Origin of the sequence: Stenotrophomonas koreensis, assembly GCF_001431525.1 — a bacterium.
Taxonomy (GTDB): domain Bacteria; phylum Pseudomonadota; class Gammaproteobacteria; order Xanthomonadales; family Xanthomonadaceae; genus Stenotrophomonas; species Stenotrophomonas koreensis.
In genome coordinates, this window is the sequence record NZ_LDJH01000007.1 from 1 (window position 1) to 55,851 (window position 55,851).

50 protein-coding genes and 1 riboswitch (1 of these 51 only partly in view) are annotated in these 55,851 nt (G+C 67.1%); of the genes, 14 read left to right on the forward strand and 36 right to left on the reverse strand.

Annotation, left to right across the window (positions count from 1 at the left end; genetic code table 11):
• The coding region (locus ABB25_RS04800; protein ID WP_160319405.1) for a FecR family protein at window positions 1–914 on the reverse strand (914 nt) is incomplete at its 3' end.
• A gap of 10 nt (window positions 915–924) precedes the next feature.
• Window positions 925–2,325, reverse strand: coding sequence for a surface lipoprotein assembly modifier (locus ABB25_RS04805; protein ID WP_057664506.1), 1,401 nt, complete (start codon window positions 2,323–2,325; stop codon window positions 925–927).
• A gap of 152 nt (window positions 2,326–2,477) precedes the next feature.
• Here ABB25_RS04805 and pncA point away from each other — a divergent pair, with 152 nt between their 5' ends.
• Entirely contained in the window at window positions 2,478–3,119 is a 642-nt protein-coding gene (gene pncA / locus ABB25_RS04810; protein WP_057664509.1) for a bifunctional nicotinamidase/pyrazinamidase, read from the forward strand.
• Window positions 3,120–3,213: 94 nt separating this feature from the next.
• Here pncA and purU read toward each other — a convergent pair whose 3' ends face one another.
• The 6 genes from purU to ABB25_RS04840 form a co-directional block, all read right to left on the reverse strand.
• Window positions 3,214–4,065, reverse strand: coding sequence for a formyltetrahydrofolate deformylase (gene purU / locus ABB25_RS04815; RefSeq protein ID WP_057664511.1), 852 nt, complete (start codon window positions 4,063–4,065; stop codon window positions 3,214–3,216).
• A 69-nt stretch (window positions 4,066–4,134) separates the two neighbouring features.
• A complete protein-coding gene (locus tag ABB25_RS04820) occupies window positions 4,135–4,383 on the reverse strand; it encodes a DUF2798 domain-containing protein (RefSeq protein WP_057664513.1) in 249 nt (82 codons plus the stop codon).
• The gene (locus ABB25_RS04825) at window positions 4,380–5,474 is read right to left on the reverse strand and encodes an NADH:flavin oxidoreductase/NADH oxidase (RefSeq protein WP_057664515.1); all 1,095 of its coding nucleotides are present in this window, start codon (window positions 5,472–5,474) and stop codon (window positions 4,380–4,382) included. The genes ABB25_RS04820 and ABB25_RS04825 overlap by 4 nt, the downstream gene beginning before the upstream one ends.
• An 83-nt stretch (window positions 5,475–5,557) precedes the next feature.
• Window positions 5,558–6,364: an NAD-dependent protein deacetylase gene (locus ABB25_RS04830; protein WP_057664628.1), complete on the reverse strand. Its 807-nt coding sequence runs from the start codon at window positions 6,362–6,364 to the stop codon at window positions 5,558–5,560.
• Window positions 6,365–6,403: 39 nt separating this feature from the next.
• Window positions 6,404–6,823, reverse strand: a complete 420-nt coding sequence (locus ABB25_RS04835) for an acyl-CoA thioesterase (protein WP_057664516.1) — start codon at window positions 6,821–6,823, stop codon at window positions 6,404–6,406.
• Window positions 6,824–6,980: 157 nt separating this feature from the next.
• Entirely contained in the window at window positions 6,981–7,940 is a 960-nt protein-coding gene (locus tag ABB25_RS04840) for a ribonucleotide-diphosphate reductase subunit beta (protein ID WP_244477754.1), read from the reverse strand.
• A gap of 170 nt (window positions 7,941–8,110) precedes the next feature.
• On the opposite strand from ABB25_RS04840, the gene ABB25_RS04845 reads away from it, so the two are divergent.
• Complete coding sequence (locus ABB25_RS04845; protein WP_057664520.1) at window positions 8,111–8,464, forward strand: four helix bundle protein; 354 nt, start codon at window positions 8,111–8,113, stop codon at window positions 8,462–8,464.
• A 120-nt stretch (window positions 8,465–8,584) separates the two neighbouring features.
• Here ABB25_RS04845 and ABB25_RS04850 read toward each other — a convergent pair whose 3' ends face one another.
• A complete protein-coding gene (locus tag ABB25_RS04850) occupies window positions 8,585–10,969 on the reverse strand; it encodes a ribonucleoside-diphosphate reductase subunit alpha (protein WP_057664522.1) in 2,385 nt (794 codons plus the stop codon).
• 194 nt (window positions 10,970–11,163) lie between these two features.
• Window positions 11,164–11,467: riboswitch (cobalamin riboswitch) on the reverse strand.
• Window positions 11,468–11,642: 175 nt separating this feature from the next.
• Here ABB25_RS04850 and ABB25_RS04855 point away from each other — a divergent pair.
• Window positions 11,643–13,469 carry a Na/Pi cotransporter family protein gene (locus tag ABB25_RS04855; RefSeq protein WP_057664631.1) on the forward strand — a complete coding sequence of 609 codons (1,827 nt, stop codon included), beginning with the start codon at window positions 11,643–11,645 and terminating at the stop codon, window positions 13,467–13,469.
• A gap of 13 nt (window positions 13,470–13,482) precedes the next feature.
• Here ABB25_RS04855 and ABB25_RS04860 read toward each other — a convergent pair whose 3' ends face one another.
• Window positions 13,483–14,976, reverse strand: coding sequence for a VWA domain-containing protein (locus tag ABB25_RS04860; RefSeq protein WP_160319406.1), 1,494 nt, complete (start codon window positions 14,974–14,976; stop codon window positions 13,483–13,485).
• 118 nt (window positions 14,977–15,094) lie between these two features.
• On the opposite strand from ABB25_RS04860, the gene ABB25_RS14745 reads away from it, so the two are divergent.
• Window positions 15,095–15,481, forward strand: a complete 387-nt coding sequence (locus ABB25_RS14745; protein WP_057664525.1) for an XVIPCD domain-containing protein — start codon at window positions 15,095–15,097, stop codon at window positions 15,479–15,481.
• A 222-nt stretch (window positions 15,482–15,703) separates the two neighbouring features.
• Window positions 15,704–16,603 (forward strand): 4-hydroxy-tetrahydrodipicolinate synthase, encoded by a 900-nt coding sequence (gene dapA / locus ABB25_RS04870; RefSeq protein WP_057664527.1) that lies wholly within the window; start codon window positions 15,704–15,706, stop codon window positions 16,601–16,603.
• 228 nt (window positions 16,604–16,831) lie between these two features.
• Here the strand turns inward: dapA and ABB25_RS04875 are convergent, their stop codons facing one another.
• The 3 genes from ABB25_RS04875 to ABB25_RS04885 all read right to left on the reverse strand — a co-directional run bounded on the left by ABB25_RS04875 (window position 16,832) and on the right by ABB25_RS04885 (window position 18,928).
• Window positions 16,832–17,089, reverse strand: a complete 258-nt coding sequence (locus tag ABB25_RS04875) for a DUF2789 family protein (RefSeq protein ID WP_057664529.1) — start codon at window positions 17,087–17,089, stop codon at window positions 16,832–16,834.
• 67 nt (window positions 17,090–17,156) lie between these two features.
• Window positions 17,157–18,254 carry a cell division protein ZapE gene (zapE, locus tag ABB25_RS04880; RefSeq protein WP_057664532.1) on the reverse strand — a complete coding sequence of 366 codons (1,098 nt, stop codon included), beginning with the start codon at window positions 18,252–18,254 and terminating at the stop codon, window positions 17,157–17,159.
• A gap of 2 nt (window positions 18,255–18,256) precedes the next feature.
• Window positions 18,257–18,928 carry an alpha/beta hydrolase gene (locus ABB25_RS04885; protein ID WP_057664534.1) on the reverse strand — a complete coding sequence of 224 codons (672 nt, stop codon included), beginning with the start codon at window positions 18,926–18,928 and terminating at the stop codon, window positions 18,257–18,259.
• Between the two features lie 68 nt (window positions 18,929–18,996).
• Here ABB25_RS04885 and ABB25_RS04890 point away from each other — a divergent pair, with 68 nt between their 5' ends.
• Window positions 18,997–19,872 (forward strand): EamA family transporter, encoded by an 876-nt coding sequence (locus tag ABB25_RS04890; protein ID WP_057664633.1) that lies wholly within the window; start codon window positions 18,997–18,999, stop codon window positions 19,870–19,872.
• A 57-nt stretch (window positions 19,873–19,929) separates the two neighbouring features.
• Here the strand turns inward: ABB25_RS04890 and ABB25_RS04895 are convergent, their stop codons facing one another.
• From ABB25_RS04895 to ABB25_RS04905, 3 genes are all read right to left on the reverse strand, one after another.
• Window positions 19,930–21,654 carry an ExeM/NucH family extracellular endonuclease gene (locus tag ABB25_RS04895; protein WP_152981018.1) on the reverse strand — a complete coding sequence of 575 codons (1,725 nt, stop codon included), beginning with the start codon at window positions 21,652–21,654 and terminating at the stop codon, window positions 19,930–19,932.
• Between the two features lie 98 nt (window positions 21,655–21,752).
• Window positions 21,753–22,265 (reverse strand): c-type cytochrome, encoded by a 513-nt coding sequence (locus ABB25_RS04900; protein ID WP_057664536.1) that lies wholly within the window; start codon window positions 22,263–22,265, stop codon window positions 21,753–21,755.
• Between the two features lie 125 nt (window positions 22,266–22,390).
• Window positions 22,391–22,900 (reverse strand): thermonuclease family protein, encoded by a 510-nt coding sequence (locus ABB25_RS04905; protein WP_244477752.1) that lies wholly within the window; start codon window positions 22,898–22,900, stop codon window positions 22,391–22,393.
• Between the two features lie 248 nt (window positions 22,901–23,148).
• On the opposite strand from ABB25_RS04905, the gene ABB25_RS04910 reads away from it, so the two are divergent.
• From ABB25_RS04910 to ABB25_RS04920, 3 genes are read left to right on the forward strand one after another with little or no spacing between them, the layout of a single operon-like run.
• Window positions 23,149–24,318 carry an isovaleryl-CoA dehydrogenase gene (locus ABB25_RS04910; protein ID WP_057664537.1) on the forward strand — a complete coding sequence of 390 codons (1,170 nt, stop codon included), beginning with the start codon at window positions 23,149–23,151 and terminating at the stop codon, window positions 24,316–24,318.
• Between the two features lie 3 nt (window positions 24,319–24,321).
• Window positions 24,322–25,932 carry a carboxyl transferase domain-containing protein gene (locus tag ABB25_RS04915; protein WP_057664539.1) on the forward strand — a complete coding sequence of 537 codons (1,611 nt, stop codon included), beginning with the start codon at window positions 24,322–24,324 and terminating at the stop codon, window positions 25,930–25,932.
• A 4-nt stretch (window positions 25,933–25,936) separates the two neighbouring features.
• Window positions 25,937–27,949 carry an acetyl/propionyl/methylcrotonyl-CoA carboxylase subunit alpha gene (locus ABB25_RS04920; protein ID WP_211259286.1) on the forward strand — a complete coding sequence of 671 codons (2,013 nt, stop codon included), beginning with the start codon at window positions 25,937–25,939 and terminating at the stop codon, window positions 27,947–27,949.
• Between the two features lie 13 nt (window positions 27,950–27,962).
• Here the strand turns inward: ABB25_RS04920 and ABB25_RS04925 are convergent, their stop codons facing one another.
• Entirely contained in the window at window positions 27,963–29,180 is a 1,218-nt protein-coding gene (locus ABB25_RS04925; RefSeq protein ID WP_160319407.1) for a putative peptide maturation dehydrogenase, read from the reverse strand.
• A gap of 54 nt (window positions 29,181–29,234) precedes the next feature.
• On the opposite strand from ABB25_RS04925, the gene ABB25_RS04930 reads away from it, so the two are divergent.
• Window positions 29,235–29,555: an NHLP-related RiPP peptide gene (locus tag ABB25_RS04930; protein WP_057664543.1), complete on the forward strand. Its 321-nt coding sequence runs from the start codon at window positions 29,235–29,237 to the stop codon at window positions 29,553–29,555.
• 21 nt (window positions 29,556–29,576) lie between these two features.
• Here ABB25_RS04930 and ABB25_RS04935 read toward each other — a convergent pair whose 3' ends face one another.
• The 4 genes from ABB25_RS04935 to aceB all read right to left on the reverse strand — a co-directional run bounded on the left by ABB25_RS04935 (window position 29,577) and on the right by aceB (window position 36,360).
• Window positions 29,577–32,057, reverse strand: a complete 2,481-nt coding sequence (locus ABB25_RS04935) for a putative peptide modification system cyclase (protein WP_160319408.1) — start codon at window positions 32,055–32,057, stop codon at window positions 29,577–29,579.
• Window positions 32,058–32,088: 31 nt separating this feature from the next.
• Entirely contained in the window at window positions 32,089–33,078 is a 990-nt protein-coding gene (locus ABB25_RS04940) for a GGDEF domain-containing protein (protein WP_152981020.1), read from the reverse strand.
• A 264-nt stretch (window positions 33,079–33,342) separates the two neighbouring features.
• Entirely contained in the window at window positions 33,343–34,674 is a 1,332-nt protein-coding gene (aceA, locus tag ABB25_RS04945; protein ID WP_057664548.1) for an isocitrate lyase, read from the reverse strand.
• Between the two features lie 45 nt (window positions 34,675–34,719).
• Window positions 34,720–36,360: a malate synthase A gene (gene aceB / locus ABB25_RS04950; protein WP_057664550.1), complete on the reverse strand. Its 1,641-nt coding sequence runs from the start codon at window positions 36,358–36,360 to the stop codon at window positions 34,720–34,722.
• 109 nt (window positions 36,361–36,469) lie between these two features.
• Between aceB and ABB25_RS04955 the strand changes: the two genes are divergently transcribed.
• Window positions 36,470–37,435, forward strand: a complete 966-nt coding sequence (locus tag ABB25_RS04955) for a LysR family transcriptional regulator (RefSeq protein WP_057664642.1) — start codon at window positions 36,470–36,472, stop codon at window positions 37,433–37,435.
• Here the strand turns inward: ABB25_RS04955 and ABB25_RS04960 are convergent.
• The 8 genes from ABB25_RS04960 to ABB25_RS04995 all read right to left on the reverse strand — a co-directional run bounded on the left by ABB25_RS04960 (window position 37,392) and on the right by ABB25_RS04995 (window position 46,586).
• Window positions 37,392–38,111 carry a hypothetical protein gene (locus ABB25_RS04960; RefSeq protein WP_152981022.1) on the reverse strand — a complete coding sequence of 240 codons (720 nt, stop codon included), beginning with the start codon at window positions 38,109–38,111 and terminating at the stop codon, window positions 37,392–37,394. The genes ABB25_RS04955 and ABB25_RS04960 overlap by 44 nt on opposite strands.
• A 209-nt stretch (window positions 38,112–38,320) precedes the next feature.
• A complete protein-coding gene (locus ABB25_RS04965; RefSeq protein ID WP_057664552.1) occupies window positions 38,321–38,923 on the reverse strand; it encodes a 1-acyl-sn-glycerol-3-phosphate acyltransferase in 603 nt (200 codons plus the stop codon).
• A gap of 4 nt (window positions 38,924–38,927) precedes the next feature.
• On the reverse strand, window positions 38,928–39,359 hold the full coding sequence (arfB, locus tag ABB25_RS04970; protein WP_057664554.1) for an alternative ribosome rescue aminoacyl-tRNA hydrolase ArfB: 432 nt from the start codon (window positions 39,357–39,359) through the stop codon (window positions 38,928–38,930).
• Window positions 39,360–39,376: 17 nt separating this feature from the next.
• Entirely contained in the window at window positions 39,377–40,324 is a 948-nt protein-coding gene (locus tag ABB25_RS04975) for a hypothetical protein (RefSeq protein WP_057664556.1), read from the reverse strand.
• Window positions 40,321–42,735 carry an LTA synthase family protein gene (locus tag ABB25_RS04980; RefSeq protein ID WP_057664558.1) on the reverse strand — a complete coding sequence of 805 codons (2,415 nt, stop codon included), beginning with the start codon at window positions 42,733–42,735 and terminating at the stop codon, window positions 40,321–40,323. Before ABB25_RS04980 ends, ABB25_RS04975 begins: the two co-directional genes overlap by 4 nt.
• A 4-nt stretch (window positions 42,736–42,739) precedes the next feature.
• Window positions 42,740–44,020 carry a YaiO family outer membrane beta-barrel protein gene (locus ABB25_RS04985; protein WP_057664561.1) on the reverse strand — a complete coding sequence of 427 codons (1,281 nt, stop codon included), beginning with the start codon at window positions 44,018–44,020 and terminating at the stop codon, window positions 42,740–42,742.
• Complete coding sequence (locus tag ABB25_RS04990; protein WP_083488114.1) at window positions 44,017–45,540, reverse strand: glycosyltransferase family 2 protein; 1,524 nt, start codon at window positions 45,538–45,540, stop codon at window positions 44,017–44,019. The genes ABB25_RS04985 and ABB25_RS04990 overlap by 4 nt, the downstream gene beginning before the upstream one ends.
• The gene (locus ABB25_RS04995) at window positions 45,537–46,586 is read right to left on the reverse strand and encodes a HEAT repeat domain-containing protein (protein WP_057664563.1); all 1,050 of its coding nucleotides are present in this window, start codon (window positions 46,584–46,586) and stop codon (window positions 45,537–45,539) included. Before ABB25_RS04995 ends, ABB25_RS04990 begins: the two co-directional genes overlap by 4 nt.
• Window positions 46,587–46,719: 133 nt before the next feature.
• Between ABB25_RS04995 and ABB25_RS05000 the strand changes: the two genes are divergently transcribed.
• The gene (locus ABB25_RS05000; RefSeq protein ID WP_083488116.1) at window positions 46,720–47,268 is read left to right on the forward strand and encodes a DUF2059 domain-containing protein; all 549 of its coding nucleotides are present in this window, start codon (window positions 46,720–46,722) and stop codon (window positions 47,266–47,268) included.
• A 22-nt stretch (window positions 47,269–47,290) separates the two neighbouring features.
• On the opposite strand, the gene ABB25_RS05005 is transcribed toward ABB25_RS05000, so the two are convergent.
• From ABB25_RS05005 to ABB25_RS05015, 3 genes are read right to left on the reverse strand one after another with little or no spacing between them, the layout of a single operon-like run.
• Window positions 47,291–48,040 carry a pseudouridine synthase gene (locus ABB25_RS05005; RefSeq protein ID WP_057664567.1) on the reverse strand — a complete coding sequence of 250 codons (750 nt, stop codon included), beginning with the start codon at window positions 48,038–48,040 and terminating at the stop codon, window positions 47,291–47,293.
• The gene (ubiB, locus tag ABB25_RS05010) at window positions 48,037–49,662 is read right to left on the reverse strand and encodes a ubiquinone biosynthesis regulatory protein kinase UbiB (protein ID WP_057664569.1); all 1,626 of its coding nucleotides are present in this window, start codon (window positions 49,660–49,662) and stop codon (window positions 48,037–48,039) included. The genes ABB25_RS05005 and ubiB overlap by 4 nt, the downstream gene beginning before the upstream one ends.
• Window positions 49,659–50,306 carry a ubiquinone biosynthesis accessory factor UbiJ gene (locus ABB25_RS05015; RefSeq protein WP_057664570.1) on the reverse strand — a complete coding sequence of 216 codons (648 nt, stop codon included), beginning with the start codon at window positions 50,304–50,306 and terminating at the stop codon, window positions 49,659–49,661. Before ABB25_RS05015 ends, ubiB begins: the two co-directional genes overlap by 4 nt.
• Window positions 50,307–50,455: 149 nt before the next feature.
• On the opposite strand from ABB25_RS05015, the gene ddlA reads away from it, so the two are divergent.
• Window positions 50,456–51,550, forward strand: a complete 1,095-nt coding sequence (gene ddlA / locus ABB25_RS05020; RefSeq protein ID WP_057664572.1) for a D-alanine--D-alanine ligase — start codon at window positions 50,456–50,458, stop codon at window positions 51,548–51,550.
• Between the two features lie 105 nt (window positions 51,551–51,655).
• On the opposite strand, the gene ABB25_RS14220 is transcribed toward ddlA, so the two are convergent.
• The 3 genes from ABB25_RS14220 to oleC all read right to left on the reverse strand — a co-directional run bounded on the left by ABB25_RS14220 (window position 51,656) and on the right by oleC (window position 54,534).
• Window positions 51,656–51,811, reverse strand: a complete 156-nt coding sequence (locus ABB25_RS14220) for a DUF1328 domain-containing protein (RefSeq protein WP_083488117.1) — start codon at window positions 51,809–51,811, stop codon at window positions 51,656–51,658.
• A 69-nt stretch (window positions 51,812–51,880) separates the two neighbouring features.
• Window positions 51,881–52,882 carry a 2-alkyl-3-oxoalkanoate reductase gene (oleD, locus tag ABB25_RS05025; protein ID WP_057664574.1) on the reverse strand — a complete coding sequence of 334 codons (1,002 nt, stop codon included), beginning with the start codon at window positions 52,880–52,882 and terminating at the stop codon, window positions 51,881–51,883.
• Window positions 52,879–54,534 carry an olefin beta-lactone synthetase gene (oleC, locus tag ABB25_RS05030; protein ID WP_057664576.1) on the reverse strand — a complete coding sequence of 552 codons (1,656 nt, stop codon included), beginning with the start codon at window positions 54,532–54,534 and terminating at the stop codon, window positions 52,879–52,881. The genes oleD and oleC overlap by 4 nt, the downstream gene beginning before the upstream one ends.
• A 94-nt stretch (window positions 54,535–54,628) precedes the next feature.
• Here oleC and ABB25_RS05035 point away from each other — a divergent pair, with 94 nt between their 5' ends.
• A complete protein-coding gene (locus ABB25_RS05035) occupies window positions 54,629–55,066 on the forward strand; it encodes a YkgJ family cysteine cluster protein (protein WP_057664578.1) in 438 nt (145 codons plus the stop codon).
• A 253-nt stretch (window positions 55,067–55,319) separates the two neighbouring features.
• Here the strand turns inward: ABB25_RS05035 and ABB25_RS05040 are convergent, their stop codons facing one another.
• Window positions 55,320–55,851 carry the 3' portion of an alpha/beta fold hydrolase gene (locus ABB25_RS05040; protein WP_244477755.1) on the reverse strand. It continues 299 nt past the right edge of the window, so 532 of the gene's 831 nt are visible here — the last part of the coding sequence; its start codon lies beyond the right edge, outside the window; it ends in the stop codon at window positions 55,320–55,322.

A 55,851-nucleotide genomic window follows, 5' to 3' on the forward strand; every position in this document is an offset into this window, starting at 1 on the left:
GCAGGTGCAGGTGCAGGTGTCGGTGCAGGTGTCGGTGCAGGTGTCGGTGCAGGTGTCGGTGCAGGTGCAGGTGCCGGAAGCGGCGGCAGCTGCTGGATCAAGGCCAGCAGCGTATTGAGCGATTGCTGCTCGGCAAACGGTTGCGGCGGGCTGTCGGCCAGTGGCGACTGGCTGCGGTCGCCGGTTTCCAGCGGCAGCGGCGCGCCGCTGAAGCCGGCCAGGCCACTGCGGGCATCGTCCAGGGCAATGGCCGAATCGGACAGTGGCGAACCGGCACCCGCTGCCCCGGCAGCCACCTGGCCCGGCTGGATCGCCTGCTGGATCGGCGCATAGTCAATGGCACCACAGCCGCCATCGGACGGCACCACCCGCATCGAATGGCCGGGGGCCGACAGCGATGCCGCCAGGCCATTGCTGCAGCTCAGCTCGACGGCGTCGCCGTAATGCAGGTCGATCTGCAACGGCGCATTGCCAGGCTCAGGCAGGATGAAATCCACGATGGCGCCACGGATGCCGGCCACACCGACCGGGGTCTTCAGGCTGGCCGAACCGCCCGGCTTGGAAGCCGCCCCGCCGATGAAGCGCAGCACGCCGCGACTTGCGCTGGCTGCGACCCGGGCGGTGCCACGGTCGGGGTCATAGACAAAATCATCGATGGTCAGCGACGAGCGCGGGCCGATGGTGAAGCTGCTGCCATCGGCCAGCAGTACCTGCACCACGCCATGGGCATCGGTCTGGTAATGCTGGTTGCGCAGCACATGGTCGCCCAGGCGTACCTGTCGGGCAGCAGTCTGCCCGCTGCGGCTGGTTGCCGCCGGCGAGACCCCGGCAGCCGTGCCGACCTGCTGCGCCCATGCCGGTACCGACAGCAGCAGGGCACCGGTGATTGCGATTGTCTGTGTGTGCCTGGCCATGGGGCTGTCCTCAGAACTGGTAAGCCAGCGAGACGCCGGCGTAACGGTTGATGTAATCGCGAAGATCGTAGTTGGAGTCCACGCGGCGCCAGCCCGCATACAGCTGCAACTGGGTCGCCGGGTTGAGCGGCACCGTGCTGACCCATTGCAGCAACTGTTCCTGGCTGTGCTGCGAACGCAGCGCGTTGATCGCCGGCATCGGTGCCTGGTGCCGGCGCCAGGCCTGCTGCAGGCTCAGCGCGCTGGTCCATGGCTGCTTGCCCGGGCCAAGCAGGCTGCGATGACGGTGGCTGATGCCCAGCTGCAGGCGCGGCTCGCGGTAGGTTTCCCAGCCGGTGCGTGCATTGCGCTGTTCCCAGTGCAACCCGCCAAGCCACTGCCAGTTATCGGCGGCCTGCTGTGAAAACAGCGCACTGCTGCGCCAGCGCTGGCCGGAATAGTCACGCGCCGAGGCAAACTCCGGCGCCGGGGTGTAGTCCTCCTGGCGCCAGTCCAGGCCGAGCTGCAGCGTCGATTGCCGTGCCACCGCCCAGCGCAGGCCACTGCTGACCCCGTGGCTGCGCTGGTAGCGGCTGCCATCGAGCCAGCTCTGCGCGGCCACCGCCGAAGCCCACAAACGGCCCTGGCGCAGGCCTGCTGCCTGGAGCGAAAAATCCGGGCCTATCCGCAGCTCGGCGACCTGATTGTCGATCCGGTCCAGCTCACGGTACTGGCTGCTGGCTGCCTGGAAGGCCACATCCAGCAGGTGGGCACTGCCGGCAAACGGCTGGCGATGGCGCAGGCTCAATCCCAGCTGGGCGCTCTGGTCACTGGCCGCCCGGGCCTCGGGGGCCAGCTCGAATGGCAGGCCGTTCAATTCAATGCTGCCGATATCCGGTGCCGCATTGGCATTGCTTTCAGTACGCAGGCCAACACTCAGCCGCCCGCTGAAACCGCCTTGCTGGCGGCGCTGGTCGGCAATGGCCGCCAGATAGCCATTGACCCGCAGACGGACATTGTCCGGGGTATCGGCGCGCTGCAGTACCTGCACGAACAACTGCCGGGCCTGCACCAGCGCGCCCAGACGGAAATACACCGCCGCCAGCTCCAGCTGGATGCGTGCGGTGTTGGGATGCTGGATCAGCAGACGCTCGTAGGTGGCGATGGCCGCCTCGTAATCCCCCAGCTGGGTGGAGAGCACCGCGTAGGCAAAGCTGGCATCGGTATCGCCGGGCTCGGTGAGCAGGCGCTCGAACAACTGCCGCCGCTGCTGCTCCAGTGGCTGAAGCTGCGCCGCAGGGACCTGGGGCGGCAGGTTGTAGGCCTGGTGCTGCGCCAGGGCCAACGGTGCTGCCAGCGCCAGTACCGCCGATAGCCACAGGCGCGGCTGCACCACCACCCGTGCCCTGCCGCCGATGTCCCTTCCACGCATTTCGCCGCCCTCGCCCGGATCAGGCTGAATTAAATGTTAATTCGATCACATTCGCGCTGACACTAGCAGATCAGCGTAAGAGCCGGTTACCGATCCATTGGCAAGCAGGGCCGCACAGGCTAACGTGCCGGCTCGCCAAGTGAGTGTTTCCGATGCTGACCTACCCTGCCGACACCGCGCTGATCGTCGTGGACCTGCAGCCGGACTTCATGCCCGGCGGCGCCCTGCCCTGCCATGAGGGCGATGCCATCGTCCCGGGCATTGCCGCGCTGCTGGCCAGTGGCCGCTATGCCACTGTGGTTGCCACCCAGGACTGGCATCCAGCCGACCACGCCTCGTTTGCCAGCCAGCACCCTGGCCGGGCGCCATTTGAACAGATCACCCTGCATGGCCAGCCACAGACGCTGTGGCCGGACCATTGCGTTGCCGGCAGCCCTGGCGCGGCGCTGGATGGGCGCATCGACTGGAACCGCGCCAACCTGATCCTGCGCAAGGGCAGCCGCGCCGATGTGGACTCCTACAGCGCCTTCTTCGAAAACCATGGCCCCGACGGCAGCCGCCCGGCCACCGGCCTGGCCAGCTGGCTACGCGAGCGCGGCATCACCGCCGTGCATGTCTGCGGCCTGGCGCGCGACTACTGCGTGCTGTGGACCGCCCAGGATGCGGCCGCCGCCGGTTTCCAGGTCAGCTTCCTGTGGGACCTGACCCGCCCGGTCAGCCCGGAAGGTGATGCCCCGACCCGCGCCGCCCTGGACGCGGCTGGCATCGGAATCGTTGAGGGAAGTAACGAGTAACGAGGAAAGAGAAACGAGTAAAGCCACAGCCGGCTCCCACTCGTTCCTCGTTACTCTCCACTCGTTCCTCGCTGCTATCCACTCGTTTCTCGTTTCAACGAAACACCACCGTGCGGTGGTCATTGAGCAGGATGCGGTGCTCCACATGCCGGCGTACCGCGCGGGCCAGTACCTGGGACTCGATATCGCTGCCCAGGCGCACCAGGTCACGCGGGGTCATGGCGTGGTCCACATGGGTCACGTCCTGTTCGATGATCGGGCCCTCGTCCAGGTCATCGGTGACGTAGTGCGCGGTGGCACCGATGATCTTGACCCCGCGCGCATGGGCCTGGTGATACGGCTGGGCGCCCTTGAAGCTGGGCAGGAAGCTGTGGTGGATGTTGATCGCACGCCCGGCCAGCGCCTGGCACAGGCGCGGCGAGAGGATCTGCATGTAGCGTGCCAGCACTACCAGGTCGATCTGTTCGCGCTGGACCAGGTCGATGATCTGCTGCTCCTGCGCATCGCGGTTGTCGGCCGACACCGGCAGGTGGTGGAACGGCACGCCATAGGACGTGGCCAATGGCGCAAAATCCGGATGATTGGAAGCGACACCGGCTATGTCGATATTCAATTGCCGGCTGTGTGCCCGGAACAGCAGGTCATTCAGGCAATGGCCCTGCTTGCTGACCAGTACCAGCAAGCGCGCGCGGCGGCGTGCATCATGCAGCTGCCACTGCATTGCAAAGCGCTGCGCCAACTGCGAAAACGCGGCACGCACCTCGTCGATGCTGGCCTGGCCAAGATCAAAGTGCACCCGCAGGAAAAAGCGCCCGCTTTGCTCATCGCCAAACTGCTGGGCATCGAGAATGTTGCAACCGGCCTGGAACAGCAGGCCGGAAACACCGTAGACAATCCCGGTGCAGTCCGGGCAGGACAGGGTAAGGATGTAATCGTTGTGGCTCATCGGTGATGAGTCTAGAACAGGTGTTTGTTGCTCCGCACAATCGTCACCACCGCAACCATCGCCCGGGCATCAGGGGCTGCCGCGTACGCACAGACGGACCAGCCGCGCCACCAGCGGGCGCACCACCAATACGCAGGCAAAAGCCACCGGCATCGCCAGTGCATAGGCCTGCAGCACCCGCGCGGGCAGCCGGGCATCGATACCGGTATTGGCAACGGTGATCACCGTGCACATCACCAAGGCCATGATCGCGGCCATCCAGAACGCGAATACCAGCGGCATCAAGCGCGCCGGCAGGCGCCAGTCGCGCCGGCTCATGCAAACAGCCCGCGCTGCGCCAGCGGTTCGCAACGTCGATACTGCGGTGACACCGGGACCTTGACCCCGAGTGCGGCGGCCGCATGCCAGGGCCAGCGCGGGTTGTAGAGGATGCCGCGGGCAATGCCCACCGCATCGGCCTGGCCGGTGGCCACCACCGCCTCGGCATGGGTCGGCTCGGTGATCAACCCGACCGCGATCACCGGCATCTCGACCTCGGCCTTGATCGCCTGTGCCAGCGGCAGCTGGTAGCCGGGGCCGACCGGAATCTGCTGGCGCCCATCCAGGCCGCCGCTGGAGACATGGATGAAGTGGCAGCCGCGCGCGTCCAGTACCCGGGCCAGGGCAATGCTCTGCGCCAGGTCCCAGCCGCCCTCCACCCAGTCGGTGGCCGATATGCGCACGCCCACCGCCATCGACGGTGCCACGGCAGCCTTGACCGCATCAAACACCGCCAGCAGCAGCGCCATCCGGTTGTCCAGACTGCCGCCCCAGCGGTCACTGCGGGTGTTGCTCAACGGCGAGAGGAACTGGTGCAGCAGGTAGCCATGGGCGGCGTGGATTTCGATCAGTTCAAAGCCCAGCGCCTGGGCGCGCTGCGCGGCGGCGGCGAAATCGGCAATCAGCTGGTCGATCGCCGCCTCGTCCATGGCCTGCGGCGGCAGGTCCTCACTGGCAAAGGGCAGCGCGCTGGGCGCCAGGGTTGTCCAGCCCCGTGCATCGCCGGCCGCCAGCTGCGCGCCACCGTCCCAGGGACGATGGCAGGACGCCTTGCGCCCGGCATGCGCCAGCTGGATGCCCAGCGGCATCGTCGACCATTGCCGGATGCCAGCCAGCACCGGCTGCCAGGCATCGGCGCAGGCTTCATCCCAGAGCCCGACATCGGCCCAGCTGATCCGCCCGGCCGGCTGCACCGCGGTGGCCTCGACAATCAACAGACCGGCACCGGACTGGGCCAGCTGGCCGTAATGCATCGCATGCCAGCTGCCGGCATGGCCGTCGCTGGCCGAGTACTGGCACATCGGTGCAATCACGATGCGGTTGGGCAGGGTCAACGGGCCCAGGGCCAACGCGGAGAACAGGCGGCTCATCGGTACATCCAGTCAAGGCAGCGCACCATTGCAGCGCCGGAGCCAGCGCAACGCAAGTGCTGGCCGCGCAACAACGCGTTGCGTCAGCCCAGCAGGAACGCCAGTGCCTGGCTGCAATCCTCGGCGCACTTGAGGGTGACCAGGCTGTCGGCCCGGGTCGTGCCCTGGTTGACGATGGCGATCGGCAGGCCGGCCTGTGCCGCGGCACGGACAAACCGGAAACCGGACCACACCATCAGCGAGGAACCCACCACCAGCACCGCATCGGCAGCGTCCAGGTGGGCCTGCACCGCCTCGACCCGCGCGCGTGGCACCGATTCGCCGAAAAACACCACATCCGGCTTGAGCATGCCGCCGCAATGCGCGCAATCGGGAACCTTGAACGCGGAAAAATCCACCGCGTCCAGGTCGGCATCGCCATCCGGGGCAATGCCTGCCGGCAACTGTGCCCAACCGGGATTTTCAGCCACCAGGTGCTGCTGGAACAACTCGCGCCGGCCCCGCCGGCCACAGCCCAGGCAGGTAATGGCATCCAGCCGACCGTGCAGGTCGATCACCCCGGTGCTGCCGGCAGCATCATGCAGGCCGTCGACATTCTGGGTCACCAGGCACTGCACCCGGCCCTGCCCCTGCAGCTCGGCCAGTGCCCGGTGTACCGCATTGGGGGCGGCGCTGCCAAAGCGCTGCCAGCCCACCAGGCTGCGCGCCCAGTAACGCTGGCGCGCGGCCGGATCGCCGGTAAAGGTCTGGTAGGTCATCGGCGGCGGCCGCTTCCATGCACCGGCCTGGTCGCGGTAATCGGGAATCCCCGAAGCGGTGCTGCAGCCGGCACCGGTAAGCACCAGCAGGCGCTGGTGGGCAGCGATGAAATCAACAAGCGGTTCGGCCATGGCCATAGCGTGACGGCGCCGGCAGGGCCTGACAAGGCCTCAGGCCGGGGTGTCCTGCGCGCTGGCCGGCATCCGCGGCACCTCGGTGGGATGGCCGTCCGCATCCAGGGCGATCATCACGAACTCACCGCGGGTGCACAGCTTGCGGGTACCGGTCTGCAGGTCTTCGGTAACCAGCTCCACTTCCACCTTCATCGAGGTGCGGCCGACCGACACGATGCGGCCGATGGTTTCCACCATCTGCCCGATCCGGATCGGCAGCTTGAAATCCAGCTGGTCCGAACGTGCGGTCACCACCGTGCGGCGCGAATAGCGCGCTGCGGCCAGAAAGGCGGCCTTGTCCATCCAGGCCATCGCCTGGCCACCGAACAGCGTGCCCATGTGGTTGGTATGGTTGGGGAACACGATCTCGGCCATGCGTACTTCCAGCGGCGGATCGGTTTGCAGAATCGGGGTCATATGCGGTCTTTGCCTGTGCGCCACAAGCCACGCTAACGGTGAGCGCGGCAAGGGGCTGTGTGGGGGCAGCAATTTTTGCCCCCACCAGCTGAATACAGGCCAGAACATGGCCGGCGCGATGTACAGGCTTGTTCAGCGGCCATGTCCATCGCGCGGGTCAGAACGCCATGTCGAAGGCGACCTCGCCCTGCACCCCGACCTGGTAGGCCGAGGCACGGCGCTCGAAGAAATTGGTCAGCTCCTGCACGTCCTGCAATTCCATGAAAGGCAGCGGGTTGCGCACGTTGTACTTGCGCGCCATGCCCAGCTTGGCGAAGTGATTGTCGGCGCAGTGCTGCAGGTACTGGCGCATGTCATTGGTGGAAATGCCGGCCACCCCACCGGAGAGCACGTCCTCGGCGAACTGCAGTTCGCAGGCGATCGCCTCTTCCAGCATCTGGTAGACCTGCTGCTCCATCGCCGCATCGAACAGGTCCGGCTCCTCGGCACGGATGGTGCGCACGCACTCGAAGGCAAACTCCATGTGGCAGCTTTCGTCGCGGAACACCCAGTTGGTGCCCGAGGCCAGGCCCGGCAACAAGCCGCGCGAGCGGAAGTAGTAGACGTAGGCAAAGGCGGCAAAGAAGAACAGGCCTTCGATGCAGGCGGCAAAACAGATCTGGTTGAGCAGGAACTGGCGGCGCTGCTCGCGGGTCTCGATCCGGGTCAGGCCCTGGATCGAATCGATCCACTTGAAGCAGAAATCGGCCTTGGCCTTGATCGAGGCAATGTTCTCCACCGCGGCAAAGGCCTTGTTGCGCTCGTCCGGGTCGGGCAGGTAGTTGTCCAGCAGGGTCAGGTAGAACTGCACATGCAGCGCTTCCTCATACAGCTGGCGCGACAGGTACATGCGCGCTTCCGGCGCATTGAGGTGCTGGTACAGGTTCAGCACCAGGTTGTTGGACACGATCGAATCACCGGTGGCAAAAAACGCCACCAGACGATGGATCAGATGGCGGTCGGCCGGGCTCATCCTGTCGTGCAGGTCGGAGATGTCGATCTGGAAATTGATCTCCTCCACCGTCCAGCTGTTCTTGATCGCGTTGCGGTACCTCTCGTAGAAATCCGGATAACGCATCGGGCGCAGGGTCAGCTCGAAACCGGGATCCAGGAGACGAGAAGTGAGTGGGGAGGAACGAGGAACGAGAGCAGAGGTGGAGTCGGCTGGATTGGACATGAGGAGTTTCCTGATTCGCTATGGGGCAACCATGCAGCATGGTTGCCGAGGGGATAGAGAGGGTCGTACCAATGCACTACCGCAAGGCCGTCATCTGGCAAAAAGCCATGGCATTGGCAAAAGCAGCCTGCCGCTGCTCAATGCATCTTCCGGGCGAAGAACGCTTCGGTGTTCGCTTGCAGATCACGCGTGCCGCGATTTCCATTCCCAGCAACATTGCCGAAGGCTGGTCACGCGAATCACGCAAGGAAAAATCACAGTTTCTTGCCATCGCACAAGGGTCGCTTTCCGAACTGCATACCCAGTTGCTGCTGTGCGAGCGCCTGGGTTGGATCGAGTGCGGCCCATTGCAGGCAACATATGGGCTGGCCGATGAAACCAGCCGCATGCTGACCACGTTGAGACGCAGATTCAGAAGCGAGTAACGAGTGGGGAGGAACGAGTGATGAGATAGAAACGAGTGAGGAGAAACGAGTAACGAGTGGTCGGAGCAATCGCCTTGCCTTTACTCGTTCCTCTTTCCTCTCCACTCATTCCTCCCCCCCTTACTGACAGGCCTCGCAGCTTTCCGGGTTTTCCAGCGAGCAGGCCACCGCTTCGGCCGGGGTATAGCTGCTGACGGTGGTCTTGGCGATCTTGGTGGCCGGGCGCGAGCGCAGGTAGTAGGTGGTCTTGATGCCCTGCTTCCACGCGTACATGTACATCGAGGACATCGCGCCGATGTTCGGGCTTTCCATGAACAGGTTCAGCGAGGCCGACTGGTCGATGAAGGCGCCACGCTCGGCAGCCATGTCGATCAGCGCGCGCATCGGCAGCTCCCACGCGGTGCGGTAGACCTGGCGCAGCGGCTCGGGAATCTGGGTGATGCCCTGGATCGAACCATCGGCCAGCTTGATCGCATCGCGCATTGCCTCGGTCCACAGGCCCAGTGCCTTCAGCTCGGCCACCAGGTACTTGTTGATCTGCAGGAAATCGCCGGACAGGGTCTCGCGCTTGAACAGGTTGGACACCTGCGGCTCGACGCACTCATAGCAGCCGGCAATCGAAGCAATGGTCGCGGTCGGGGCGATGGCGATGATCAGCGAGTTGCGCAGGCCATGCTGCTGGATCTGCGCACGCAGCGCGTCCCAGCGCGCGGTGTCGGCCGGGACCACGTTCCAGGCATCGAACTGCAGCTGGCCCTGCGCGGCGCGGGTGTCGGCAAAGGACGGATGCCGGCCCAGCTCCTGCGCCAGCTCGCATGAGGCCTGCAGCGCGTGGAAGTAGATTTCCTCGGCGATCTTCTTCGACAGCGTGCGGGCGCCTTCCGAATCGAACGGCAGGCGCTGGCGGAAGAACACGTCCTGCAGGCCCATGCAGCCCAGGCCGACCGGGCGCCAGCGCAGGTTGCCGCGGCGCGCAGGTTCGATCGGGTAGAAGTTCAGGTCGATCACCCGGTCCAGCTGGCGCACGGCCAGGCGCACAGTCTGCCCCAGCTTGTCGAAATCGAACCGGCCATCGGCATCGAGGTGGTTGGCCAGGTTGATCGAGCCCAGGTTGCACACCGCCGTTTCCTCGTTGGAGGTGATCTCCAGGATCTCGGTGCACAGGTTGGACAGGTGGATCACGTTGCCCGGGCGCAGGGTCTGGTTGCTGGCCAGGTTGCATTTGTCCTTGAAGGTCATCCAGCCGTTGCCGGTCTCGGCCAGGGTGCGCATCATCCGCGCGTAGAGCTTGCGCGCCGGCACGCTCTTGACCGCCTTGCCCTGGGCCTCGGCCTGTAGATAGGCCTGCTCGAAGGCGTCACCGTACAGGTCGGTGAACTCCGGCACCGCCTTCGGGTCGAACAACGACCACGGCTCGTCGCGCTCGACCCGGGCCATGAACAGGTCCGGCACCCAGTTGGCCAGGTTGAGGTTGTGGGTCCTGCGTGATTCATCGCCGGCGTTGTCGCGCAGTTCCAGGAAATCCTCGATGTCGGCGTGCCAGGTTTCCAGGTAGACGCAGGCCGCGCCCTTGCGCTTGCCGCCCTGGTTGACCGCCGCCACCGACGAATCCAGGGTCTTGAGCCAGGGCACGATGCCGTTGGAATAGCCATTGGTGGAGCGGATCAGCGAGCCACGCGAACGCACCCGGCTGTAGCTGACACCGATGCCGCCGGAGAACTTGGACAACTGGGCGATATCGCCGTACTTGGCGTAGATCGACTCCAGCGAATCCAGCGGTGAGTCGAGCAGGAAGCAGCTGGACAGCTGCTCGTGGCGGGTACCGGCATTGAACAGGGTCGGGCTGGACGGCAGGTAATCCAGGCTGCCCAGCCGCTGGTACAGCGCCAGCGCCTCGGGCACGTCCTGGCTCAGCGCACTGGCAATGCGCAGGAAGAACTGCTGCGGGGTTTCGATGACCTTGCGGCTGTGCGGATGGCGCAGCAGGTAGCGGTCATACAGGGTGCGCAGGCCGAAGTAATCAAAATTCAGGTCATACGCCGGGTCGATCGCATCGTTGAGCTTGCGCGCATTGACCTGGACAAACTCCAGCAGGCGGTCATTGATCAGGCCCACCTCATGGCCACGGCTGACCGACTGCGAGAAGGCGTGGATCTCCTGGCCGGAAACTTCCTTGGCGATGAAGTTGGCCAGCAGGCGTGCGGCCAGCCGGCCATATTCGGGTTCCTCGCCGATCAGCAGCGCCGCGGTGCGGATGGACAGCTCGTCCAGCTCGGCGGTGGTGGCGCCGTTGTACAGGCCGGAGATGGTGCGCGTGGCCACCCGCATCGGGTCCACCGCGTGCAGGCCGTCACAGCAACGCTGGATCGCGCGCACGATCTTGTTCAGATCCACCGGCTCGATGCTGCCATTGCGTTTGGTCACCCCCATCGTGGTGGCCGTCGGCGGCGGGGTCAGTTCAAAGCCGGCCTGGGCCGGGGCGGTGGCTGTAGCAATGTCGGTCATGTGGCGCCTGCTCGGAAGGAGTGGATGCACACAGGGGCTCCGCCCGCGCGGAGAAACCCGGGCCGGTCGGCAGGCAATCGATGGGCAAGCGGTGTCGCAACGGCACGCGTGCCCGGCGCAATCGCGCAGGCAGCCCACCACCACGTCACCAGCCGTCTTCCCCTCGAAGACACCGCAGCCGGCACCGCGCGTCGTGCATCGCGCGGCTGTCGGCAGGTCTTCGGACTTGCGGGCTCGAGGCGAGGAACGAATGGGGAGGAGTGAGGAACGAGTGGAGGCAACAGATCCTGCCTTCTCTCGTTTCCCGTTTCCCTCAACGCGTTGCTGCCTCTCCTTGCCCGTCGCTTCCCAGGTTGCCGTTGGCATCCCAGTGCAATGACGGGTTCGTTCCCACTTACCGCTGCGGGGCAGTGCTGGAATGGCCTTGCGGCGTCACCAGCTTCCCTTTTCATTTCCGTACCGCCTGGGCGGGGGAAAACCGACGACCCCAAGATAAGGGGCTTTCACTGCAACCGCAACACCAGATATTGTGAACAAAGCTGTGGGCAACCGGCCTCTGCCCTTGCCCACCAAGGGTTGGCACGCCGTTGCCGGTGGTGCCGCGGCGCGGCGCTGGAACAAGACAGGCGCGCGCCAAACCTGCTTCAATGCCGGCCCACAGCGGGAGGAATATGTGAAACAACGATTGAAATGGGCGGGCATCGGCGTACTGGCCCTGGCCCTGGCTCTGTCCTTCCACCACTACGCGGGCTGGCTGCAGCTGTGTGCCGGCCTGGCGCTGTTCCTGTTCGGCATGCAGTGCCTGGAGCAGGGCCTGAAGGCCCTGGCCGGCGGGGCGATGGAACGCTGGCTCAGCCACAGCACGGCCACCCCGGCCCGCGGGCTGCTGTTCGGTGGCGCAGCGACCATGCTGCTGCAGTCCTCGACCCTGGTCTCGCTGCTGACCATCGCCTTCCTGAGCACCGGGCTGATCCAGCTGGCCGGGGCAATTTCGGTACTGCTCGGCGCCAACCTCGGCGCCACCAGCGGGATCTGGCTGCTGGCCCTGGCCGGGCAGAACCTGAGCCTGTCGCCGCTGGCCCTGCCCTTGTTGGTCTTCGGCGTGCTGGCGCGCTACACCGGCAGGCGCGGCCAGGCAGCAGGGCAGCTGATTGTCGGCATCGCGTTTGTTTTCCTGGGCATCGACCAGATCAAGCTGGGCTTTGACGCCATGGCCCACATCGACCTGACCCGATACAGCGCACAGGGCGTGGCCGGTACCCTGGTGTTTGTCAGCGTCGGTGCCCTGCTCACCGTGGTGGTGCAGTCCTCGCATGCCACCTTGATGCTGACCCTGGGCGCGCTGGCCGCCGGCCAGCTGGCGCCGGAACAGAGCCTGGCCATCGCCATCGGCTCCAATGTCGGCAGCAGCATCTCCACCGCGGCGATGGGCTTCATGGGCGGCAACCGCGCCGGGCACCGGCTGGCAGTGGCCCATGTGCTGTTCAACGCCACCACCGCAGTGGTCGCCCTGCTGTGCCTGCCCCTGCTGCAGGCCAGCGTGCTGCGCCTGACCGGCTGGGTCGGCATGGACGACAACGCACTGATCCAGCTGGCACTGTTCCATACCCTGTTCAACGCGCTGGGCGTGGCCCTGTTCTGGCCGATCCAGGGGGCGCTGGCCCGTGCCCTGCTGCGTTGGCTGCCCGACCCACAGCCGCCGGCCAACCTGATTGCCCAGATCGCCGCCGGCGCCCCCTCCACACGTTCGCAACACCTCAGCGACAGCGCCCTGCACAGTGCCGACACCGCGACCCTGGCGCTGAGCCAGGAGCTGCGCCGGCTGGGCCGGCTCAGCCTGGAGGTGATCGGCCAGGCCCTGTACTGCCCGCCCGACGAGCTGGATGCGCCGGTACGTGACAGCGCCGCGCTGCGCCGGCGTGTGGCCGATGGCGAGATGGACAGCGACCTGCTCTACCGGCAGCTGGTCAAGCCGGTCTGGGCCGGGATGCTGGACTTCATCAGCCGCTTCGAGCTGCCACTGGATCCGGGCCAGCAGCAGATCTGGCGCGACGGCCAGGAGGCGGCCTCGCAGCTGGTCAAGGCGGTCAAGGATGCGCATGCGCTGCAGGCCAACCTGCAGCGGCAACTGCACCCGGACAACCCCGATGCCGCCGCGGCCGAGGCCTGGCTGGAACTGCGCTGGCAGCTGCTCAAGGCCCTGGCCTGGCTGCGCTCGGTCAGCGCGCAGTGCGACGACCCGCCGCGCTGGCGCCAGCAGCTGGAACAGCTGGGGCCGCAGCTGGCCCAGTTCGAGGAGCAGTTCAGTGCCCGCCTGTTCCTGGCGGTGCGCCAGGGGCGGATCGACAGCATCCAGCTCAGCTCGCTGATCAATGACCTGGGCTATGCCAGGCGCATCGTGCGCAACCTGCAGCAGGTGCTGCTGCTCGGTGACGGCCACAGCCAGGGCCTGCCCTGGCGTGACCTGTTCCAGTACGAGGAAGCCAGCACGTTGCCGTGAGCGACGGCGACGCTCAGTGCGCGGGTACGGCTGGCAGCTGCGCCAGCTCCTCGCGCACCAGCCGCACCACCAGCGCGTCCAGCTGGTCAACCGAATAGTTGGCCACCTCGTGCACGGTATCGCTGCCCGGGCCAGCGGCCGGGTTGGCCGGGTCCTGGTAGGTGAGGAAGATGAAACGGCCACCGGTGTGCTGGGCGAGCTGGCGCTGCACCAGTTCGCCTTGGCTGTCCTGCCCGGAAGCGGCCACGCTGAACACCTTGATGCCCTTGCCCAGCGCCGCCCGCAGGCTGTCGCTGTGCCAGGGCCGGCCGTAGTCCAGGTGCGGTGGCGCATCGGCCAGGCTGATCAGCAGCCGGGTGGTGCCACTGCCGCGCCAGGACAGGTGCTGCACGGCCTCGTGCAGGGCCTCGTTCATCGCTTCGGGGGTATCCCCACCGCCACCGGCCTGCACGCCATCGAGCACCTGCTGGAAACCGGCCACGCTGTGGCTCAGGTCCCAGCGGCGGATGAAATACTCATCGCCACGGTCGCGGTAGCTGACCAGCCCCAGGCAGACCTGCGGGCGCGACGGCAGCGCGTCGATCTGGCGCACGATGTCCTGCAGCGAGGCGCGCAGCTTGTCGATCTCATCGGCCATCGAACCGGTGGCATCGACCAGGAACACCAGGTCCAGCCGCGCCGGCTGCGGCTGCACCGGCAGGCGCAGCTGCAGCACCGGCTTCTGCCCACGCAGCAGGCGGCCGCGGGCACGCTGGCCATCCCGGCGCACCTCCACCTGGTAGCCGGGCGAATCGTCCGGGTCAAAACTGCCCGGGTGGATCCAGACCTGGCCGCCGGCATCGGTACGCGCCCACAGCCGTGCACCGTTGGCCGCACGCAGCGTGACCTCGGCATCGTTGACCGGGCGGCCCTGGGCATCGACCACCTGCAGGCGCTGGCGTCCGGCCACCGGCCAGGCCGGCACCGGGCTGGCCGCATGCCGCTGCAGGAAGGCCTGGTAGGCACTGAAATCGGCATTGTCATCGACCATCCCGGCATTGACCGCCGCCGGCGTCACCACATCGGCCGGGCGCTCACCAGGATGACGGCTGCCGCCCTCGCCGACCGACCCCGGCAACCGTGGCGCCGGCGACAACGGCATGGGCGGTGCTGGTGGGGCCGGAGCCGGCACTGCATCACGACGGGCATCATCGAACACGCTCACCGGGTGCGGAGGGCCGAGTGGACGCCGCGGCGGACGCTGCTGTCCACTGGGATCGGGCACCTCCACCAGTACCGGGGCATCGGCACATGTGGTGGCAGCCGGGGCACGAAAGTTGGGCCGGGTCTGCCGTTCGCGTAGCCACGCCGGCGCGCTGGCCGGCGACGGCACGGTTGAAGGCAGCGCATCGCTGGCCGCTGCCGATCCGGCCGGCGGGGCGGCCCAGGCGGCGGCGGTGGCAAGCAGGCCGGCCATGGCCGCCGCCACACACCATGCAGGGGAGACAGGCAGCAGTTGCTGGGCCATGGGCCGTTCCTCGCAGGTCAGGTCCGGCCAGCATACCCAGCTGCGTTGGACGGGCGCGCAACCGGCGGCCCGCCATCTGGCTAGAATCACGCCAGTTCCCCGGCTTTTCATTACCGCCATGTCTGACCCGTCACCGCTGTACCAACAGATCCTGCAGGGTGTGCACCAGCTCGATGCACAGGCCGGCCGCCAAACCGATGACAAGAGCGCCAACATGGCCGCCAGCCTGTATGCGCTGGCCATGGAGCGCGGCTTTGCGCGTGTCGACCACGTGCTGATCGGCGGCCAGGGCAGCGCCGCCCAGCGCGGCGAGTATGTCTTCATCGTCCAGGGCGACCCGAGGGACCCGGCACACCTGCGCGCCAGCCTGAAGACCGTCGATGCGGTCAGCACCCCGCAGGCCGATTCGCTGGCCAGCGCCCAGGCACACGGCGCGGTCAACCCGGCTGCCAGCCTGTCCAGCCCGGCACCGTCGGTGACCCCGGCCACGCCCGTGCTGGGTTGAAGCACACAGCGCGGCGGCCACAGGCCGGGGATGCCGGCCGGCACTGGAAGACAGGCTGGCCGTCACCGTACGCCCCCGGCGTGGCCGCCGCCTGGCCATCGTCACGGCCCCTTCGGCGCAACGGCCGCTGTACCGCCGCCTGTCTGGCCGATACCTGGCCAGCAGCGGTGGCAGCGGGCTTGCCCTAGAATCGGCTCGCCCCCCAAGTCCGTGATGGTTGCAATGAACACCTCTGACGTATTCCTGCGCGGCAGCATCGTTGCCCTGGTCACTCCGTTCCACGAAGACGGCAGCGTCGACTACCTCCGCCTGCGCCAGCTGGTGGACTGGCACGTCGCCGAAGGCACCGATTGCATCGGCGTGGTCGGCACCACCGGTGAATCGCCAACGGTGACCGTCGAGGAGCATTGCCAGATCATCCAGGTGGCCGTGGAACAGGCCGCCGGGCGCATCCCGGTGATGGCCGGTTGCGGTGCCAACTCCACCGCCGAGGCCATCGCCCTGGCCCGCTATGCACTGGAAGTCGGCGCGCACAGCCAGCTGCAGGTGGTGCCCTACTACAACAAGCCCGGCCAGGAAGGGCAGTACCGCCACTTCCGCGCCATTGCCGAGGCCACCGGCGAGCTGCCGATCGTGCTCTACAACGTGCCCGGGCGCAGCGTCGCCGACCTGCAGCACGACACCGTGCTGCGGCTGGCCCAGGTCGACGGCATCGTCGGCATCAAGGAAGCCACCGGCAACCTGGAACGCGCGCAGTGGCTGCTGCGCGAGGCACCGGCCGACTTTGCGGTGTTCTCCGGCGATGACGCCACCGCCATCGCACTGATGCTGCTCGGCGGCCATGGCAATGTCAGCGTCACCGCCAACGTCGCCCCGCGCCTGATGCACCAGCTGTGCGCGGCAGCGATGGCCGGCGACCTGGCCACCGCCCGCGCGGTCCAGCAGCGCCTGCTGCCGCTGCACCGCCAGCTGTTCTGCGAGGCCAACCCGATCCCGGTGAAGTGGGCGATGGCCCGCCTCGGCCTGTGCGGGCCGACCCTGCGCCTGCCGATGACCGAGCTGGAGGCCGACGGCCAGGCCCGGGTGGAAGCCGCGCTGCAACAGGCCGGCCTGCTGGGCTGAGCCGGCAGCGTGATGGCATCGGATCAGGGCGCCTGCGGGCGCCCTGATGCATTGGGCCGGTCCACAGCCGGCGGTGCCGCTTGCACCTGCACAGCCCAGATACGGCACCTGCCCTGGGGGTGGACAGCAGCGATGACAGGAAACCGAAGGCAGCCGCCAGCCTCATCAGCCCCAGGCCGCTCATGTAGAGCAGGTCACTGATCAGCTGATCAGCTGATCAGCCTGACATCACAACCCGGTCTGAGCCTTGACCGCGTCCTCGTGCAGCGACTCGTTCAGGGCATCGACGATGTGGATCCAGGCACCGTCCTTGGCCATGGTCTCGCGCAGGAACGAGCGCTGGCCCTGGTTCCAGTACGGCGCATCGACGATATGAACCTCCGCCGGCAACTGGTGCTCGGTGATGAACTGCGCGATGGCCGCATCATCGGCCTCCAGCCCCAGCTGCAGGAACAGGTTGCTCATGCGGATTTCGGAAATGTCCATGGGTGTCTCCGGTCAGGGCAAAGGTCAACAATAGGGGCAATCGGCCGGTCATCCCAGCCGGAAGGGCTCAACCGCGGTGCGCACTGCCCAGGTACTCGGCGCTCTGCATCTCGATCAGACGGCTGGCGGTGCGCTCGAAGGCGCCGGCCAGGCGGATGCCCGAATACAGCAACGGCGGCGCATCCTGCGCGGTGCACACCAGGTTGACGTGGCGGTCATACAGCTCGTCGATCAGGTTGACGAAGCGGCGCGCGGCATCTTCATTCATGCGGTCAAAATGCGGGATGCCACCGAGCAGCACCGTGGTGAATTCGGTGGCGATCTCGATGTAGTCAGCCGGCCCGCGCGGGCCTTCGCACAGCGCCGGGAAGTCGAACCAGACGATCGACTTGCCGCGCGCGCGCACCGGGATCTTGCGGCCTTCGATTTCGATGTTGCCGGCCTTCGGTTCGCTGCCACCGGTCAGGTCGGCCCAGCGCCCGCCCAGCCAGGCATCGCTGTCGGCTTCCAGCGGCGCGCGGTAGACCGGCGAGCGGGTCAGCGCGCGCATGCGGTAGTCCTCGCTGCCTTCGGCGTACAGCTCCACGCAGTGCTGCTGCAGCATCGCGATCGCCGGCAGGAAGCTCTCGCGCTGCAGGCCATGCAGGTACAGGTTGCCGATGGCCGTGTTGGAGGTGGTCACCAGGGTCACGCCCTCGGCGAACAGCCGGTCCAGCAGCCGCGACAGCAGCATCGCATCGCCGATGTCGGTGACGAAGAACTCGTCCAGCACCAGCACGCGCAGGTTGGCACGCCACTGCCGGGCAATGGTCGCCAGCGGGTCGGCCTCGCCCTGGTGCTGGCGCAGTTTTTCGTGGATGCCGCGCATGAAGCGGTGGAAATGGGTGCGGTACTTCTGTTCGGTCGGCAGGCCGTCATAGAACAGGTCCACCAGGAAGGTCTTGCCGCGCCCTACCCCGCCCCAGAAATACAGGCCCTTGACCGGTTCGGGCTTGCGCAGGCGCGCTGACAGGCGCGCCAGCAGGCCATTGCCCGGCGCGTCGGCAAGCAGGCCGACATGGATGCGGTCCAGCTCGCGCAGGGCCGCATGCTGGGCAGGATCATCTTTCCAGGCACCTCGGGCCACGCCTTCGGCGTAGCGCTGGCTGGGGGTCAATACGGACATCGTCAAACCGTGGAATCAGGCAGCCAGCGGCGCACTTCGTGAGCGATCGCGCCACGCAGGTCGATCAGCTTGCGGTGGAAGAAATGGGTGGTATCGGGCATCCGCACCAGTGCCGGCGGCTCCGGCTGGTCGGCAACCCAGTCAAACACCCCTTGCGGCGGCACGATCTCGTCGGCCTCGCCCATGATCACCAGCCACTGGTCCGGCGGGTTGACCGCATCAAAATTCCAGTCGCGCCGCCCGACCGGCGGGGCAATCGAAATCAACGCCGCCGGGGACAGACGGTCACAGGCGCGCAGCGAGACATAGGCACCAAAGCTGAAACCACCCAGCCACAGCTGGTAGCCCGGCAGGCTGGCGCGTACCCAGTTGGCCACACAGGCCAGGTCGTCCTGTTCGCCCACGCCGTTGTCGTAGTGGCCGGCCGATTGGCCGACCCCGCGGAAATTCAGCCGCACCACGCTGATGCCCAGGTCACGCAGCGCGCGCGCGGCCATGGTCACCACCTTGTTGTGCATGCTGCCGCCCTCGATGGACAGCGGATGGCACAGCACGGCAACCACCGGCTGCGCCGCCGCCGGCTCATCGGGCAGGTCCACGGCCAGTTCCAGCGGGCCGGCGGGGCCATCGAGCAACAGGCTGGTGCTGACGGCGGGGAATGTGGGGGTATCCATGCGTGCATGATACCGTCCCGCAGCAAGGGCGTTCACCGCCCGGTCGTCAGGGCAACAAAGGTGGTGTGATGCTGTATCTGGTCATCAGCGTGTTGTGCAGCGTCAGCGTCGGCGTGCTGCTCAAGTATTGGGGTGGGCGCGGGATGGATGCCGGGCAACTGGTGACCTGGAACTACCTGGCCGCCAGCAGCCTGGCCTGGCTGGTGCTGCGCCCCTCCACCGAGGTGTTCAGCGCCAGCACCACCCCGTGGGCGCTGCTGCTGGTGCTGGGCCTGGCCTTGCCGGCGGTGTTCCTGTTGATGGCACGCAGCCTGGCCAGCGCCGGCATCGTGCGTACCGATGCGGCACAGCGGCTGTCGCTGCTGATTTCGCTGGCCGCGGCCTTTTTGCTGTTTGGCGAAGTGGCCAACCACTGGAAGCTGGCCGGGCTGGCCACCGGGCTGGTCGCCATTGGCTGCCTGCTGGCGCGCCCGCTGCAGCGCAGCCTGTGGGCCGAGCGGCGCAGCCCGGCGTGGCCATGGCTGCTGGGGACCTGGGCCGGTTACGGCGCCATCGATATTGCCCTGAAGCAGGTCGCCAGCAGCGGCACCGCAACCACGGCCGCACTGGGCGTGAGTTTTGTGCTGGCCTTCGTGCTGATGCTGGCACTGCAACTGTGGCGCCAGGCACGCCGGCGCACCCGCCTGGACCTGGCCCACCTGGCGGCCGGCCTGCTGCTGGGAGGACTGAACTTCACCAACATCCTGACCTACATCCGCGCCCACCAGGCCATGAGCGAAAGCCCGGCCACGGTGTTTGCCGGCATGAACATCGGCGTGGTCGCACTGGGCACGCTGGCCGGGGTGCTGCTGTTTGGCGAACGTACCAGCCGCACCAACCAGTTCGGGCTGTTGCTGGCCATTGCCGCCATCGGCCTGATCGCCCACGGCAGCCAGCCAGGGTAAACCGGCAGCCGGCCCCGGCGCAGGTGCGCCGGGAGCCGGTGCCTGGCCAGAGCAGGATTACAGATCCAGCCCCAGCAGCAACGGATCATGATCCGAAGAGCGCCAAGGGCCAGGCTGGTTGCCAGCGGCATAACCGACGCTTTCCGGCTCATCGGCATTGATATGCCATTCGGCCGCACCACGCAGCTGGCCGGCCAGCGTCGGGCTGAGCAGGGCATGGTCCAGCCGGCCGTTCAAGCCGTTGTAGACGTAACTGTACGGCTGGGCGACCCCGGCAATGGCAAACGCATCGCGCCAGCCCGCTGCATCCAGGGTGCGGATCGGCTGCTCCATCGCATGGGCGTTGAAATCCCCCAGCACCACCGCATGCGGGCTGCCACTGGCGGTCGGGTCACTGGCCAGCCAGGCCACAATGCGCTGGGCACTGTCGGTACGGATGGCATTGAAGCAGCCCTGGCCATCGCCCTGGTCCATATCCGGCCCACTGGCATCACCGCAGCCCTTGGATTTGAGGTGGATGGCGGTGACGCTGAACACCGGGCCATCGCCGCGCCGGAAGGCCTGGGTCAACGGCACCCGGCTCCAGCGCATGAACGGGCCCTCTTCCAGCACCGCCGGCCTGCCCACCGGGGTCAGCACCCGGTGGCGGTAGATGATGCCGACCCGGATCGAATCACTGCCCGGGCCGGTACCGGCATCGACAAAACGCCAGTCGCCCGGACCGGCCTTGTCGGCATTGAGCGCATCGACCAGCTGCGCGATCGACGATGCCGGACCAAAGCCATCGTTTTCCAGCTCCATCAGCGCAGCCACGTCGGCACCCAGCCCGTTGATGCTGGCCACCAGCTTGGCCTGCTGCGCGGCCAGCTGCTCGATACTGGCGGCCCCGCGCGGGGTCGGGAAACCGGTACCACGGCCATCGCCGTTGAAATAATTTTCCAGGTTGAAGGCGGCAATCTTCAGCGTGCCGGGCAGCTGTGGCGCCGCCAACGGCCGTGCTACCGGCGGCAGCGGCAACGGCCGGCGCAACTGCAGGCGCCAGGCCGGGCCATGGCGCTGCTCGACGATGCCCTCCACCTGCGACAGCTGCATGCCGCCGCGCGGCAGCTGGCCGGCCGGCAGCAACGGCAGCGAATCCGGATCGCGCACATCGCTGCCATCGTCCAGGATCAACAGCCGGCGCTGGTTGTCGGCGGCAATCGCGCGGGCCTGCTCACTGCCGGGCAGGGCCATCTCGGTGGGCTGCCACAACGCACCGTCAAATGCCGTCCACACTTCCCCGGAACGCTCCAGGTTGTGCAACCCGACCACGGTCAGCGGTGCCTGGATCTGCACCGGCAGGCCTTCGTAGGCCTCCCAGTTGGCCGGCGCCGCCGTCAGCACCACCGGCCCGGGCGCGGGCAGCCCACGGCAGGAGGCGGCCTGGATGTTCTGTGCCTTCAGCGCGGTCATGCTCTGGGTGCTGCGCCCGGCCGGCTGCTCGACCACCTCACCGCGCACCCGCAGGCAGGCCGCCCGGGGCAGGCGCACCGCACCCTCGGCCAGCACCAGCAGGCCCTCGGAGGTAGCCGGGTTGCCGTCGGCGGCACCGTGCAGGTAGAAACCATCCAGGCCATCGCGCAGGTCAGCGCTCAGGCGGCCTTCGACGGTTACGGTCTGGCCCAGCAACGGGCTTTGTGCGCCTTCGCCCTGGACCGCGCCGATCAGGGTGATGGAAGGCTTGGCCTGCAGCGGCAACGCCGCCGCACAGGCCAGGACAAGCAGGGAAAGACGCAATGACATCACAATCCTCGGCAACAACAAGGCGCTGCAGACAGCGCTGGGCAATGACAAAAACGCCAACGCCGCCCGCAGGCGGCGCTGGTCGCAGCGATGGAAGCTTACTGCAGGTTGCCCAGCATCCAGTCCACCGTGGCCTTGACCTGCTCATCGGTCAGCCCCGGATTGCCGCCCTTGGGCGGCATGATGCCGGCCCCGGTAAAGCCCTCGATGGCATGCCGGTACAGGACATCATTGCCCTGGGCGATGCGCGCGGACCACTGCGCACGCTGCAGGGTCGGGGCCATGCCCACCCCGGTGGTATGGCAGGCACCACACAGGTTGTCGTAGATGACCTTGCCATCCAGGGTGCCGCCATAAGCCGCATTGGCCGAGGCCGCCGCCAGTGCGGCCGCCTGCGCCGCTGCCTGCGCTGCGGCACCGGTAGCACCGGCATACACCGCGCCGGCCGGGGCGATCCGTGCCTGCACCCGCGCCTGCGCCGCTGGCGACACTTCGGCCGGCAGGCTGCGGTGCAGGAAGGCGGCCAGCACGATCAGCGCCAGTGTCACCAGCGCCAGAAAACCGATGACCAGGGAAAACCGCTTCAGGAACTCAAGATCGTAGTTGCGCACGTCGCATTACCCCAGAGCAGGTGGCAGCCGAACCGCAGCAGTGGGGCGAGTATGAACAGACATCCGCCCCGGCTGCAACGCCCGCGGGCGAACTTGCCATGTCGCAGCGCAACAGTTGGCCGCAGTTACGGACTGGCGGCAGCCACCTGCCCGCGCGCCTCGCGCTCGGCCTTGCGGCGCGCCGCTTCGCTGCGCCGGAATTCCCAGGGGGCCTGGGCATCCTTGTCGGCCCACAACCCGCGCCCAGCCCGTCTGGCACCGGTTTCCAGCCGCAGCAGGGTGCTGTCGTTGAGATACTGGCGATAGGCCCAGGCCATCCCGGAACGCACCATTTCCTGGTTGGCGTTGAGCCCACCCAGGTGGATCACGCCGATCACCCGGCCGTAGCGGTCACTGCCCTGCTCCTGGATCAGCACCTGGCGGTCAAACACCAGCTCGGCCAGATGCTGGCGCGAACGCGTGCCGAAGGCCTGCCGGCGCTCGGGCGCATCAATGCTGGCAAGGCGCACCCGCACCTGTTCCTTGCGATCGCCATGGTCACGCAGCACGGTCACCGTATCGCCATCGGCCACCCGCACCACCCGGCCGTGGAAATCGGCCCACGCCAGACCCGGCAACAGGCACAGCCCAGCCACTACCGCCTTCCATCCCGCTACTTGCAGCACAACCACTACCCGAAAAACAAAAACAGCCGCACAGCATAGCGCTGCCGCCACTGACGGACTTTCCCGCTGCTGTCCGCTTGCGCTGGCCTTCCTTGCGCGCTGCACGATGCTTCCGCTCGGCGAGAAAGTTACGCTTGATACCAATTAGTCCCGGGCGGCGCTCGCGCGTCCTCCCCTCTCGGTGCTGTCAGTCCATTACCTGTTGTTCGGAGCTCCAGATGCACGTGCCAATGTTGGATTTCGCCTTGGGCGAGGAAATTGACCTGTTGCGCGCCAGCGTGGCCGGGTTTGCGGCCAACCGTATTGCCCCGCTGGCCGACGCTGCCGACCGCGACAGCGCCTTCCCCAACGCGCTGTGGCCGGAGCTGGGCGAGCAGGGCCTGCTGGGCATCACCGTGGAGGAGGAATACGGCGGCAGCGGCATGGGCTACCTGGCCCATGTGGTGGCGATGGAGGAGATCTCGCGTGCTTCCGGGGGCATCGGCCTGAGTTATGGCGCCCACTCCAACCTGTGCCTGAACCAGCTGCGCAAGAACGGCAATGAGCAGCAGAAGCAGCGCTGGCTGCCGAAGCTGTGCAGCGGGCAGCACATCGGTGCGCTGGCGATGAGCGAACCCGGCGCCGGCTCGGATGTGGTCTCGATGCGCCTGCATGCCGCCGCCACCGACGGCGGCTTCGTGCTCAACGGCAACAAGATGTGGATCACCAACGGCCCGGACGCCGATGTGCTGATCGTCTACGCCAAGACCGACCCGGCCGCCGGCTCGCGCGGGATTACCGCCTTCATCATTGAAAAGGGCATGCCCGGTTTTGCCACCGCACAGAAGCTGGACAAGCTGGGCATGCGCTCGTCCAACACCTGTGAACTGGTATTCACCGATTGCTTCGTGCCGGCAGAAAACGTGCTGGGCACGGTCGGTGGCGGCGTGCGCGTGCTGATGAGCGGGCTGGATTACGAGCGCATCGTGCTGGCCGGCGGCCCGCTCGGGCTGATGGCCGCGGCGATGGATGTGGTGCTGCCCTACGTGCACCAGCGCCAGCAGTTCGGCCAGGCGATCGGCAGCTTCCAGCTGATCCAGGCCAAGCTGGCGGACATGTACGTCGCGCTCAATGCCACCCGTGCCTATGTGTATGCGGTGGCGCGCGCGGCCGATGCCGGCCGGGTGACCCGCCAGGATGCGGCCGGGGTGATCCTGTTTGCGGCCGAGAAGGCCACCTGGCTGGCTGGCGAGGCGATCCAGATCCTCGGCGGCAACGGCTACATCAATGACTACCCGACCGGCCGGCTTTGGCGCGATGCCAAGCTGTACGAGATCGGTGCCGGCACCTCGGAGATCCGCCGGATGCTGATCGGCCGTGAGCTGTTCAACCAGACCGCACAGGGCTGAGCGATGAGCGTCCTGACCAGCCAGCTGCAACCGGGCAGCGAGGAATTCCAGCACAACCAGGCGGCGATGCAGGCCGCCGTGGCCGAACTGCGCGATGCCCTGGCCCGGGCCTCCGCCGGCGGCAGTGAAGCGGCGCGTGCCAAGCACCTGGCCCGCGGCAAGCTGCTGGTGCGCCAGCGCATCGATGCCCTGCTCGATGCCGGCAGCCCGTTCCTGGAAATCGCCCCGTTGGCCGCCCACGGCATGTACGGCGACGAGGTGCCCTGCGCCGGCGTGGTCGCCGGGATCGGCCGGGTGTCCGGGGTGGACTGCTTGATCGTGGCCAACGATGCCACCGTCAAGGGCGGCACCTACTACCCGATCACGGTGAAAAAGCACCTGCGCGCGCAGGAGGTCGCCCGCGAGAACCGGCTGCCGTGCATCTACCTGGTCGACTCCGGTGGCGCCTTCCTGCCGCTGCAGGACGAGGTGTTCCCCGACCGCGACCACTTCGGCCGCATCTTCTACAACCAGGCCACACTGTCGGCGGCCGGCATCCCGCAGATTGCCTGTGTGATGGGCAGCTGCACCGCCGGTGGCGCCTACGTGCCGGCGATGAGCGATGAGACGGTGATCGTGCGCGAACAGGGCACGATCTTCCTCGGCGGCCCGCCGCTGGTGAAGGCCGCCACCGGCGAGGAAGTCAGCGCCGAGGACCTGGGCGGTGGCGATGTGCACACCCGCATCTCCGGGGTGGCCGACCATCTGGCCGATGACGATGCCCAGGCGCTGGCGCGGGTGCGCCAGATCGTGGCCAACCTCAACTGGCAGCAGCCGCCCTGCCCCTGGGCCCTGCGCCAGCCGCTGCCGCCGCGTTATCCGGCCGCCGAGCTGTACGGGGTGATCCCGGCCGATACCCGCAAGCCGTTCGATGTGCGCGAGGTGATCGCCCGTCTGGTTGATGATTCGGTGCTGGACGAGTTCAAGGCCCGCTACGGCACCACCCTGGTCTGTGGTTTTGCCCATATCGAAGGCATGCCGGTGGGCATCATCGCCAACAACGGCATCCTGTTTTCCGAGTCCGCACTCAAGGGCGCGCACTTCATCCAGCTGTGCTGCCAGCGCGGCATCCCGTTGGTGTTCTTGCAGAACATCACCGGCTTCATGGTCGGGCAGAAGGCCGAGCACGGTGGCATCGCCCGCGATGGCGCCAAGCTGGTGGCTGCGGTGTCCTGCGCACGCGTGCCCAAGTACACGGTGGTGATCGGCGGCAGCTTCGGCGCCGGCAACTACGGCATGTGCGGGCGCGCCTTCTCGCCGCGCCTGATGTGGATGTGGCCCAACGCGCGGATCAGCGTGATGGGCGGCGAGCAGGCGGCCAACGTGCTGGCCACGGTCAAGCGCGATGGCCTGGCCGCCCGTGGCCAGGGCTGGACAGCCGAGGAGGAAGCCACGTTCAAGGCACCAATCCAGGCCCAGTTCGAAGCCCAGGGCCACCCGCTGTATGCCAGCGCGCGGTTGTGGGACGACGGCGTGATCGACCCGGCCGATACCCGCCGCGTGCTCGCCCTGGCGCTGGCCGCCAGCCTCAATGCCCCGGCCGAAGCCACCGGCTTCGGCGTGTTCCGGATGTAAGCCGATGCCCACTGCTCCGCTGTTTTCCAAGGTCCTGATCGCCAACCGTGGCGAGATCGCCTGCCGCATCATCGCCAGCTGCCAGCGCCTGGGCATTGCCACCGTGGCGGTGTATTCGGCTGCCGATGCCAACGCCCGCCATGTGCGCCTGGCCGATGAGGCCGTGCATATCGGCCCGGCGGCCGCTGCGCAGAGCTACCTGCGCGGCGAGGCGATCATCGCCGCCGCTCTGGCCTGCGGCGCACAGGCGATCCACCCCGGTTACGGCTTTTTGTCCGAAAACGCCGGCTTTGCCCGCGCCTGTGCCGAAGCCGGCATCACCTTCATCGGCCCGCCGGCCGCGGCGATCGAGGCGATGGGCTCCAAGAGCGCGGCCAAGGCGCTGATGGGCGCTGCCGGCGTGCCGCTTACCCCCGGCTACCACGGCGACAACCAGGACCTGGCCTTCCTGCAGCAGCAGGCCGAGGCCATTGGCTTTCCGGTATTGATCAAGGCCAGTGCCGGCGGCGGTGGCAAGGGCATGCGCCGGGTTGATGATGCCGCCGACTTTGCCGCGGCCCTGGCCAGCTGCCAGCGCGAGGCCGCCAATGCTTTCGGTGACGCGCGCGTGCTGGTCGAAAAATATGTCCTGAGCCCACGGCATATCGAAATCCAGGTGTTTGCCGATGGCCACGGCAACGTGGTCCACCTGTTCGAGCGCGACTGCTCGGTGCAGCGCCGCCACCAGAAAGTGCTCGAAGAAGCCCCGGCCCCGGGGATGACGCCCGAACGCCGTGCGGCGATGGGCGCGGCGGCGGTGGAAGCAGCGCGCGCGGTGGGTTATGTCGGTGCCGGCACGGTGGAGTTCATTGCCGCCCCGGATGGCGCGTTCTACTTCATGGAAATGAACACCCGGCTGCAGGTCGAGCATCCGGTGACCGAGCTGGTCACCGGCTTGGACCTGGTGGAATGGCAGCTGCGCGTTGCCGCTGGCCAGCCGTTGCCAAGGACCCAGGAGCAGCTGTCCATCAGCGGCCATGCGATCGAGGCCAGGCTGTACGCCGAGGATGCCGACCGCGGCTTTTTGCCCTCCACCGGTACGATCGCGCACCTGCGCCTGCCCGCCAGCAGCGCGCATGTCCGCATTGATGCCGGGGTCGAACAGGGGGATGTGATCAGCCCGTACTACGACCCGATGATCGCCAAGCTGATCGTCTGGGATGTGGACCGCGACGCCGCGCTGCGGCGCATGGATGCCGCGCTGGCGGCCTGCCAGATCGCCGGGGTCACCACCAATACCGGCTTCCTGCGCCGGCTCATCAACACCGCCTCGTTTGCGCAGGCCAGGCTGGACACCGCACTGATCGAACGCGAGCAGCCGGCGCTGGATGCCGCCAGCGCCGCTGCGCCGACGCTGGCCTGGGCCCTGGCCGCCACCTGCCTGCATGCCAGCCAGGCCGCTGCGGCCGTGGCCAGCGACAGCGCACGCTGGCCTTCGCCGTGGCACAGCGCCGACAGCTGGCGCAGCCATGGCCCGGCGCAGTGGCCGGCGGTGCTGGCCGATGGCCAGCAGACCCAGCGCTGGCTGGTCGATGGCGGCAACGGCCAGTGGCAGCTGCTTGGCCCGGAACAGCAGCGCCACCAGCTCAGCGGCCAGGTCCGCGCCGACGGCCAGTTCAGCCTGCAGCTGGACCACCGGCGCCTGCACGGCCAGGCGCTGCGGCTGGGCGATCGCCTGCACCTGTTCTGCGCACACGGCCATTGGAGCTTCCAGCTGCCCGACCCGCTGGCCGGGCAGGCCGGCAACGCCCAGGGCGGCGACCTGAAGGCCCCGATGCCCGGCCGGATTGTCAGCCTGCTGGCCACACCCGGCAGCCAGGTCAGTGCCGGGCAGGCGCTGCTGGTGATGGAGGCGATGAAGATGGAGCACACCGTGCACGCGCCCAGCGCCGGCACCGTCAACGGCTACCGGGTCAGCGCCGAACAGCAGGTAGCCGAAGGCACCCTGCTGGTGGATTTTGCCGCAGCAGCAGACTGATCAACCCGCTTGGTCAACCGGCACCGGAGCCTTCCGGGGCCGGTTGCCAGACGGCGCCGGCCGGGTCCAGCTCGGCGGTGGTCATCTGCGCCGCACGGATACCGAATCCAGCAATCGCCAGCGGCCCATCGCCGAAAGGCTGCAGGCCCAGATCACGCTCTACGTCCAGCTCATTGATCGCCGCGGTGACAAACGCGCCCAGGCCGGCCTCGGTGGCCGCCAGGTACAGCGTCTGCGACAGATGCCCGACATCCAGCACAGCGGCACGGTAGGCCTTGGAGTGGTTGCGGTATTTCCACTGCAGGCGGTCATAGCGCGGCGCCAGCACCACCAGTACCTGGGCATCGGCGAACCAGTACTGCCCAGCCAGCCAGCGCGTGGCCAGCGCCGACCAGTCACGCCGGTTCCCCACATCAGCATCAGCGCCCACGGCCAGCGGCAGCAGCTGGTGAGCGCTGGCCTGGTAGTGGTAGCAACCGTCCTTGATCCCCTGCACGTTGCGCAGCAGCAGATAGGCTTCGGTGGGATGCAGGCCACCGGCCGATGGCGTGCCCTTCTTGGAAAACCGCGCACCGCTGTCATGGATCACCGTCGACCGTTCGGCCAGCGCAGCCCACAACACCGCCGATACCTGGTCCAGCGCGAGCATCTGCCCGCCATCGAAATTACGACAACTGACCCGGCGCCCGAGCAACTGCTCGAGCGGTGAATCGGCCACCGGCGGCAACGTCAGGGCGCCATCGCCGTCGCGGCCACTGGCCGGTGGCGTACCCAGCTCGCCGATCAGGCCATCGAGCCGGTCCATCCCGCGTGCGGCCAGCTGCTGCACGCTGTCCTGCCCTTGCCAGCGTGCTTGCGCGTGCAGCACCGCCGCCGGTCCCCACCAGTGGGCCTGGCGCAGCTGCTGGTCGCGGCACGCGCACTGGCGCTGATCGTTGTGCGCCAGTGCCAGGCCAGTGTCCAGCAGCCACTGTGCGGCATCGGGCAGCTGTGCCAGTGGCACCCACTGTTCGCGGTCCAGACGGCCGAGCAGCGCCAGCTGCGCATCATCCAGCGCCACCGGACCATCCAGATGGGCCGCCAGCGCCGACCACTGGTGGCTTACGGCCAGCAACGGCCGGCCATCGCCGCTGAGCAGCGCAGCCATGTCCAGCTGCAAGGCCTGCAGCGGCTCGCACAGCAGATGCCAGCAGCGGCGTATGCGTATCTGTTCCATTGGCAGGATTTTCATCATTCATTCATGTCAATGATACGATCGCGCGCAACCTGCCCGGCATACAACGACATGACAGAAAACGATCCCAACCACGGCCCTCCCAGCCTGGACCCGGCCCAGGCCGAGGTCCTGCTCGACCGGCTGGCCAACGATGAGGCTTTCCGCCAGCTGTTCTGCAGTGATGGCCCGGCGGCACTGGCCGCGATCGGCTGCCACGGCCCTACCGAGAGCAAGGCCTGCTTCAAAGTGGAAAAGCTGGCCTCGCCGCAGGAGTTGATCGCAGCCCGCGATGCCTTGCGCCAGGCGCTGACCGACAAGGCCCAGATGTCGATGTCGGTGGTGTTCTTCTTCGAGGCCGGCAAAATTTCCCAGCGGCTGAAAAAGCGCTGAAATGCCGTTGCCGCCTGCCTGCTAACCGGCCTGGCTGGCCTTGAGGTCCAGGATGTTGAGCGGCTGCAGCTGCTGGGCGATCACCATTTCAGCCCAGGCTCGCCCGGCATTGTTGAGCAGCCAGCGCTGTTGCTGCTGTTCGGCGGCAACATCGCCCATCGCCCGGTAGGCATCACGCAGGACCACCCGCGCCTGATACAGCTCGGTGCCATCAAGCTGGGTGCGCAGGCGCTCGATGACCGCCTCCGGCTTGCCTTGGTCAAGCTGCTGCCGCGCCAGCACCACCCCCAGCAGCTTGATGGTGACCGGGTTGCCCAGCTCCATCATCTGGTTGGCATGGCGCCTGATCAGGCTGTCGGCAATTGCCTGCTCGCCACCACGCTGGGCCACATAGGCCAGCACCAGCAGGCGCAGATACAGATCGTTCAAACCCACCTGCTCGTTATCCAGCTCTTCGGCAACCAGGGCTTCCAGCCGGTTGACCAGTGCCTGCAACGATGCGGCATCCAGCTGACCGCGGCCCTGGCACAACTGTGCGACCTGTACCGCAACCTCGGCATGCAGTGAGGAGATACCCGGAGCGTCCTTGAGCGAATCGCGCAACTGGCGGGCGCTGTCCTGCATCTGCGCGCAGTTCTGCCGGGCCGCACCCACGCTGAGCAGACCACGCAAGGCCATTGAACGGGCGCCGGGATCAGTCCCGGTGGCGGCCTGCTGGAACAGTTGCTGTGCCTGGTCGACATCGCCGCCAGCGGCCAGCACATCCCCACGCAGGTCATGCTGGCGGCCATTGCCGATGAGCTGGTCCACCTCGTCGAGTACCTGCAAGGCCTGCTGGTACTGGCCCTGGGCCAGCTGCGCCCGCGCCAGATGCACCAGCGGGAACATCCGCATCGGGTGACGGCTGTAGCCGGCCTGGCGCGCATACTGCTCGGACTGCGCAAAGCGGTTGTCCATCAGCAGGTACAGCGAGGCATTGGAGGGGCCGGCGGTGAAATCCGGATACAGCTTGGCCAACGCTTCCCAACGCTCGGTGGCCCAGCCACGACGCGACAGCTCCTCGCTCCATGCATCCAGGTACAGCCGTTCGCGCAGCGGCAGTCCATCGCGTCGCTGCAGGGCAATGGCAAGGTGTTCGCGTGCGCCACCCAGGTCGCGCAGCCGCCACAGCAGGCGCGCATTGCCGACATGGGCAAGGGCAAACCCGGGGTCTGCTTCCAGGGCCGCCGCGTACAGCTCGGTAGCAGTGGCATAGTCGCGTTGACCAATCGCTTTTTCTGCCAGCGCATAGGCACGCAATGCCGGCAGGCTGCTGGTGGAGACCTGCGGCAGTGGCTCGCTGCTGGTGATCTGCGCGGCATCCTCGCCCAGGTGGGCACGCATGGTGCGCACACTTTCATCAATGGCCTCCAGCAGCTGCTCCTGCCCATTGGCGGTGATCTGCACATGACCACTGCGGACGTTGCGCCCGCTGACCGGGTCGACCAGGTCCAGGATGAATCGCCATTGACCATTGCGCTTTTCCAGGCTGGGTACCACCACCGCACGCGCGCCTTCGCGCAAGGCCACATCAATGGCCAACTCGCGGGTCAGTTGCGGCGCATCGCTGTGACCGAGCAGCTCCAGCGCCGCATCCACCTGCTCACTGCTCATGACGTTGAGATAACGCGATTGCTCCAGCGCAATCCGCAACCCCTGCTCCAGCGGCAGATTCAGCGTGTCATCGGTGGCCAGGTTGTTGATGTCTGCCAGCACCACCCAGTCACGCTGTGCAAAGGCGATCGCCGGCTCGCTGCGGGTGGCGTACCAGACACCGGCCACCGCGGCGGTCACCAGCACCGCCTGCAGCACCAGGGCCGCCGGCCGCCGCCACAGCGGCAGCGCACGCCAGGCCTTGGGCCCGCTCAACGGGCGGCGCAGCGGCGCGGTACCGATTTCGCCGACCTCGAATACTTCCTGCGCGGTCGGGACGCCCTTCATGTACCAGGCACCGTGGGATTTCCACACCAGCCGGTCGCGCAGGTTGCCCAGCTCATCCTTGCTGGCGCGACGGGCCAGCGCCTCGGCCACCGCCGACACCAGCACCTGGCCGGGCCGCGCCATCGCCAGCAGGCGCGCCGCCAGCGGCTTGGCCAGGCCTTCCACTTCCAGCGGCTTGGCACCGATATCGATCGCTTCCTGGCTGTTCTCCCACAGCAGCACCTCACCGACATGCAGGCCGGCGCGCGCCTTCAGCGCAAACCCGCGCGCCTGGCCGAGTGCTTCCAGTTCGGCCAGATAATCCAGCGCAAAGCCGATGCCGTGCAGCGGCCGCTCGAACACCAGCAGCATGCCATCGGAACGATCGATCAAGCGGCCATGCCAACGCTGCTGCAGCTCCAGTACCAGCAGGTCATGGCTGCGGAACAATTCGGCGCTGGCCAGGTCGCCGATGCGCTCCACCAGCGCGACCGAGTCACACAGGTCGGTCAACAACAAGGCCCGGATTACCGGCGCGGACATCTGCTCATCCATCTTCGGTTCCGTCCCTGGCTCAGTCGCTCGCGCTGAGCGCTTCGGACTCATGCCACTGCAGGCCATTGCCGCCCTTGTTCTTGGCCCGGTACAACGCCCCGTCAGCCAGGGCATACCAATGGTTCCAGTCATCGGCCGGATTGAGCAGGACCGCACCGATGCTGACCGCACAGGCGCGGGGAACCTGGCCGGAACGCTCGACCAGGCCACGCATCGCCGACAGGATGAAATCCGCCCGTCGCTGCAGGCCAATGCGATCGGTCCGCGCCACCACCAGGCAGAATTCATCCCCGCCCAGCCGACAGGCCAGGTCATCCTTCAACGCAATGGAGCGCAGCACATTGGCCACACTCTGCAGCACCCGGTCGCCGACCAGGTGGCCGTAGATGTCATTGATCTGCTTGAAGCGGTCGCAGTCGATCAGCAGCAGCCCCTGCGGCGGGCACTGGCCCTGGTTGCGGGCAGCCTGCAGGTACAACGACAGACCGCGACGGTTGCATACGCCGGTCAGCTCGTCGGTGCGCACCAGTTCCTCGGTGTGGCTGAGCCGGCTGGTGGCGCTGTACAGGTTGTCCAGCGCAGCTTCCAGCTCGTTGTTGCGCCGGCGCAGCTGGTGGATCAACGAGGCCTCGTGACTGGTGATGCGCATGATCGTGCGGCGCAGGAAATAGGCAAACAATCCCGGGGCACTGTCGATCAGGCCACAGAACTGTGCATGGTCCAGCTCCAGCAGCTCGACATCACCATTGGCACGCGCATCTGCGCTGCGCAGGTGGCTGCCGATCAGCAGGCCCAGTTCACCGAAGAATTCATTGCCGGCCAGGTATTTGGGCAGCACTTCCTGGCCAAAATCCAGTTCGACCATGCCACGGACGATCACATACATGGTGCGACCGGCGCTGCCACGCTCGAAAATCACCTCGCCATTGCCAAAGACACGGCGCGATGCATGCCGGTCAAACAGCGCAAACTCATCCGGCGACAGCACCGCATGGACAATGTCGGCCATCGCGGTGTCCGCGACAGAGGCTGAGGGGTCCAGGGTAAGAAGCGAAGGGCCGGTCATTGCCAATCCTGCATGGAAGCTGAGCCGAGCAGATCAGCGGCGAGAATAGCATCACTGCGTTCATATCTGATCAAGTTTTGACCAATCCGCCCCCCCCCAAAAAGCAACACCCGATCAATACCGGAGCATTGATCGGGTGTCTTGTAAGGGTTTACCTACAGCCTGCCCGGTAAAACCCCGGTCAGGCGTCAGGCAAGTCCCCCGCACTCATGCCGGCTGCGTCTGGTGGAACTGTTCCTCCTCGGTCGAGCCGGTCAGTGCGGTGACGCTGGAAGCGCCGCCCTGGATCACCGTGGTGACATCGTCGAAGTAGCCGGCACCGACTTCCTGCTGGTGCGAAACAAAGGTGTAGCCCTGCTCGCGGGCCTTGAATTCCGGCTCCTGCACCTGCTCCACGTAGTGACGCATGCCTTCGCCACGGGCGTAGTCGTGGGCGAACTTGAAGGTGTTGAACCAGTTGATGTGGATACCGGCCAGGGTGATGAACTGGAACTTGTAGCCCAGTGCCGACAGCTCGTCCTGGAACTTGGCGATGGTGGCATCGTCCAGGTTCTTCTTCCAATTGAAGGACGGCGAGCAGTTGTAGCTCAGCAGCTTGCCCGGGCTGGCCGCATGCACGGCCTGGGCGAACTCGCGGGCAAAGCCCAGGTCCGGGGTACCGGTCTCGCACCACACCAGGTCCGCATACGGGGCATAGGCCACGCCACGGCTGATGGCCTGCTCAAGGCCGTTGCGCACCTTGTAGAAGCCCTCGCTGGTGCGCTGGCCGGTGACAAACGGCTGGTCGTTGGGGTCAAAGTCGCTGGTCAGCAGGTTGGCGGCCTCGGCATCGGTGCGTGCCAGCACGATCGACGGCACCCCCAGCACGTCGGCTGCCAGGCGCGCCGAGGTCAGTTTCTGCACCGCTTCCTGGGTCGGCACCAGCACCTTGCCGCCCATGTGGCCACACTTCTTCACCGCAGCCAGCTGGTCCTCGAAGTGCACTGCGGCGGCGCCGGCAGTGATCATGTTCTTCATCAGCTCGTAGGCGTTGAGCACGCCACCGAAGCCGGCCTCGCCGTCGGCGACGATCGGCAGGAAGAAATCAATCGCGTCCTCCTGCTTGAGCTTGCCATCGACAATGGCCTTCCACTGGATCTCGTCGGCGCGCTGGAAGGTGTTGTTGATCCGTCGCACCATCGTCGGCACCGAGTCGTAGGCATACAGCGACTGGTCCGGGTACATGGTCTCGGAGGTGTTGCCGTCAGCCGCCACCTGCCAGCCGGACAGGTACACCGCTTCCAGCCCGGCCTTTGCCTGCTGCATCGCCTGGCCGGCGGAAATGGCACCGAAGGCATTGACGTAGCCCTTCTTGGACTGGCCATTGACCAGCTGCCACAGCTTCTCGGCACCGCGCCGGGCCAGGCTGTGCTCGGGCTGCACACTGCCGCGCAGGCGCACCACGTCGGCGGCGGAGTAGTCGCGCTTGACCCCCTTCCAGCGCGGGTTGGTGTCCCAGTCCTTCTGCAGGTCGGCGATCTGTTGGGTGATGCTGCTCATGGTTGCTTCCTCGATAACGTGTCAGGGGGCTACAGCAGGGGTCAATCAATCGATGCGGGCGTAGGCCGGCAGGGTCAGGAAATCCAGCAGGTCCTGATTGCGGCTGAGCTGGTCGAGCAGGCCGATGGCTTCGCCAATGCGGCCAGCACCGGGCAGGCCGCTGGTATCGCCCAGCCGCGAGGGCAATGCCTTCAGGGTGGTATCGAGCAGGGTCAGGTCGATCGCGGTGCCGTCATCCAGGTGCTGGTTGCCGACATGGATCCACTGCCAGATCTGGGTACGGCTGATCTCGGCGGTGGCCGCGTCCTCCATCAGGTTGTGGATCGGCACGCAGCCGTTGCCATCCAGCCAGGCGGCCAGGTAACGCACGCAGACCTCGACGTTGTTCTCGAAGCCGGCACGGGTGATGGTGCCGCTGCACGGGGCAATCAGCTGATCTCGGGTCACGCTGACATCCTTGCGCAGCACGTGGTGCTGGTTGGGCGTGGGCATGTGCTCGTTGAACACTTCCATCGCCACCGGGATCAGCGCCGGGTGCGCCACCCAGGTGCCATCGTGGCCAGCCGTCACCTCGCGCAGCTTGTCCGCACGCACCCGGGCCAGTGCCTGCTCGTTGGCCACCGGGTCGTGGTTGATCGGGATCTGCGCGGCCATCCCGCCCATCGCATGCGCACCGCGCTTGTGGCAGGTGGCGATCAGCAGCTCCGAGTAGGCCTTCAGGAACGGCTGGGTCATGGTCACCTGGCCGCGTTCGGGCAGCACCCGGTCCGGATGCCGGCGGAAGGTCTTCAGGTAGGAAAAGATGTAGTCCCAGCGCCCGCAGTTCAGCCCGACGATGCGCTCGCGCAGCACGTACAGGATTTCCTCCATCTCGAATACCGCCGGCAGCGTCTCGATCAGCACGGTGACCTTGACCTGGCCCTGGGCCAGCCCGGTGGCGGCCTCGATGTGGCTCAGCGCCGCCTCCCACAGGGCAGCCTCCTCCATCGACTGCAGCTTGGGCAGGTACAGGTAGGGACCGCGGTCCTTGCCGGCCAGGGTGCGGCCGTTGTGCAGGATGAAGCTGGCGGCATCGAACAGCCCGCCGGCGATCGGCTGGCCGTCGATCAGCACGTGCTTTTCATCCAGGTGCCAGCCGCGCGGGCGCACGATCAGCACCGCCCGTTCCGGTTCCGGGCGCAGCGCGTACTGCTTGCCCGGCTTGTCGCCGGCCGCCGGCGCGGTGAAGGTCAGGTCACCGCGCACCGCACCGATCATCGAACGCTGGCCGGCCAGTACATTGGCCCAGGTCGGCGCGGTGGAATCCTCGAAGTCGGCCATGAAGACCTTCGCCCCGGAGTTGAGCGCATTGATCACCATCTTCGGGTCGGTCGGCCCGGTGATCTCGACCCGGCGGTCGGCCAGCGCGGCCGGAATCGATGCAACCTGCCACTGGCCCTGCCGGATGTGGGCGGTATCGGTGCGGAAATCGGGCAGCACGCCGCGATCAAATTCGGCCTGGCGCTGCACCCGGTGTGACAGCGCCGCCTGGCGGCCGGGCTCGATGGCCCGGTGCAGCGAGACCAGCAGGGCCACCAGTTCCGGGGTCAGCAGGGTCTGCTGGCCGGCAACCTGGACAGTCAGGCTCAGGCCCGGGGTCGCCGGCGCAGCGACAGCGGCAGGGGCAGCAGGGGCAACGGCAGACATGTTTGAACTCCTATCGATCCGGAGCTCCAAACTGCAACTTCACCTTGGTATTTAACAAAACAGTTTTTGCAATGGGTTACATAAGTTATACAAATACCGGATGAAAACGATGTCCGCCGCTACCGCAAGTCCTCGTTTTTCCTACAAATCCGACCGTCTCAAACCGCTGCGGGCGTTCTGCCAGACGGTCCGTCTGGGCTCGGTTTCACGCGCAGCCGAGGCACTTTTCATCAGCCAGCCGGCCGTGACCCTGCAGCTGCAGGCGCTGGAACGCGAGTTCGGGGTGGTGTTGTTCGAGCGCAGCGGGCGGCGCCTGGTCCCCAGCCGCGAGGGCCAGGTGCTGTATGAAATGGCCCAGCCACTGGTGGAAAACCTCGATGGGCTGGCCGAACGCTTCCGCGACAAGATCAGCGGGCTGGATGCCGGCGAGCTGCGGATTGCCGCCAACTCGACCACCATCCTGTACCTGCTGCCCAAGGTGGTGGCCGCCTTCCGCCAGCTGCACCCGCAGGTGCGGCTGTCGCTGCACAACGCGATCACCGCCGATGGCACCGACCTGCTGCGCAGCGATGCCGCTGACCTGATTGTCGGCTCGCTGCTGGATGTGCCCTCGGACCTGAGCTATGAAACCGTGCAACGCTTCGAGCAGATGCTGATCACCCCGCTGGGCCATCCGCTGAGCAGCGTGCCGCAGCTGGAGCTGGCGCAGATCGCCGAGCATCCGTTGATCCTGCCACCGCGACGGCAGGTGACCTGGCGCCTGGTCGACCGCATCTTCCAGCAGCAGCGCCTGCCCTACAGCGTCAGCCTGGAGGTCGGCGGCTGGGAGGTGATCAAGCAATACGTCGCCCTGGGCATGGGCATCTCGGTGGTGCCGGCACTGTGCCTGGGGGCCGAGGATGCGCGCGAGCTGGCGATCCGCCCGGTGGGATCGCTATTCCCGCCGCGCACCTACGGGGTGGCCGTGCGCCGCGGGCGGCCATTGTCGGCACAGGCGCGTGCCTTCATCGAGTGCATCCAGCCAAACCTGCTCAGCCCGCGCAGCTATGACCAGACCGGCCACTCCGAACGCTGATGCCGCCCTGCAACGCCCGCGTCCGGGTCAGAAAGGGCCGGCACGCGCCTGCCGGTTGCCGGCGCAGGGCCCGCAACCGGTGTACCAGGTAATGCACGCTGGCGGCCAGGATGAAGGTGTAGCCGAGCAGTTCGGTGGTTTCTTCCACCGCGTTCTTGACCGTGCGTACATAGCCATCGCCAAGCACGGCGGTCCAGTGGCCGGTCATGCCGAAAAGACGCGAATAGCACAGCAGCACCGCCAGGCCGAGCAGCATCAACGTACCGGCGCGCGAGGACACAAAGCGCAGCAGCGCGCCCACGCTGGCACGCCAGTCGGCCGCCGCCCAGACCAGGGCAGCCAGCGCGATCGGTACCGCCAGGAACTTCCATGCGCCGTGCCCGATCAGCACATCCAGCCAGGCATCCTGCTCACGCACCAGCATCACCATGAAAAACGCACTGGCCAGCAGCGCAAAGCGACGCTCCTGCGCGCACCGCCAGGCCAGCACCGCAAAACTGGCACTGCTGGCCAGCAGGAACCCGGTCTGGGTCAGCTCCACCAGCGAGCGCTCGCCCAGCGTGTTGCCGGCCCCGAGCAGGTCCTGACGCAGCACGAACACCGGCAAGGCCGCCAGCAGGCAGTAGGCGCAGAACCGGCCAAACGCGGCCAACAGCAACTTCCCTTCATTTTTCACGGCAATACATCATCCCGGCACCCTTCAAGCGGGTACCTCACAGCAACGGACAGGGTCTGTGTACCGGCGCCAGTGCGCAGGCAGGAAAAATCACTGCCGGGTACAAGTGGCGATTATCAGCCGCCAATGGCCAGTGAAAAAGCGCGAAAATGCAAAGTCGGCGCTCGCACCAAGGCTGCGTTCACGCAGCCTGTGCGCAGACCGGGCGGCTACTCGGTGCCGCGGTGCTTGCCTTGCCATGGCCGGTACATCGCGCGGATCGCGGCCATGTCCGTGGCGTAATCACCGGTCGGATGATAGGCGGGCATGAAACCGATGATCCGCTCCGGGTAATGCACATAGGCCGGCACGATCGGCACCCCTGCCTGCACCGCGATCTTGATGAAGCCGCCCTTCCACTCCTTGACCGACTTGCGCGTGCCTTCCGGTGCCAGCACGTACCAGATTTTCGGCGAACGGTTGATCAGCGCCACCGCCTGCTCCACCGTGCCCTGCGGCGAGGAACGGTTGAGCGGCACCGCGCCCATCCGGCGCAGCAGCAAGCCCAACGGCCACCAGAACAATTGCGACTTGGCCAGAACCCGTGCCTGCACGCCCATCCCGAGCTTGGTGGCAAACCCCCACAGACCGTCCCAGTTGGTCGAATGCGGCGCAAAAATCACCACCGCCCGCCCCTCGGTCGGCATCGGCGCAACGATTTTCCAGCCACCCAGACGCAGGATCGTACGCCCCAGCCAGCGACTGAAACGGTTGGCAGGCACCTGCGGCAAGGACGCCGGCATCGGCGGAATGATCGGATCGTTCTGACTCAAGGTATCAATCCCAATGGCTTGAACTGCGCCCGCGCTTGAGCTGGGCGCGGCTGCGTTTGTCATCGACCCGGCGCCGCTGCGAGGCACGCGTGGGCCGGGTGGCAATCCGCGGTGCCTGCACCTGCAGCCCCTGCTGCAGGATGCCCAGCAGGCGCTCGCGGGCATCGACGCGGTTGCGCTCCTGGGTACGGAAACGCTGGGCATCGATGACCAGCACGCCCTCGGCGGTCAGCCGACGGTCCCGACGGGCCAGCACGCGCTCACGCACGGCCTCGGGCAGCGAGGGCGAATGGGCCACATCAAAGCGCAGCTCGACGGCCGATGACACCTTGTTGACGTTCTGCCCGCCAGCGCCGGACGCACGCACGAAACGCTCCACCAACTCATCGTCGGGGATACGGATCGTGGGGCTGACAGACAAAAAACCGACAGACATGCCGGCCATTGTAGGGCCTACTCGGCGTGGCGCTGCTCCCATGCCCGCCAGGCGCGGTAGTGATGGATGGCAAAACCGGCAAATGCCGGGTCACCGGCCAGCGCCGCCTCGACCTTGGCCACCTCGCGTTCGAACACCGCCGGGCCTTCCTCGGCAAAGGTCACCTTGTTGATGTCGTTGGGCGAGACTTCCAGCCCGATCACCACCGGCTTGCCGGCACGCCGGGCATAGTCCAGTTCACTGGCCGCATGCGACAGGATGCTGTCGCGGCCTTCGGCAAAGTCGCGGTAATCCATCAGCGCGACGTAATCCCAGGTGTCGATCATGTGCTCGCTGACCAGCGCCTGGCGCCCGTTCCAGTCCAGGCTGTAGCCATCGAGCCAGAACGGGATGGCCGGGCCGAGCAGCAGGGTCTGCCCACTGGCCTGTTTGGCGTCCATCAGCGCCTTGCTCATGTCCAGGAAGTGACGCAGCAGGCCGAGCCGGGTGTGTTCGTTCCAGGCGTCCAGGATGTGCGGCTCGATATCCAGGTTGGCGCCATCAAAGCGTGCCGCCGCCGGTGCTGCGGCGTTGTAATCAAGCACGTGCTGCAGCATCGCCAGCGCATCGGCACGGCGTTCGGGCAGTACATAGGTTTCGGTGTTCAGGTACCACGAACCGAGCAGCGCATAGGCACTGATGCCGTTGGCACGCAGGCGCTGGATCAGCGCGTGGTAACGCTCGGGCTGGTCACGCAGCAGGTGGCGGCCGCGGTAGGCATCGGCGTACAGGTACAGCCGGTCAAAGCCACGCGACTTGAGGTAGCTGATCGCCTCCTCGGCCACCGCCGGATCATCGACCATCGCATAGGATTCGGCCTCCCAGGTCCACAGCGCACGCTCGGCACGCGGCGCGGCGGTGGCCTGCAGGCTGCTGGCCAGCAGCAGGGTGAGGGCCAGCCAGCAGGGCCAAGTGATGCGCTTCATGGGGCTTTCTCCGGTGTCGGTACGGGCAGTTCAAGGGCCAGGCGGTAGCGGCCACGGCCGTTGGCACGCCCGGTCTGTGGGTCGGACGGACGGACCGACACCGACCAGCTGCCGGCCGCGCCTGGCGGCAACGGCAGCACCAGATGGACGCGCTGGCGCTGCCGGGCCGGCAGCTGCAGCGCCGGCCCGGAAACCTCGCCACGCTCGTTGCCCTGCTCATCCACCAGCACCGCCAACGGTACGAACCACGCGCTGGCGGTGGCATCGCCATTGATGAAGGTGGCCTGCAACCGTACGGTTGCCGGACCGGGCTGGAGCGACACATCCTCCACGCCCAGCCCGGGCAGGGCCTGGCTGGCCGGCACCGGTTCGGGACGCTGCTCGACCTGGGCCGGGTCATAGGCCTGCAGCGGCGAAGGCGCGGCCATCAGGCGGTGGTGCTGCAGCAGTGCATGGTTGCCGCGCTGGTAGGCATCCAGCCGGGCCTGGACCTGCGCACGCGCGGCCGGGTCGTCCATCGCGGTCAGGCGCATGCCCTTTTCCAGCGCGTACAACTGGCCATCGCGCAGCCACCAGCGGCCGTCCAGGTATTCCTCGGCACTGGTCTTGGTCTGCTTGAGCGGGAAATGCCCGGTGCTGGAAAACTCCGGCGACAGGTCCAGCCCGCGTCCCAGCCACGGGGTCTGTGCCGGCCGCTGCAGGCCATAACGGGCCGACAGCAGGGCCATCAGCGAGGGCAGCACATCCAGGTGCGAGGACACCCCACCGATCCGCGCCGGCTGGCGCAGCAGGGGCGAATGGATCAACAACGGCACGTGGTAGCGCTCGATATGCTCGCCGATCGGGATTTCCGGCAGCCGGTGGTCACCGGTGATCAGGTAGATGGTGTTGGCATGCCAGGGCTGCTGCCGGGCGGCGGCGAAGAAGCGCTGCAGCTGGCCATCGGTGTACAGGATCGTGCTGTAGATGTCGGCCTGCGCCTGTACCGCCTGTTGCCGGCTGGCCGGCAGCTGCAGCTGGCGTAGATGCGCGTCCAGCCGCTGGCGCCAGTGCGCCTGGCCGGGGAAGCGGTAGCTGGTGTGCATCGAGATGGTCTGCATGCCCAGCACGAACGGCGGCTGCAGCTGCGGCAGGTCGGCGATCACCCGCGAGACCAGTTCGGCATCGGCATAGCCCCATTGGCTGTACGGGTTGCGCTCATAACCCGGGCCGAAGTTGGTCAGGTCGATGATCCGCTCCACCCCCTGGGATTGCAGGTAACCACGCTCGTTGTCGAAGGCGGTGTCGGTGCCGTTGTAGAAAACACCTTGATAGCCCTGCCCACCGAGCAGCCGGTACAGCCCCGGGTGCTCTGGCAACGGCGGCTGCAGGGCCGAAAAGCCTTCCTCTGCCAGCGGCAGGGAACCCAGCAGCGAGGGCAGCACTGCAAAGGTGCGGCCCTGGTTGGCCAGGAAATTGTCGAAATACAGGCTCTGTGCGGCCAGCTCGTCCAGGAACGGGGTGAAGCTGCCCAGCGGCGCTTCCGGACCGGAGAACGAGCGCCCCAGGCCCTCGACCAGGATCAGCACGATGTTCGGCGCACGCCCGTCGCTGGTGTCGGCAAAATGCGTACCGAGCACGTCCGGGGTGCGTTCCGGGTGCACAAACGGGTGCTGTGGATCACGCCCGGCGCTGTCGGCATCGACCGGTCCTGCCTGCGCCTGTGCCTGTGCCACCGGCAGCAGGCTGCGCTGCTGCCAACGCCACAGATCGGCGGCAAACCAGGCCAGCTTGTTGCAGGCCTGCTCACGCAGGGCCTGCTCCGGCAGCCAGGCCAGGCCGGCTGACAGCGGCACCAGCCAGGCCAGCAGACTGGCACCCAGTACTGCGCCCAGCGTGGTCCGACGGCGCGGCGCATATCCGGCCGGAGTGTGGTGCAGGGCCCAGCGCAACCCCAGCCACAGCAGCAGGCAGGGCAGCAGCCACAGCAGCAGCGCAACCCCCGGCAGCCGGTCAACCTGCGCCCCGGCCAGGGTCGTGGTCACTTCCTGCCAGCTGTAACCAAACAGGTCCGCGCCCAGCGGGTTGCCGGCCTGCTGGAAAAACAGCTCCAGCGCGGCCTGCAGCAGCAGCCACAGCGTGCCAACGCTGGCAAAGGCCCACCAGCGCCGGCGCGGCCCCAGCACACGCAACAGCGGCCACAGCAACAGCAGCAGCAGCGGCAGGCTGCGCAGCAGCACCCACAGCCCCTGCCACAGCGCGATGCCGAGCAGTTCCAGCGTTACCACCTGCTGCTGCCCGGCCAGTGCCGGGCCGGTCCATGCCGCCAGCAGCGACAGGCTCAACTGTGCGCCAAGCAGCACCAGCAGCGCGCGCAGCAGCCAGTGACGCTGCCGCGGTTCAATCGCGTTGGCATGCGAGGACGGCAACATCGGCTTACCAGCGGTGGTAAAGCGCGGCCGAGGCACGCTGCTCGATCACACCGTCGGCATCATCGGCATAACCGATGCCCAGCCGGAACCCCCACTGCGGGTGCGGATAACGGGTCCAGGACAGGCCCAGGGCGGCATTGCTGTCGCGCACCACGGTGCCGAAGCGGTCGAGATCGGTGCTGCGGCCGCTGCTGACGCTGGCCTGCCAGTAATCATCGGCATTGCCGCGGTAGTAATGGCGCAGTTGCAGCCGGTGGCTCCAGCTGCCCGAACCGACCCCGGGCACATGCTGCAGCTTGTAGCGCCCATACCAGTTGCCGACATAGCGGCCCACGCCGATGCCATAGAACTCGATGCTGTCGGAAAACCGCAGCTGGTCGACACTGGCCGACAGCTCCCAGCCCGAGCCGACGCCCTGAAACACTTCCATGCGCCAGGCACGCTGCGGCAGGATGCCCGAGGACGGCCCGTGCTGGTAGCGCAGGTTGGTGTAGGCACGCTCCCACAGCGGCGCATAGGCATCCAGTGCAATGGCCCGGTCAGTGGTATCGAAGTGGTCGGCATGCAGCACTTCCAGCCCCAGCGAGCCACGCGTGAAATAGCGCCGGATGCCCACATCGGCATCGCGCCAGGCGGCACGCCCGTTGTTGAAACCGGTCCAGTCGATACCGGCGCGCACCCCCCAGCGGTAGCCCTGGACCGCGCTCGCTTCCGGATTGGCGCTCAGCAACGTCGCCACGCTGGGCGGCTGCAGCGCACTGATGTCGGCACCACGCGCGGCGGCGGCCTGGAAATCGGCCATTGCCGCCTCTTCCCGGCCGGCTGCCCGCTGTACCCGACCGCGAGCCAGCCAGGCCTCGGGCTGTTCCGGTGCCAGTTCGATCCAGCGCCCATAGGCCTGCACGGCCTGCTCGGGGCGGTCGCTCCAGCGGTACAGGTCCCCCAGTGCCGACCATGCATCGGCATAATCCGGACTGCGCTGGACCACCCGCAGCAGGTCCTGCTCGGCCTCCGGGTAACGCCCTTCCCAGGCCAGGGTACGGCCGCGCGCCAGCAGCACATCGCTGTTGTCCGGCGAGCGCTGCAGCAGCCGCTGGTAACCCTCCAGCGCCTGGCTGCGCTGGCCCGAGGTAGCCAGCTCACGCAGGCTGGACAGCTCCTCTTCGATGGACAGCGTAGCCGGTTCCTGCGCCAGCACGGGTGGGCACAGCAGCAGGCTGCACAGGAGCAGCGCCGATGCCAGCCGGTGGCGCCGCAGCGGGGAAGGCAGCGGGGAAAGGGTCATGAATTGCCTCGTGGTAAACGATCTGGAGCAAGCGGCGGCATGGCTTCATCCGGCGCTGCAGACGCGGCCGGACGCTGCCAGGAGCCGTCACGGTCGACCTGCCCCCACACATGCTGCCGCCGCCGGCTGAACAGCCAGCGCAAGGTGCCGGTCAAACGCCATACCGCCGTCAGCTGGCGGTAGCCGAAATTTTCCAGCACGGCGAACAGGAACAGACGCAGCTGCTGTTTGCCGCGCGGATACAGCCGGAAGGAGATTTCTTCCAGCAGCATCGCATTGACCGACAGCAGGATGCCCATGCCGATCGCCGCGGCCAGGAAGATCCAGAACAGGCTCCACGGCACCAGCCCCAGCAGGCCCAGCACGATCAGGGCAAGGTAGCCTGCCACTTCGATGATCGGGCCGAGGAATTCGAAAAACAGCATGAACGGAAAGGCCAGCCAGCCTGGCGCCCCACCCTTGCGGTTGAACATCAGCCCGATGTTCGGCCACAGGCTTTCAGCCAGCCCGCACTGCCAGCGAACGCGCTGGTTGCGCAGCGAACGCAGGTCGGTGGGCACCTCGGTCCAGCACACCGGGTCGGGCACGAACACGATGCGGTAGTCGCGCCCTTCCTTGCGCAGGTTGCGGTGCAGGCGCACCACCAGGTCCATGTCCTCGCCGATGGTGTCGCGGCGATAACCGCCGATGGCCATCACCCGCTCCTTGTAGAACACCCCGAACGCGCCGGAGATGATCAACAGCGCATTGAGCTGGGACCAGCCCATCCGCCCGAACAGGAACGCGCGCAGGTATTCGATCAACTGGAAGCCCGGCAGCAGGCGGTCAGGCAGGCCGACCTCTTCGAGCATGCCGTCACGCACCCGGCAGCCGTTGAGCACGCGCACCACGCCACCGCTGGCCACCACCCGCGAGTCCTCCAGGAACGGGCGGATCACCCGCGACAGGCTTTCCGGGTGCAGGATGCAGTCGGCATCGGTGGCGCAATACAGCGGGTAACGCGCACAGTTGATCGCAGCGTTCAGGGCATCGGCCTTGCCACCGTTTTCCTTGTCCAGCAGGCGCACCCGCGGGTACTTGGCCGAGGCATACAGCCCGCGGACCGGCTCGGTCGGCAGCCGCTGGCGATAGGCTTCCGGCACCGGCTCCAGTGCGAAGGCATCAATCAGCATCTGCCGGGTGTCATCGGTGGAACCATCGTTGACCACGATGATTTCGTAGGCCGGATAGTTGGTGCGCAGCAACGAATGCACGGCCGACACCACCGTCTCCCGCTCGTTGTAGGCCGGCAGAATGATGCTTACCGGTGGCTGGTAGCTGCGCAGTGCCTCGGGCAGATAATCGGCACGGTATTCGCGCATGTAACGCAGCACCCGCACCGCCGACAGCCAGTTGAGCAGCAGGTACGCAAAATTGATAACGAAGAAATAGACCAGGAAGGCCCACTGGAATTCGACCAGCCAGTGCACCCAGCTGGCCTGCTGCAACCACGCCATCAGGTTTTCCCAGTACATGCTCATGCCGGCTGCTCCGCCATCCGCTTTTCTGCCACTACCTGGGCGATGATCTCGCGGCCGAAACGGTCACGGACGCGGGGCTGGACGGCCTGCAAGCCGGGCAACCCGACTCCGGGCAGCGCGGCAATCGCCTCCGCCGCCCGGTAACGCACCCACCAGACCGGGTCGGCCAGCAACGGTTCCAGCAGTGCCTGGTCCTCTGCCGCGCCCAATCGTCCCAGCGCGCTTGCCGCATGCATCCGCACATGCCAGCGCTTGGCCGCCAGCAACTGGCGTACCCGCGGCAGGTCGTTGCGGTCATGCAGCACCTGCAGGCAGGCAGAAAGCACCTGGTCATCGACCGGTTCGTTCAGCAGCCGGTGCACGACCTGGGCCGACTGCTGCGCATCGATATCGGTCAGGAAGCGCAGCAGTTTGACCGAGGTCTCGGCACTGGCATGCAGCAGTGCATTGGACAACTCGCGTACTGCCACATACTCCCCGTTCTCGCTGAGGATCCGCGCCACATGGCCCGGGGTCCATTCAGGGCGATCGACGATCAGCGGAATGAACCGCGACATGGCCTGCGATGGATCAATCATCGACAACGCCCGCGCCGCGCACAGCGACACAATCGGGCTGCGGTCGTGCAGCAACGGCTCCACCAGCGCAAAGCCCTGCTTATCCTGCAGATGGCCCAGCGCGATGACCGCCAGCGCGCGGTCATGGTAGCTGCCGCGCAGCAGATGGGCACAGCGGCCGGAAAGGGCAAGCTGCTGGCCGAGGGCACGCAGAGGTTGTGCCTGATCGGCAGCAATCCGCTCGTGCAGGGTGTTCCAGGCCTCCAGCAGGCCGGCCAGCTCACCGGCATCGACCGTGGTCGGCAACGAGGACAGCGCGTCGCCGGCAAGGGCGCGCTCGAATACCGCCTGCCAGCGCTGGTAAGCCGCGCGATCCCGCCGTTGGCGGGCATCGGCCAAACGACGCAGCACCAGGATCGCCAGCAGCACCACCAACGCCAGACACAGGGTGGTCAGCGCAACCCACTTGGCGATGGTGACATCGCTCATGCCCCAGTAATTCCATGGCATCGTCGTGCTCCCCATGCACTTGATCCGAAAAACGCCTGACATCCTATTGTCATGGACACCCTTGTTATGTGACGAAGGTCACACCAATACCAGCCTCGCCGGATGAGCGGGTATGCTCGCTCCAGGTCCACTTCCTTGCGGTTTGCCCATGCGTGCCACCCTATCCCTTCATTCCTTATGCAGGCGTGTATTGCTGGCTACGTTGCTGGCCAGCCCACTGGCCAGCGCCGCACCGGCCTCGGATGCGGAGATCAACCGGCTGTTGTCGGCCTCGCGGGCGCAGGCCATGCTGTCCAGCGTGCTGCCACAGATGCACAGCTCGCAGCAGCAGCAGTTTTCGCGCGTTCTGGCCCACCCGGGGTTGACACCGCAGCAGCGGCAGCAGGTGCAGGCGCTGTCGGCCCGCACCGAGCAGGTGCTCAACCAGCAGATGGCCTGGGCACAGCTGCGGCCGATCTACCTGGCCCAGTACAAGCAACACTTCAGCCGTGAAGAGGTGCTGGCGATGGCCGAGTTCTACGAGTCCGATGCCGGCCAGCGCCTGCTCGACAAGACCCCCGAACTGATGGCCGGCACGATGGCCGGGATCGAGCGCCACCTGGCGCCCCAGCTGCAGCAGCTGCAGCGCGAGCTGGAAGCGATCATCCCGGCCCAGCCCTGAGCCGCGGCAGGCGCGGCCGGGCTCAGGCCTGCGCCGCGTCCGGCAGCTGCCAGCCAAACAACGCCAGCGCCTTGTTGAATTCGTCATCCAGCGGTGCCTGCACCGTCAGCCGGCGGCCATCGGGGTGGTCAAAGCCCAGCCCTTCGGCATGCAGCAGCATGCGGTGCACGCCCTTGATTCGGAAGTTGCGGTTGTGGCGACCATCACCATGGCTGGTGTCGCCAATCAGGTGGTGGAAGCAGTGCTTGAGGTGACGGCGGATCTGGCGGAAACGCCCGGTCTGCGGCTGGCAGCGCAGCAGCGCGTAGCGCGAGGTGTCAAAGCCACTGCCCGGTAGCGCCAGCTCCCCGGTCAGCAGGCGCTGGAAGTGGGTGATCGCCGGCTTCTTGACCGGCTTGCCCGGGCCGCCATCCAGCTCATGGTCGATGGTGAAGGCACTTTCGGCCGGCCAGCCGCGGCATACGGCCAGGTAATCCTTGCGTACCCGGCCTTCCATCAACTGCTTGCCGAGAAAGCTGGCGGTGTCACGGTCAAAGGCCAGCAGCAGGCAGCCGCTGGTGGCGCGGTCCAGCCGGTGGACCAGGAACACCGGCTTGCCCAGCTGCTGACGCAGGCGGTCGGCCAGGAAATCGTCCTCGCCGCGGGCCAGCTTGCTGTCATGCACCATCAGCCGCGAAGGCTTGTTGACCACGGCCAGGCGCTCGTCGCAGTACAGCAGTTCCAGCGGCGGCTCGGCGGCCGGCGCCGGGAAGGTCACCTCGGCATCACTCATCGACGCCACCAGGCACGCAGCAGCGCCAGCGCCCCCAGGCCGCCCAGGCCCCAATGGCCCAGCGGGATGGGCGCCAGCACTGCGGCAATCATCAGTCCGACCCCGATCACCGCGTAGATCAGCCGCTGCTGCAGGCGTTGCAGGCTGGCATTGATCGCCTGCAGGTCAGCCGAACGCATCGACAGCTGGTGCTGGCCATCGACCTGCTGCTGCAGCCACTGGTGCAGCAGCCGCGGCATTTCCGGCGCCTGGGTGGCCAGCTCCGGCAGGTGCCGGCGCGCCTCCTTGAACACCCGGCGCAGGCTGTAGCGCTCGCGCAGGATCTTCTCCAGCACCGGCTGGGCTTCTTTCCAGATGTCGATCTGCGGGTCCAGCGTGCGGCTGACGCCCTCGATATTGAGCAGGGTCTTCTGCAGCAGGATCAACTGCGGCTGCAGCGTCAACTGGTAACGCTGGGCGGTACGGAACAGCTTGACCAGCACCTCGGCCAGCGACACCTGCGACAGCGGCCGGGTGAAATACGGCTCGCAGACCCCACGCACGGCCGCTTCCAGCTCTTCGATGCGCACCGTGGCCGGCATCCAGCCGGCCTGCACGTGCAGCTCGGCAATGCGGCGGTAATCGCGCTGGAAGATCGCCATGAAATTCTCGGCCAGGTAGTACTGGTCCTGCGGCGAGAGCTGGCCGACGATGCCGAAATCCAGCGCGATGATCCGCGGATCACTGCGCCGCGCCGGGTCGCTGTCGACCCAGATGTTGCCGGCATGGGCATCGGCATGGAAGAAGTTGTCGCGGAACACCTGGGTGTAGAACAGCCGCACCACGTTGGCGGCCAGCGCCGGGCGGTTGATCCCGGCCGCATCCAGCGCAGCGGTGTCATCGGCCGGAATGCCGTGCACACGCTCCAGGGTCAGCGCGCCCTCGCCGCTGTAATCCCAGACCACTTCCGGGATGTACAGCTCGCGCGAGCCCAGCCAGTTGCGGCGCAGCACGCTGGCGTTGGCGCCTTCGCGGTGCAGGTCCAGTTCGGCGGCCAGGGTGGCCTCGATTTCGGCCACCACCTCGCGCGGACGGATCTTCTCCGCCCGCGGGTGGGTACGCTCGACCACGCCGGCCAGCGCATTGAGCAGCGCGATGTCCTGCTCGATCTGACGGTCGATGCCCGGACGCAGCACCTTGACCACGACCTCGCGGCCACCGGGCAGGCGCGCGGCATGCACCTGGGCAATCGAGGCCGAGGCCAGCGGGGTGATGTCAAAGGCCTCGAAGGCCTCCTCCACCGGGCGGCCAAGCGCCTTTTCCACCAGCGCGCGCGCCTGTTCGCCGGCAAACGGCTTGACCCGGTCCTGCAGCAGCACCAGCTCGGCAGCGATGTCCGCCGGCACCAGGTCGCGACGGGTGGACAGCACCTGGCCGAACTTGACGAAGATCGGCCCCAGTTCCTGCAGCGCCAGGCGCAGGCGCACGCCGCGCGGCTGCTGGGCAATGCCGGCAGCGACGCGCGGCACGAACGGGCGGGCCAGCTTGAGCCAGCGCGCGGCCGGGGTATCGGCAAGCAGGTCATCCAGGCCGTAACGCAGCAACACCGTGCCGATCCGGCGCGCCCGCAACATCGACTTCATCGACCACCTCCGACCGCCTGCAGGCGGGCCACACGGGCCGCCAGCCGCTCGACATCATCGCGCAGCCCATCCACGTCATCGTGGAAGGCCGCCAGTTCAAACCGCCCGAGCACATCGCGCGATTCCTCGGTGACAAATTCAGCGGCAGTGCCGGCCAGGTCCTGCATGCCCTGGCGCAGGTGGAGCAGGGCCTGGTGCAGCATCCGCGCCACCTGCACGCCGAGCACCGGGCCCAGCACGCTGACAAACGGCTGCTGCCAGTCCGGATCAAAGCCGGCCGCCAGCTGCTGCAACCGCCGCGCCAGTTCGGCATCACCGGAGACCATCAGCCGGCCAGCATCGCCACCGGCACGCCGGCGCGCGGCCAGCATCGGCAACTGGCCCAGCAGGGTTCCCAGGCGGCTGCCATGCACCACCAGGTCGGCCGGCTGCTGCGCATCCAGCGGGCCAACGCTGAGCTGCGGCCCGTCCACGCCAATGCGCAGGCCCAGCGCCGGGCTGTCCAGCTGCAGGCTGACCGAACGCCCATCCAGGGCGGCCAGGGCTTGCCGGGTATCAGGATCCAGCGCCAGGGCACGGTTCAGTGCAGTGGCCAGGGCACGGCCGGCGAGGGGTTTGAGCGAGGGGAACGGGGACGGACTCATCGGCCCATTCTACCGGGCTGGCTCCACTCCCGGCGCTATTGTCCTGCCGCCTGCGCGGTGGCTGAGCCCGGGTTGAACCAGCCATTCCCCTGCAGCAGCAGAACGCGTCATGCTATGCACCTCACACGCATCGGCAGGAGCACACAGGCATGGGCAAGACCCGGGTTGGCATCATTTTCGGCGGCAAGTCGGCCGAACACGAGGTCTCGCTGCAGTCGGCGCGCAATATCGTTGCGGCCCTGGACACCCAGCGCTTTGAAGCCGTGCTGATCGGCGTGGACAAGGACGGCCGCTGGTTCCTGTGCGATCCGTCCAACTGGCTGGCCAATGCCGATGACCCCAATGCGATCGCCCTGGTCACCAGCGGCCCGCAGCTGAGCATGGTGCCCGGTGCCAGCGGCCCGGCCCGCCTGCAGGCCATCGACGGCAGCAGCGTACCGGCCATCGATGTGGTCTTCCCGATCATCCACGGCACCGGTGGCGAGGACGGCGCCCTGCAGGGCCTGCTGCGCCTGCTGGAACTGCCCTTCGTCGGCTCGGATGTGATCGGCTCGGCCGCCTGCATGGACAAGGATGTGGCCAAGCGCCTGCTGCGTGATGCCGGCCTGAACGTCGCCCCGTTCGTCTGCTTCAACGCCACCAGCGCCAAGGCAGCCGACTTCGATGCCATCGTCGCCGAGCTGGGCCTGCCGTTGTTCGTCAAGCCGGCCAACCAGGGCTCCTCGGTGGGCGTGAGCAAGGTGCGCGACCGCGCCCAGTTCGATGCGGCCATGGCACTGGCGCTGTCCTTTGACCGCAAGGTGCTGGTCGAATCGGCCATCGTCGGCCGCGAAGTGGAATGTGCGGTGCTGGGCAACGACGAACCGCGCGCCAGCCTGTGCGGTGAAATCGTGCTCAATGACGAGTTCTACGCCTACGACACCAAGTACCTGAGCGCCAGCGGCGCGGATATCGTGATCCCGGCACAGATCGGCGATGACACCCATGCCCGCATCGCAGACGTGGCCATTGCCGCCTACAAGGCGCTGGAATGTGCCGGCCTGTCGCGCGTGGACGTGTTCCTGACCGAAGACGGCCAGATCGTCATCAACGAGATCAACACCCTGCCCGGCTTCACCGCCATCAGCATGTACCCCAAGATGTGGGGCGCATCGGGCATCGGCTACACGGACCTGATCAGCCAGCTGATCGACCTGGCCCTGGCCCGCCATGCCGCCTGGAAGGCCCTGCGCCTGAGCATGTAACCGCGGTTGGTCCTGTCGCGACCAAGGGTCGCTCCTACAGGGTAATCGCACAAAAAAACGCCGCGCGGGAATCATCCTGCGCGGCGTTTTCCTTTGGCTGGGCCATCAGGTTTTCTTGCGCAGCAGGGAAACCACACCCAGGATCAGGAAGATGACGAACAGGATCCAGGCGATGTTGCCTGCTGCACCGGCGATGCCGGAAAAACCCAGGATCGCGGCAATGATGGCGATGACGAAAAACACCACGGCGTAATGAAGCATCGACACCTCTACTGTTGGTGGAGAGTGGGATCGATTATCCGGTTGCGCTGGTCGTCAAACAGTGAGTTTTCACGGCCCGGCGTTTGCATTGGCCGCAGCCAGCCGGCGCAGGCCTTCGGCGATGCTGACCTGCGGCACATAGCCGAAATCACGCCGCGCCGGCTCCATCGAGTACCAGTGCGGGGTGCACAGCTGCTCGGCCAGGAAGCGGGTCAACGGCGGCTCGCCGGGCAGGCGAAGCCACGGCCAGGCCTTCTCGCACACCGCACCGATCCGGTAGGCGGCCTTGAAATCCAGGTGCTTGTGCACTGCCGGCGCTCCCACCGCGGCCAGCAGCTTGTTGAGCAGCACTTCCATTTCCAGCGGCTCGCCGTTGGAGATGAAGTAGGCCTTGCCGGCACAGGCCGCGCCCGGCGCCAGGTGGGCGAAGGCATCAAAATGGGCCTGGGCGGCGTTGTCGATGTAGGTGGTGTCCACCTTGTTGCGGCCATCGCCGACGATGCGCAGGCGGCCCTGGCGGGCGCGCTGCGCCAGCCGCGGCACCAGCTGCGCATCGCCCGGGCCCCAGATCAGGCGCGGACGCAGCGCCACCGTGGCCAACGCCGGCGAGTTGGCCGCCAGCACGGCCTGCTCGGCAATGGTCTTGGTCGCCGCGTACGGGGCCTGGAAATCCTCGCCGTACGGCACTTCGTCCGCGCCCAGGCCTTCCACCGGATGGGTGGCACGGTGGGTGACGCTGGGTGTGGAGGTGTAGATCAACCGGCCCACGCCATGGGCCTGGCAGGCGGCAATCACGTTGCGCGTGCCCACCACATTGGCCTGGAAGTAACTGTCATAGCTGCCCCAGGCGCCGGCCTTGGCGGCGTTGTGGAACACCGCATCGACCCCGGCCAGCGCATGGTTGACCGCATTGGCATCGGCCAGGTCGCCCTGGATCTGGCCCACGCCCAGCGCGGCCAGCGCCGGGTACTGGCCACGGTTGAAACTCAGGACATGGTGGCCACGTTCGACCAGCCCGCGACACAGCGCCTGGCCCAGAAAGCCGCCACCGCCGGTTACCAGTATTTTCATCGTGACTGCTCCAGCCGGGCCGCAGCCCAGACCGCGAGTTTCTCGCGGCCGATCTTGGCGTTGTGACGGATATCCACCGGGAAGGCGCGGTGGCACAGGAAATCGGCAATACCGGCCAGCGGCGGATGTGCCCCCGCTACCGTACGCAAGGCGGCAAGGATGGCCGGCGAATCCTTCACCCCTGGCTCCAGCTCGTAGCACAGCACCGGGCGCTGGGCGCCGGCCGGGCCAATGCCGACCAGGGCGGTGCGGCGCACGCCGGCCACGGTGTTGAACACCGGCTCGACCTTCTCGGTGTACAGCGGCCCCTGGGCCGTCTCCACCCGCTGGGTCTTGCGCCCGCAGAACCACAGCCGGCCCTGCGCATCGAAATAGCCGACATCGCCCATGCGGTGGACGATGCGCGTGCTGCCATCGGCCAGGGTTTCGGTGATCTTGGCCGCGGCGGTGGCCTGCGGCCGGTTGAAATAGGCATCGGTGGCCGTCGGCCCGGCCACGGTGATCTCGCCGATCTGCCCGGGCGCCAGCTCCTGCACCGCCGACCAGTCGGCCAGCGGTGCATCGGTGATGGCAATGATGCGCACCAGGTTCGGCGCAACCACATCGCCGACGCAGGTGCCGGCCCCGCCTTCCGTGGCCGCGCGGGTTTCCTCAAGCGTGCGTCCTTCCACCACCGCCACCGGCAGGCACTCGGTGGCGCCGTAGGGCGTCCAGAAATCGGCCTCTGGCGGCAGCAGTGCGCGTACCCGCGCCACGGTGTCCGGCGGCACCGGCGCGCCGGCACTCATTGCCCGCTTCACCCCGGGCAGCGGCTGGCCATGATCGACCAGCACCTTCATCACCGCCGGCGAGCCGAACAGCTGGTCCACGCCGAAGCGCTTGATCGCATCGTGCAGCCGGCGCGGGTCGGCCTTGGCCGGCCGGGTCGGGTCCATGTCCGGAATGATGCTGGTCATTCCCAGCGCCGGATCGAACAGCGCAAACGGCGGGAAGGTCGGCAGATCCACGCCACCGGCCACCTCGCCGAAGGCATTGCGCAGCAGTTCGATCTGGCCGATGAAATGCCGGTGGCGGTAGACCACGCCCTTGGGCACCCCGGTCGAGCCGGAGGTGAACAGGATCGCGGCCACCTCCTCGCCAGCGGTGGCGGCCAGCTGCGGGCCGGCACCCTGTCCGGCCGCCTCGACCGCCGCCAGCGTGGTGCCACCCCACCCCAGCCGCGGACCCACCGTGACCAGCGTGCGCGCACTGGCCGCCCAGCGCAGCAGCTTGCGCGCCACATGCGCCAGCGGGATGCCGATGAAGGCCTGCGGCTGCGCCTCGTCCAGGCACTGCTTCAGTGCGCGCTTGTCGATGCCTGGGTCCACCAGCACCGGCACCGCGCCAAGCTTGAACAGCGCGAACATCAGCAGGAAGAATTCCGGGCTCGGCCGGACCATGACCACGGTACGCACGCCACGGCCGATGCCGCTGGCCACCAGCCCGGCGGCGATGGCGTCCGAGCGCGCATCGAGCTGGGCATAGCTGAGCTGCACGTCATAGCGCGCCATGCCGCCGGGGCCGGGGCGGCCCGGGCAGCGGATGGCAATCTGGTCGGGGCGTTCACGTGCCAGCTCCGGCAGGCGGGCGGCGATATTGCAGGTCATCTCCATCGGGCTATTGTCGCCGCTGCAGAAATTTCTTGCGCCCCCCCGGCCGCACACCGGAAAATCCGCCTCTCCCCACTACCGGCGCATGGGATATCCCATGGAACACCCCTGCCTGACCTGCGGCGCCTGCTGCGCCCAGTACCGTGTTGCCTTCCACTGGATGGAATCGGACGAATTCACCGAAGGCGGCGTACCGCAGGCACTGACCCAGCCGCTGGATCCGCACCGGCTGTGCATGCGCGGCACCCATTCGGCACCGGTGCGCTGCGTGGCGCTGGATTGCGAGATCGGCAAGTACTCCCGCTGCACCATCCACCCCAACCGGCCCAGCGTCTGCCGTGAGGTCGATGCCTCCTGGGAACACGGCAAGTACAGCGCACAGTGCGCCAAGGCCCGGGCCCTGCACGGCCTGCCCGAGCTGACCCCGGCCGACTGGCCGTGGTTTACCGCCAGCAACGACGGCGACGGCAACCCGGACGACAACGGCAGCGACAACAACCCGTCCAGCCCACCGAGCCCGCCGATCGCGGCCTGATTGCCGCACCTGCAATCTGGGAGCGTGCTTGCTCGCGAAAGCATCGCGGCCAAGGCCGCTCCCACAAACACCAGATCACCGCCCTGCCCCTGTGGCAGCGTGCTTGCGCGGGATAGACCAATCGCGACCCAGGGCCGCTCCTGCAGCCGGGCGGGCATCGCTTTTGCAGGAGCGCGCCCTCTGCGTGCGATGGCGCGCAAACGACAACGCCACCCATCGGGCGGCGTTGTTGCATCGGGCATCGACAGCCGGCTCAGCCGATCGGGTTGTCGGCCAGGAACTGGCGCACCGCCGGGACGATCACCTCGTGCTTGTCTTCCAGCACGTAGTGGTTGGCGTCTTCGAAGGCCATCACCTGCGCGTTCGGCAGGGCCTGCTTGAAGGTACGCAGGAACGGGTAATCAAAGCAGATGTCGCGCAGGCCCCAGGCGATGAACGCCGGACGGTCGGCATAGGAGGGCAGCGCCTGGCCGGCGCGGGTCAGCAGCGACCAGCCGCGATCCTCCGGCCCCAGCGGGATGTCCTGCATGAAGCGGATGGTGGAGATGCGGTTGTCCCAGTTGTTGTACGGGGCCACGTAGGCGCGGCGTACATCGGCCGGCATCCTGCGCGACACACCCAGCCACGAGGCACCGGAGGAGAACGCATTGAAGCTGCGGATGAACCATTCGCCGATCTTCCAGTGGCGGCCCATCGCAATCTGCCAAGGCATGGCCTTGTCGGCCGGCATCGGGAAGGCGGCGGTGTTGGTGATCACCAGACGCTTGACCTGCTGCTGGTGGGAC

What these genes read in the sequence shown, in the direction of transcription:
- ABB25_RS04805 (WP_057664506.1), bottom strand. Translation starts at nt 2,325, where the DNA reads ATGCGTGGAAGGGACATCGGCGGCAGGGCACGGGTGGTGGTGCAGCCG.
- pncA (WP_057664509.1), top strand. Translation starts at nt 2,478, where the DNA reads ATGCTGACCTACCCTGCCGACACCGCGCTGATCGTCGTGGACCTGCAG.
- purU (WP_057664511.1), bottom strand. Translation starts at nt 4,065, where the DNA reads ATGAGCCACAACGATTACATCCTTACCCTGTCCTGCCCGGACTGCACC.
- ABB25_RS04820 (WP_057664513.1), bottom strand. Translation starts at nt 4,383, where the DNA reads ATGAGCCGGCGCGACTGGCGCCTGCCGGCGCGCTTGATGCCGCTGGTA.
- ABB25_RS04825 (WP_057664515.1), bottom strand. Translation starts at nt 5,474, where the DNA reads ATGAGCCGCCTGTTCTCCGCGTTGGCCCTGGGCCCGTTGACCCTGCCC.
- ABB25_RS04830 (WP_057664628.1), bottom strand. Translation starts at nt 6,364, where the DNA reads ATGGCCGAACCGCTTGTTGATTTCATCGCTGCCCACCAGCGCCTGCTG.
- ABB25_RS04835 (WP_057664516.1), bottom strand. Translation starts at nt 6,823, where the DNA reads ATGACCCCGATTCTGCAAACCGATCCGCCGCTGGAAGTACGCATGGCC.
- ABB25_RS04840 (WP_244477754.1), bottom strand. Translation starts at nt 7,940, where the DNA reads ATGCGTTATCCGGATTTCTACGAGAGGTACCGCAACGCGATCAAGAAC.
- ABB25_RS04845 (WP_057664520.1), top strand. Translation starts at nt 8,111, where the DNA reads ATGCACTACCGCAAGGCCGTCATCTGGCAAAAAGCCATGGCATTGGCA.
- ABB25_RS04850 (WP_057664522.1), bottom strand. Translation starts at nt 10,969, where the DNA reads ATGACCGACATTGCTACAGCCACCGCCCCGGCCCAGGCCGGCTTTGAA.
- ABB25_RS04860 (WP_160319406.1), bottom strand. Translation starts at nt 14,976, where the DNA reads ATGGCCCAGCAACTGCTGCCTGTCTCCCCTGCATGGTGTGTGGCGGCG.
- ABB25_RS14745 (WP_057664525.1), top strand. Translation starts at nt 15,095, where the DNA reads ATGTCTGACCCGTCACCGCTGTACCAACAGATCCTGCAGGGTGTGCAC.
- dapA (WP_057664527.1), top strand. Translation starts at nt 15,704, where the DNA reads ATGAACACCTCTGACGTATTCCTGCGCGGCAGCATCGTTGCCCTGGTC.
- ABB25_RS04875 (WP_057664529.1), bottom strand. Translation starts at nt 17,089, where the DNA reads ATGGACATTTCCGAAATCCGCATGAGCAACCTGTTCCTGCAGCTGGGG.
- zapE (WP_057664532.1), bottom strand. Translation starts at nt 18,254, where the DNA reads ATGTCCGTATTGACCCCCAGCCAGCGCTACGCCGAAGGCGTGGCCCGA.
- ABB25_RS04885 (WP_057664534.1), bottom strand. Translation starts at nt 18,928, where the DNA reads ATGGATACCCCCACATTCCCCGCCGTCAGCACCAGCCTGTTGCTCGAT.
- ABB25_RS04890 (WP_057664633.1), top strand. Translation starts at nt 18,997, where the DNA reads ATGCTGTATCTGGTCATCAGCGTGTTGTGCAGCGTCAGCGTCGGCGTG.
- ABB25_RS04895 (WP_152981018.1), bottom strand. Translation starts at nt 21,654, where the DNA reads ATGTCATTGCGTCTTTCCCTGCTTGTCCTGGCCTGTGCGGCGGCGTTG.
- ABB25_RS04910 (WP_057664537.1), top strand. Translation starts at nt 23,149, where the DNA reads ATGCACGTGCCAATGTTGGATTTCGCCTTGGGCGAGGAAATTGACCTG.
- ABB25_RS04915 (WP_057664539.1), top strand. Translation starts at nt 24,322, where the DNA reads ATGAGCGTCCTGACCAGCCAGCTGCAACCGGGCAGCGAGGAATTCCAG.
- ABB25_RS04920 (WP_211259286.1), top strand. Translation starts at nt 25,937, where the DNA reads ATGCCCACTGCTCCGCTGTTTTCCAAGGTCCTGATCGCCAACCGTGGC.
- ABB25_RS04925 (WP_160319407.1), bottom strand. Translation starts at nt 29,180, where the DNA reads ATGAAAATCCTGCCAATGGAACAGATACGCATACGCCGCTGCTGGCAT.
- ABB25_RS04930 (WP_057664543.1), top strand. Translation starts at nt 29,235, where the DNA reads ATGACAGAAAACGATCCCAACCACGGCCCTCCCAGCCTGGACCCGGCC.
- ABB25_RS04935 (WP_160319408.1), bottom strand. Translation starts at nt 32,057, where the DNA reads ATGTCCGCGCCGGTAATCCGGGCCTTGTTGTTGACCGACCTGTGTGAC.
- ABB25_RS04940 (WP_152981020.1), bottom strand. Translation starts at nt 33,078, where the DNA reads ATGGCCGACATTGTCCATGCGGTGCTGTCGCCGGATGAGTTTGCGCTG.
- aceA (WP_057664548.1), bottom strand. Translation starts at nt 34,674, where the DNA reads ATGAGCAGCATCACCCAACAGATCGCCGACCTGCAGAAGGACTGGGAC.
- aceB (WP_057664550.1), bottom strand. Translation starts at nt 36,360, where the DNA reads ATGTCTGCCGTTGCCCCTGCTGCCCCTGCCGCTGTCGCTGCGCCGGCG.
- ABB25_RS04955 (WP_057664642.1), top strand. Translation starts at nt 36,470, where the DNA reads ATGTCCGCCGCTACCGCAAGTCCTCGTTTTTCCTACAAATCCGACCGT.
- arfB (WP_057664554.1), bottom strand. Translation starts at nt 39,359, where the DNA reads ATGTCTGTCGGTTTTTTGTCTGTCAGCCCCACGATCCGTATCCCCGAC.
- ABB25_RS04975 (WP_057664556.1), bottom strand. Translation starts at nt 40,324, where the DNA reads ATGAAGCGCATCACTTGGCCCTGCTGGCTGGCCCTCACCCTGCTGCTG.
- ABB25_RS04980 (WP_057664558.1), bottom strand. Translation starts at nt 42,735, where the DNA reads ATGTTGCCGTCCTCGCATGCCAACGCGATTGAACCGCGGCAGCGTCAC.
- ABB25_RS04985 (WP_057664561.1), bottom strand. Translation starts at nt 44,020, where the DNA reads ATGACCCTTTCCCCGCTGCCTTCCCCGCTGCGGCGCCACCGGCTGGCA.
- ABB25_RS04990 (WP_083488114.1), bottom strand. Translation starts at nt 45,540, where the DNA reads ATGAGCATGTACTGGGAAAACCTGATGGCGTGGTTGCAGCAGGCCAGC.
- ABB25_RS04995 (WP_057664563.1), bottom strand. Translation starts at nt 46,586, where the DNA reads ATGAGCGATGTCACCATCGCCAAGTGGGTTGCGCTGACCACCCTGTGT.
- ABB25_RS05000 (WP_083488116.1), top strand. Translation starts at nt 46,720, where the DNA reads ATGCTCGCTCCAGGTCCACTTCCTTGCGGTTTGCCCATGCGTGCCACC.
- ABB25_RS05005 (WP_057664567.1), bottom strand. Translation starts at nt 48,040, where the DNA reads ATGAGTGATGCCGAGGTGACCTTCCCGGCGCCGGCCGCCGAGCCGCCG.
- ubiB (WP_057664569.1), bottom strand. Translation starts at nt 49,662, where the DNA reads ATGAAGTCGATGTTGCGGGCGCGCCGGATCGGCACGGTGTTGCTGCGT.
- ABB25_RS05015 (WP_057664570.1), bottom strand. Translation starts at nt 50,306, where the DNA reads ATGAGTCCGTCCCCGTTCCCCTCGCTCAAACCCCTCGCCGGCCGTGCC.
- ddlA (WP_057664572.1), top strand. Translation starts at nt 50,456, where the DNA reads ATGGGCAAGACCCGGGTTGGCATCATTTTCGGCGGCAAGTCGGCCGAA.
- ABB25_RS14220 (WP_083488117.1), bottom strand. Translation starts at nt 51,811, where the DNA reads ATGCTTCATTACGCCGTGGTGTTTTTCGTCATCGCCATCATTGCCGCG.
- oleD (WP_057664574.1), bottom strand. Translation starts at nt 52,882, where the DNA reads ATGAAAATACTGGTAACCGGCGGTGGCGGCTTTCTGGGCCAGGCGCTG.
- oleC (WP_057664576.1), bottom strand. Translation starts at nt 54,534, where the DNA reads ATGGAGATGACCTGCAATATCGCCGCCCGCCTGCCGGAGCTGGCACGT.
- ABB25_RS05035 (WP_057664578.1), top strand. Translation starts at nt 54,629, where the DNA reads ATGGAACACCCCTGCCTGACCTGCGGCGCCTGCTGCGCCCAGTACCGT.